The following is a 57,671-nucleotide window of genomic DNA, read 5'->3' as shown; positions in this document are numbered from 1 at the left end:
TTGAACGCCGTCAGCAGCAACTTTTAAGCCTGCTTTTCCAGCATCCCATCGCAATACGATAAATGAAAATGTCATTTGTAATGCTAGCGCGATTAAAATTGTGCGCCAATTAATAGCTTTGCGGTTGGAAGATAGTAAGAAAGCAATTGCTAATACTCCAATCACGCCGCCAATTCCCCATAAAACATTCATGCAGTGTATGCTCCTTCCTCATAGTAAAAAAGTGTATAAACCAGTTGTCTATACTTTTGCGAATATAACATCTTAAGTAACTTATCATAATGGACATCGGAGGTCAAACGTCTAACGAAAAGTTTAAATAAAAAGAAAATTCTTTGAAAAAACACATATAAAATGAATAGACACGAAATAGGTTATGTTTTTTGTGGAAATATATTCATTATGATAACGTTTTGGACAATTTTTATAGAATATAGTGTATGAAATAGGAGAATGAACGCATAATTTTTTCGTAGAGAGAATGAAAGGGGATTACTATATTGATTCCTTTAAAAAGAGCCTTCTAGTAAACTAGAAGGCTCTGAAACTATAACTTAAGGTGCTTTCGTATACCCTAAGAAATGGCTTTTCCAATAAGAGTTGTTTAATGAAACGATTGCTACACCTTTATCTCCAGATTGGATGAATGATCCGCCACCAAGGTAGATACCCATGTGAGAAGGACCTGCTTTATAAGTATTTTGGAAATAAATTAAGTCACCTGGTTGTGGACTTGAAGTTTTTGGTAAGCTGCTCCAATATCCAGCAACACTTTGGCGGCTAATGTTATGACCAAATTTCTTAAATACGTGGTAGATGTAACCACTGCAGTCAACACCATTAGCAGAAGTACCGCCCCAAACGTATGGTACGCCTTGCATAGATTTCGCGTATGCAAGCAGAGAAGAACTGTCACCGCTATTATTATTGTTGTTATTATTTTGATTGTTATTTTGATTGTCGTTAGGCTTATTATCTACTGCACCACCAACTGGTGTTTTAGATAGAAAACGTGTTCCGATGTAACCAGTTTGACCGTTGTAGTTAATTTTGCTCCATCCAGAGTTTTCAGAGATTACTTGAACCTTCTGTCCATATGGAAGTGCGCCTATGATTCTATAATTTGTACCTTCACCGCTACGTACATTTAGTGCAGAAGCATTAATGTAGTATTCGCCAATTGCACCTTGGTTAGGTTGCTCAGGTTGTTCAGGAGTAGTAGTGCCACCTTTAACGAATTTTACGAATTCGCTACTAACGTAGCCTGTTTTTCCTTGATAATTAACTTTAAACCAGCTACCTTCAGATCCAACTACGTTTAATTTCGTACCATTTAATACGCCACCAATTACGCTATGGTAAGTAGCAGGGCCCGTACGAACACGTAGTGATGTGGCGTTAACAACGTAAGTGCCACCAGTTTGAACAGTTACATTATTGTTTTGTTCTTGGTTGTTACCTTGCGTGACGTTTTCGTTAGAACCGCCTTTTGTTACGTAGTCTTTGCTTAAGTAAGCTGTTTGTCCTGCGTAATTGATTTTGAACCAATCTTGAACTTCGCCTACAACTTGTACTACTTGTCCTTTCTTAACAGAACCTATAGTTGTATGAGAAGTGCTAGGACCTGTACGAACGCGAAGGGAAGATACGTTTACTGTATAGTTTCCACTTGCTGGTTGTACAGTTGTTTGATTGTTATCGTTTGTAGAGCCCCCATTTGAAGAAGCGCCTGATACAAATTGGCCACTCACATAACCTACTTGTCCGTTATGGTTGATTTTCACCCAACCATTTTCTTGACCGATAACGTTTAAAGTTTGTCCTTCATATACACGTCCTGAAACAGAGCTAGAAGTGTTAGGAGCTGTACGTACACGTAATACATCAGCAGTAACTTTATTGTTGCCACCTGTACTTACATTGTTATTTGTTGCTCCGTTTTTTGATACAAATTGGCCACTCACATAGCCTGTTTTTCCATTATGGTTAATTTTGAACCAACCATTCTCTTCTCCAATGACGTTTAATGATTGACCATTATAAACGCGAGAGATGACGTCGTGAGAAGTACTTGATCCTGCACGAACATGTAATACGTCAGCAGTTACCTTATAAGATGAAGTGTTTGATGCGGAAGCTTGGACAGTTTGTGTAGCAGCTTTTTGTGTATTTTGTTCCGGGGCAGCTTGAACACTATCAAGTGTAGGTGCTGCTCCTCCTGCTACAGAAACTGCCGCAAGACCGGCAAGGTATTTTTTCATAATTTGTCGATTCCTTTCTGTCTGTAATGTAGTGAAGAAATATTTACCAACTGTTAAAAATTCTAAAGAGCATGTCGATTACTGTCAAGACTTATGCGGTAATCTGAATATGACAAAAAGATTACAAGAAAAAATCAAGGCATAAATTCACACCTTGATTTCCATTTAAATACATATATTTGTTGTAGAAAGAGAGGAGATTATTCGTATTTAAGAAGATGAAATGTTGGATTTTAAAAGGCTTTGAGAAAATGATTTTTGTAGTAATTTGGTGATAGGCCCAACTTGCCCGTCTTGAATCGCAGTTCCATCAAGGTGGGTCATTGGTAAAATCTCAATAGTCGTTCCTGTGAAGAAGCATTCATCTGCGTTATAAACATCGCGAATGCTGAAAACCTCTTCTTGCACAGGAATTTGAAGAGTGTTAGCTAAAGAAAGGACGTACTGACGAATAATTCCGTTTAAAATAAGATGATTAGCTGGATGCGTATATAGTGTTCCGTTTTTTATGAGAAAGAAGTTAGAGTGGCTACCCTCAGTTACAATACCATTTCGTACGAGAAGTGCTTCTTTACAACCTTTGCGTTCAGCTTTCGTATAAGCTAATACATTTGGTAATAAATTTAGCGATTTAATATCACAGCGGAGCCAGCGTGTATCAGGTTCTGATATAGCACGTACACCGTATTCAATCCATAAAGATGGTCTTTCTTTTTTTGAAATATAAGCATAGATTGTCGGAGATGTGTCATATGAGAATGCATGTGCTCGAGCTTGTACACCACGAGATACTTGTAAGTAAATTGTTCCGTCTTCGTGGAAATTATTATTTTCAATTAATTTGTAGAGTAAGATGATGAGTTCGGCTTTTGAGAAAGGAAGTGATAATTCTATTTCTTCCAGGGATCGATATAATCTTGTTAAATGTGGGTCTAATAAGTGAAAGTTTCCGTTATAAAGGCGAATAACTTCATAGACGCCATCGCCAAATTGTAAACCTCTTTCTTCAAGTTCTATGTACGCGCGATGTTTTGTTGTATCAATAACTGCATCATTCCATAGTACAAATCTTTCGTATGCCAATTTTCGTCCCATCCTTTCGTTAGTACATGAATAAAAATCACTATAGTAATTTTTATGTAAGCAATTCTCTACATATGACGTATATGTATTTGTAAATCACAGAGCAGTAGTGGTGATTTATCCCGCATTAACGGGCAGTAAAACTCCCACTGATTAAAGTTTCACTTTATAGCATTTTGTATATACAAATTCGAAAATGAGAAATAAGAATCCTGCTTTTTGAATAAAAAAAAGCAACATTCGTATGGAATGTTGCACAAGGAGGGTAGCTATCATTCATAGGGACATCGTCTTTAAAGGTTTCATTTATGTAAACAAAACACTTGGAAAGACAATTATAAGAAAGTTGAAAACAAATGATGCGCATATTTCTCTAAGGGATCTTGTTGAAGATGAGAGATAAGAAATATGTGGAACCTTGTTTACATATTTTATTATAAAGATACTTCATTAATGTAGTGTAAATATTCGGTGAAGGTTATGTAATTTTAAAGTTAATGTATAGAAGAAGTTAGAGAGAGGAATAAAAAAAAGAGGCTGAGATTACTCAGCACTCTTCTTTTCTTCTTTAATAGCTGTTTTTACTTCACCAGTTTTGATCTTATTGCTTTCAGAGAAGCGAAGTAAGTCGCCTTCAATGATTTTGTCTGACATGTTCAGTTCATTTTGTGCACGATCAATAAGTGGTTGAGCTTCTTCTTTCGGTAATTGTACAACTTCACCTGTGTTACGGTCGTAGAATGTACTGTTTGTGTACATGTACTTATCTGTAATGAAGCTACCGTCACGAAGAACAACGAATCCTTTATTGTCTGATGAGAATACGTCATGACCGAATTGAATTTGATTCGTAGAATCTACACCAAGTAGGTTTAGAATTGTTGGTTTAATGTCAATTTCACCAGTTGGTTTTGAAATTGTTTTACCTTCTTTTTGACCTGGAACGTGAATAAACATCGGTGTTTTTTGTAAGTTCATATGGTCAAATGTAGTAATTTCTTCTTTTCCTAAGAACTGTGCCATTGCACGATTATGGTTTTCAGAAATACCATAATGGTCACCGTAGAATACGATAACAGAGTTGTCATAAATACCTTCTGCTTTTAGACGCTCAATAAAGTGTTTCATTGCTTCGTCTAAGTAGCGAGCTGTTACCATGTAACGATCAAATACTCCATCACCAGAATTGTACTCGTCGATTAATTTCGTACTGTCATCATAAGTGAATGGGTAATGGTTTGTTAAAGTAAGGAAGCGAGTATAGAACGGTTGCTTCACTTGTTTTAACATATCGATAGACTGATCGAAGTATTCGATATCTTTTAGTCCCCAGTTTAGTTTTGTTTCTGGCGTAATCTTGTAGTCAAGCTCGTTGTAGTAACGATCATAACCAAGTGCCGGATACATAATATTACGGTTCCAGAATGTTGCGTTGTTTGCGTGGAATACTGATGTGTGATACCCTTGCTGACGCAAAATTTCTGGAGTTGCTGTATATTCGTTGTTACCGTGTGTGAAGAATACAGCACCACGGTCTAGTGGATATAGTGAAGTATCTACTAAGAATTCAGCATCAGATGTTTTACCTTGCCCAGTTTGATGGAAGAAGTTATCGAAGTAATAACTTTCTTTCGCAAATTGGTTTAAGAATGGTGTAACTTCTTGTCCGTTAACTTGCGCACCAATTAAGAATGTTTGTAATGATTCAAGAGAGACAACAATTACGTTTTTCCCTTTTGCAGTACCATACATATTTGGATCTGGTTTACTTTGTGTTGTTTTCACATAGTTTTCTGCTTCTTGCAATTTACTACTATCAGCAAACGCTTTTTGTGAACTTGATTTTGCTTGTAAGCCAAGATCGTATGCTTGGTGTACATATAATCCTAGGTTTTTAACAAGCATAACGCGGTCGAATGAACGTGTTAATAATTCTGGACGCTCAGCTTCTGCAAGTCCTAGGTTTACGCAGAAAATAGCAACTGTTGACACGAAGTATAGGGAACGCATCGGACGTGCTACACGTTCTGTCGGTGCAAAATCTTTCTTTTTCTTCTTCAATAGAACGAAGAATACGATAATATCCGCAAATGCAAGGATGATTTTGAAGTTAAATAATTCTTTCACACTAGAACCTAAACTTCCGAAATTAGATGTTTGTCCTAGTACTGGTAAAGTAACGAAGTCATTGTAGAATCCGTAGAACATTACGTTACCAACAAGGATGAACGTTAAGATAAAGTTAATTCCTAGTGCTATATAGTTACGTTTTTTCCCTTTTGCAAATAATGCAAGACCCACAAACAGTAATGATGCTGCTAATGGACTAATGAATAAAATGAATTCTTGCATAAAAGATTCAAGTTTTAAATCGAAGCTTGTGCGTGTAATGATGTAGGTTTTTAGCCATACGGCCAAAGCTACGAATAAAGTGAAACGCACATTTTGAAATTGTGATTTCATGGTTTCTTTCATTCATTTCCACCCTTTCTCTATCAGGCTTGTTCGATTTTGGAGCGAAAAATGTTAAAATAAAAAATACATAGTTTTCTTGGCCATAATTAGAGTTTCTATATTCACCCATATACGACTTTAACTATGCATACCCTTTTTGGTTTCTTGTGCTGCTCATAAGCATAACGTCATTTCTGTATTATACAACAAAATTCATTTCTGAGAAACACTATAACATTTTACATTTTTTGTATGTGACTTGTCACTACCAGAGAAAACTTTAACATTCGTTTATATGCTCGTCAACTAGAAAATATAATAAATATAGAAAAGAATGTTAGGTGAAATCGAAAATTTTAAGGTTGAGAAATATGAAATGCAAAGCTTAAATTGGCTTTCTAGAAAACTATTATATGAAGGGAAATATGAGAAAATAAACGAACACTTGTTCTTTTTGGGTTTGTTTGTTACAATGAAATTTATTGATAAATTTTGTGTAATTTTGATGAACTTTTACTGATAACATAAAGTAGCTTATTTCTTTTGAAAATAGGGAGGCTTTTAAATGAAACAAAAATTTTCAGTTGAGGCGTTTTGGAAGAAAATAAAACATGTTGCAAAGCAAGCTGGGCAGTCTGTAATTTATGTGAGCTTATTGTTGTTTTACGTTTTGCAAAGGCCTGATGTTCCAAAACGAGTGAAAATTATTGTAATTGGAGCACTTGCTTATTTTATTGCACCGATTGATGCAATCCCAGATTTCATTGCGGGAATTGGTTATACGGATGATTTAGGTGCGTTAACGGCCGCACTATTACAAGTATCGTTATACGTAAATGAAGATGTGAAAGATAAGGCACGAGTGAAGTTGGCAGAATGGTTTGATTCGGATATAGACACATCATTTATCGATCAGAAATTAGATCAATAGGTGAGAACTGTCATATGGTGACAGGGCGAACGTAAGCGAGGAAGTGCATTATGCCATCAGGAAGAACGCATACGAAAATAAACTTAATATCCCTTCCGGTTGTTTTGTTTATGCTCTTTTCGTATGGATTAACAAATTTTGATTTTTTATTAACTTTTGCAATTGGCTTTTTAGTAGGTACTTCATTTTTAACACCGGATTTAGATACGTACAGTAATGCGTATAATAAATGGGGATTCCTGCGCATTTTTTGGTATCCATATAGGAGCGTAATGCCCCATCGTTCCTTCTTCACACATACGATTATAATTGGTGATATTATTCGTATTGCATACATGTTAATCGTGTTTTCTCCGTTTTTATTCCTATTAAATATAATAGCATTCGACGGAAATTTAATAGAAATTGCGAAGGAACACGAGGTTGAAATTGTAACGTTTGTAATGGGGATTGTTGTGGCGAGTACGCTCCACATTATAGCGGATAAAGCGAATACACGCCGAAAGAAAATGATGAGAAAAAAGAAGAAACGCAGAAGATAAAGTGAAACTTTAATTAGTGGGCTGTTCATCCCCCGCCGATTATTAGCCCTCACGAATCGGGAAAAGGACACTTGCAATTTGCAAGTGTCCTTTTTAATCAAACGTTTGTTTAAAACTAAGCTTTCAGTACCTTAATACCTTTCACGATATTCCAAATGAAGTAGTATAAGCTAATGATTCCGCAAATACATAAGACGATAATTGCTCCAATTCCAAGTGTTACGTCTGGTTGATCAGATCCGATGCCCATAATTCCTAAAATAACTAATCCAATAAATGAAGCGATGCTTGGAATGATATGTGTCCATAGAGCACGTTTTGCATGTGGTTTCGTTTCAGAATCGCCTACAATCCACACGATAATAGGGAATAAGATAGGCGCAAATAATACACTAAAGTATGATAAAGCTGCTAATATTTTGTTTCCGTTCATATATATCACCTCATAAGTAATGTCCGTTGTTATACTTTTAGTATGCGATAAATTTGGCAATCTTCCTATCGATTAACATTACAAGAACGTGACGTTTTTGTAAGATTTTCTGTTTAAATGATAAAATTTTCAAAAAAATATTTTTAAATGGAAATTGTTGTGATAAAATTAGTGAAAACGTTTTCTTAAATGTTTTATATTTTTTTAGACTTAAAGGTATGATGACCCGATAGTCTATTGATAAGGTTATATCTATTTAAAAGGGGATTCTTTAGGGGGAGAGAACAATGAACACATGGACACAAGTTTACGATCCGTTCGGTAACATTTGGATTTCGGCAGCAGTCGCACTTATTCCAATCATCTTTTTTTTCTTAGCTTTAGCAGTTTTCCGCATGAAGGGGTATGTGGCGGGATTTATTACAGTTGTATTAACGATTTTGGTGGCGTTATTTGCGTATAAAATGCCATTCACAATGGCAATGGCAGCGACCGGATACGGTTTCTTATACGGATTATGGCCAATTGCGTGGATTATCATTATGTCAGTATTTTTATATAAAATTTCTGTGAAAACAGGTCAATTTGATGTCATTCGTGCATCTGTATTATCAATTACGAATGACCATCGTTTACTCGTTATTTTAATCGGATTTTCATTTGGAGCATTTTTGGAAGGGGCAGCAGGATTTGGTGCACCGGTAGCGATTACGGCAGCGCTTCTTGCAGGTCTTGGGCTAAATCCCTTATATGCAGCAGGTCTTTGTTTAATCGCAAATACTGCACCAGTAGCGTTTGGAGCGATGGGGATTCCGATTACAGTTGCTGGACAAGTAACAGGCATTGATCCACATAAAATTGGACAGATGGCTGGGCATCAATTACCGTTCTTATCTTTATTTGTTCCGTTCTTTATCGTATTTTTAATGGATGGTTTTAAAGGAGTAATACAAACGTGGCCTGCTTTATTTGTAGCGGGTAGTTCATTTGCAATTACACAGTTTATTACAGCGACGTTTTTAGGGCCGGAACTTCCTGATATTACGTCAGCACTTGTAAGTTTAGTAAGTTTATCGCTATTCTTAAAAGTTTGGCAGCCGAAAGAAATTTATCAGTCTAAAGAAGCGAATAGTGAAGTAGCAGCAACGACGACAACTATGCCGAAACTAACGGTAGGAAAAGTAGTAAAAGCATGGTCTCCGTTCATTATTTTAACTGTGATGGTAGTCATTTGGAGCCAAAGTTTCTTTAAAGAATTATTCGCTCCAGGTGGTGCTTTAGAAAGTCTCGTATTTAAATTTGAAGTTCCAGGCTTGCACAATTTAGTAATGAAAGCAGAGCCAATTGTAAATAAACCAACACCTTATGAAGCAATCTTGAAATTAGATATTTTATCAGCGACTGGAACAGCAATTTTAATTGCTTGTATCATTTCTATCTTTATTTTGAAAATGAGTGCAAAAGATGCAGTAGCAACATTTAAAGAAACGTTAAACGAACTAAAAATGCCAATTCTATCTATTGGATTCGTATTAGGATTTGCATTTATCGCAAACTATTCTGGTTTATCTTCTACATTAGCGTTAGCACTTGCAGGAACTGGCGGACTATTCCCGTTCTTCTCGCCATTCTTAGGCTGGATTGGGGTATTCTTAACAGGATCAGATACGTCAGCGAACGCACTGTTCTCGAATTTACAAGCAATTACAGCTCAGCAAGTCGGTGTATCTGAAGTGCTTCTCGTTGCAGCAAATACAACTGGCGGTGTAACAGGTAAAATGATTTCTCCGCAATCGATTGCGATTGCTTGTGCGGCAGTTGGACTTGCTGGGAAAGAGTCAGATTTGTTCCGCTTTACATTAAAGCATAGTTTATTCTTCGTTACTATTGTTGGGATTATGACATATGTGCAGGCTTATTATTTAACTTGGATGATTCCGTAAACAACAAAAGAAATAACCTTTGCATTTTTCAGATTAACGTGTATACTTGGAAAGTATTGAAAATTAAATCAGTGATAAACTAGGGGTGCCTAACGTATGTATGCGTAGGCTGAGAGAGAAGCGTGTGAACTTCTTAACCCTTTGGACCTGATCTGGCTCGTACCAGCGTAGGGAAGTTAACGGCTTTACATAATTATGTCTTTATGAGCCAGGTCCTTATTTTTTTTATGGACCTGGCTCTTTTTATTTTGGCATACGCTGGCCATATCTCGTCCTTGTCACGAACAGGGGGCAATAAAGGTTATGAAACAGTCTGTTTCTGCTGAGCAAATTGAATTGAAATCGAGTTTACCAGGAAGTAAGAAAGTGTATGTGGATGGGCCACGTGAAGGTATGAAAGTGCCGATGCGCGAGATTGAACAAAGCGATACGAATGGTGTTCAAAATCCGCCAATCCGTGTGTATGATACGAGTGGACCTTATACAGATCCTGAGTATAAAGTGGAGCTGGAAAAGGGGATTCCAACGCCGCGCCACTCTTGGACGTTGGGGCGTGGTGATGTAGAAGGATACGAAGGGCGCGAAGTAAAACCAGAGGATGACGGTGTGAAAGTGGCTTCGAAACATACACCTGTTTTCCCGCAAATGGATCGTAAGCCGCTTAGAGCGAAGCAAGGTGCAAATGTTTCGCAAATGCATTATGCGCGTAATGGTATTATCACGTCTGAGATGGAATATGTTGCGATTCGTGAAGGGGTAGAGCCTGAATTTGTTCGTAAGGAGATTGCAGAAGGTCGTGCGATTTTGCCGGCGAACATTAACCATCCTGAAGCGGAACCGATGATAATTGGACGTAATTTTCACGTAAAGGTAAATGCAAATATCGGAAACTCTGCTGTATCGTCTTCTATTGCAGAAGAAGTAGAGAAGATGACGTGGGCGACTCGCTGGGGTGCAGATACGATTATGGATTTATCTACAGGCAAAAATATTCATACAACACGTGAGTGGATTATTCGTAATGCTCCGGTACCAGTTGGAACTGTGCCAATTTATCAAGCGCTTGAAAAAGTAAACGGAATTGCAGAGGATTTAACGTGGGAAGTGTATCGCGATACGTTAATTGAGCAGGCGGAGCAAGGCGTTGATTATTTCACGATTCACGCTGGTGTATTACTTCGTTACATTCCAATTACTGCAAAGCGTATGACAGGTATTGTTTCGCGCGGTGGTTCGATTATGGCGCAGTGGTGTTTATTCCATCATAAAGAAAACTTCCTATATACTCACTTTGAAGAGATTTGTGAAATTATGAAGCAGTACGATGTTTCGTTCTCTCTTGGAGATGGATTACGTCCAGGTTCTATTGCAGATGCAAATGACGAAGCGCAGTTTTCTGAGCTTGAAACACTTGGTGAATTAACAAAAATCGCTTGGAAACATGATGTGCAAGTTATGATTGAAGGACCTGGGCATGTACCGATGCATTTAATTAAAGAAAATATGGAGAAAGAACTTGATATTTGTCAGGGCGCGCCGTTCTATACACTTGGGCCGTTAACGACAGATATTGCACCAGGGTATGACCACATTACATCAGCGATTGGTGCTGCGATGATCGGCTGGTTTGGAACGGCGATGCTTTGTTATGTAACACCGAAAGAACATTTAGGTTTACCAAATAAAGATGATGTTCGCGCGGGGGTTATTACGTACAAAATCGCTGCGCATGCAGCCGATCTTGCGAAAGGGCATAAAACGGCTCATCAGCGTGATGATGCACTTTCAAAAGCACGATTTGAATTCCGTTGGCGCGATCAATTTAATTTATCTTTAGATCCTGAACGTGCGATGGAGTATCATGATGAAACGTTGCCAGCAGAAGGGGCGAAAACAGCGCATTTCTGTTCAATGTGTGGGCCGAAGTTTTGTAGTATGAGAATTTCGCATGATATTCGTGAATATGCGAAAGAAAATGATTTAGAAACGACAGAAGCAATTGAAAAAGGAATGAAAGAGAAAGCGGTAGAATTCAAAGAAACTGGTAGTCACTTATATCAATAACACGTTACACCTCTTTACTTGATTGATCACACTGTACCTAACTTAAATATAGAAGAAGCCCCCTTTGCTAAGACGGTAGCAAAGGGGGCTTCTGTTGTCTATCCCGCTATTTGTGGGCAGTAAAACTCCCACCTCAAAATTCGGCTGGAGCAAAGAAGTTAGGTGGGAGCCCTGCTGCCCGTAAACGCCTGATTGGTACGGGCTAATAATCAGTAGGGGATGAACACCCCCCCCACTGATTAAAGTTTCACTTTATAAGGCGAAGAATAATTGTACCCAGTAGTATAAGAGGAATAATGTGACGACTGTTGTGAGTGGGATTACGATGAGAGATACGCTTAAATAATCTTTCCATTTCACTTTAATTTTGTTTTGTCTTAGTATATACATCCAAATGAGGGAAGCTAGCGTACCAATTGGTAATAATAGTGAACCGATGTCACTACCAATGATATTTGCGAGATAGATAGTTTTTAATGTGACTGGATCTAGTCACATTTCTGTTAATGTGATTGTACCAATCATAAGTGCAGGGTGGTTATTGAAGACGTTAGAGAGGAGGGAAACGAGTCCGCCCATTGCAAAGCTGGCATAGAGTAGATGCTGACTTACAACTGGCTCGAGCCAACTTACAAGTGCCGCTGTTAATCCTGCGTTATGAAGCCCGTAAATAATTACATACATAGAGAAAGCAAAAACTAAAATGTGCCACGGTGTCTTTTTCAAAATATCGACTGGGTTTGTTCGTAAGTAGTACCATCTCCAGATAAGAAGAACGAGTGAACCGAGTACAGCAACAATTTCGATTGGAATCGATAAGAAGGATGCAACGAATAGAAGACAGCGCATAAGGAAGACGAAGCCTAATACTTTTAACATGAATTTTGTACGTTTTTGTTTTGTATCAACAGAACTTTTTCCTTTTAACGGATGGAAGTTTTTCGTGAAGAAAATCTCTTCAATATCATATGAAGAAACAGGTAATCTTTCTGGGAGTTTTTTCTTTAAAACTGCGTACATGAGCCATGACATAAACAATAATCCTAGTGTTGCAGGTACAAACATCATAGCAGTATGCATATAAAGAGTCATATGGACGATATTTAAGGCAATTAAGTTTACAATATTACTTACACCAATTGGTGCACTAGATGCAGTGGCGATTAAAGCACCGCTTAATAAATAAGGGATTTGTTGATGAGGTTTTAATTGAAGGTTTCTCAGTAGTAAAATTAAAATCGGTGTTGTAATTAAAATACTACCGTCGTTATTGAATAAAAGAGTCATAAGAAAACAAAGTAATTGAATATACCAGTATAAACGGCGACCGGAGCCCTTTGCTAAATTTGCAAGTTTTGCTGCGGACCAGTGGAAGAAGCCGAAGCTTTCTAATATAACCGCCATAACGATGGTCGCTAATATTGTTATGGAGGCACCGCCAATTTTACTTACAATGTCCATGACGTCTGGTTTTGATACAAGTCCAGTAATGAGGATAATGCCAGCGCCAATTGCTGCCGGCCACGCCTCATTTAAACCACGAGGGCGCCAAAAGATAACAATCATCGTTAAGAAGAATACAATAATAGTAATCCATATTTCAATGCTCATATTTAACCTACCTTTCTATTTTTCCTTGAACAAATGTAGCTTGTCTCAAGTTTATATTGGTAGTATATTCAGCAGAAAATAAGAAGAACTAGACATATAATGGAGTGGAGTGAATATGTGTTTTTTGAGCTATAGGACAAGTATCAGTGGTAGTGTAATAACTATTAGGAGAGACGCCTAATAAATGAGGGGCATTCTATATACGAATGCCCCTCATTTATTATTTTTCCTTCAAAAAAGTGCGATCCTTCAAGAATAAATTCCAGAAGAAAATGAATCCTGGTAGTAAAATTGCAATCCCGATTGCGTAAAGAATAAGAAGTGCATAGAATGTTTCGACCGTCGTAAAGCTTGTAAATACAGTTACGTCCGGGTAAATGATATAAGGTAAATGGGCGACGCCGTAAGCGTAGCTTGCAAATGCATATTGAGCGACGACAGCTAAAACTGCAATGCGAGGAAAGCCTAGTGTGCCATACTTCTTATTTGTCCACCAAAGGGAGGAATATCCGATAACAAATAAAATGATAGAGACTGTAAACCATGGGAATTGCTTTATTAGTCCTTGCATAAGCCAGTGTGTTTCAGGGTCCATTACAACGAGAGCGATAATAGCAGTCACGAGCGTTGCAGGACCAAGTATGATGGCATTTCTTCTATAAATTCGGTACGTATCTTCAGAACCTTGTTCCCTAGCAAAATCAGCAAGAAAGAGAGATGATAGAAATAGTTCCGAAGTTAGTCCGAAGAGCATATAACAATAAATAACGGGACTAGAAAGGAGTTTTCCGTAAAGGAGCACTTCTTTTCCTTCAGACATCGTAATATAGGCACCTTCTGTAACGGGCAGAACGGTAATTAATAGAGCGGGGATTAAGAGCCCCGTAATACCTGAAATAATCCGAAGAAGGTGTTGGTACTTTGGCAGGGAGTAAGCAAATACCATAAATGTACTGCGAATCGCAACGAGTACTAAAATTAACATAACTGGTACAAACATAACGGTTGCCAGGGTAAAGGCTGCTTTTGGAAAGAAACCGAGAAAAGCGACAACGACAAAGACAAGAAACGTATTTGTTACTTCCCAAGTTGGTGATAAGTACCGATTAGCAAGCTTGGCAGCAAGCGTCGGGTGTTTAGCGTATACCATGCCCCAAAAACCAGCTCCAAAATCAATAGAACCTAGTATGCTATATACGAAAATAAGGGCCCATAAGATGATGATTGCAATGCTTTCCTCATGCACGAGAATCGCCTCCTTCGTGATGTAAATCATTCTTTAACGGATGTTTCTTAAAGAATGTCCGTAGTACAAAGACTGTTAAAATACCGAGTCCAATATATAAAATGATGAATAAAACAAATAAAGGACCGACGAAATCAGCGCGTGTAGAAGCATCTACTGTGCGTTGCATGCCATAAATTGTCCAGGGCTGACGACCACTACAACTAAAAATCCATCCGAATTCAATACCGAGCAACATAACCGGTCCACATGCGGCAGCTCCCCAAAGAAGCCACTTCGGTAACTCTACTCCTTTTTTTCGGTAAACAAAGTACCAATATAAGAGGGCAATAGCTGCAACTGCAAAGGTAAAGGCAGCAGTGCCGACCATTAAGTTGAACAGTGTATGTGTGTAAAATGGTGGCCATGTTTCTTGCGGGAATTCCTTTAGACCTTTTACAACGGTGCTAGGGTCTAGTCCCACTAATAAGCTAAGCATGTTCGGAATTTCAAGGGCATAGTTTAGTTCAAGTGTGTTAGGATCCACAACCCCGCCAATCGATAAAGGAGCGTGTGATGTCGTTTCAAACAAAGCTTCAGCAGATGCTAGTTTTTCAGGTGAGTGTTTATGTAGGGCAATAGCAGATTCGTGTCCTGAAAGCCACATCGTAGCACCTGTGATAAATGTAACGACAAGCCCTAACAGTAATCCTTTTTTATGGTAAGCAATTTCACGCGTACTTAAATTTTTCTTTAATAATTTAAATCCAGCGATAGAAGCGATAACAGCTGCTCCAGTTGTATAGGCTGTAATAACGACATGGAATGCACTTGTGCCAAAGCTCGGATTAAAGAAAGCTTTCCACGGATCAACGTTAAAAACTGAGCCATCTGGCCCCATTGAAAAGCCCGCAGGTGTATTCATCCATGTATTTGCTGATGTAATAAGCACGGCGGATGCAGTGGCACCAATCATAACGAAAAATAGCGAGATTAATCTCATAACTGGAGGTAGTTTATCAGCTGCATATACATAAATAGACATGAATAAAGCCTCTAAAAAGAAGGCGAAAATCTCAATTTGAAACGGAACGGAAATAACTTGACCAACAATTTTGGCGAAACCAGGCCAAAGAAGTGAAATTTGTACACCAACAATTGTTCCAGTTGGAATTGCTACACCGAGAAGGATAGCAAAAGCCTTTGTCCATCTTTTTGCCATAATGGCATAGTCGGAATCTTTCTTCCAGTGATAGAGTATTTCACTTATAAAAATCATTAAAGAAAGCCCGACTCCAAGCGTTGCAAAGATAATGTGGAATGCTAATGAAGAACCAAAAAATGCCCTTGCTAATGTTACGGTATCCATATGTATACTCCTCTTCTTTTTTGCCATTATTTTCTGATTGAATTGGAAGATTTATTCAAAAAACTGCCAAAAATATATATGCATTTAAAAAAGGGATTGTGGTAATGTTGTTTTTGAATATTTGAAAAAGAAAGAAATGTTTATTAGGTAATATTTTGTTTGTTTTTTAGGGAGGAATATTTTATAATCTTTTATGCGAACATAAGTTCTATCTCGGCGTGTTACGTTTATGAAATGAAGAAGTTTATGTGAAATGGAGAGGGTGTCTTATGTATCCTGAAGTTATTAAAAAGATGGCATTTTCAAAAGAGCATAGAGATTTATTATTAAAGTTATATAATAAAGAAATTACGCGTCGTGAATACGATCGACTTGTGGAATCGCTATATAGACCTTCTAAAGAGGTTTGCGAAGGATAAGGTGGGAGAGACAATCTAAAAGATTGTCTTTTTTATATTTGCGTATGTTCTGGTAAAATTAAGGTTAGCCTTAATAGGGAGGTGAAAAGGTTGCGCAAACGTTTATATATAGGGATTGGAGTTATTCTCTTAATCGCTTTAGGCGGAATTGTATTTTGGTCAGCTTTACAAGGAAATCGTACCGAGCATTTTATTTTACGACATATGGTGAATGAAAATGGAACACTTGCAACGTACCGTTTAGCAGATACAAAGGCGGGAACGGGTGAAGCGAAGGGCCGTGAAGCTTTATCAGAATCTGTAGGGTTATGGCTACAATATACGCTTGATAAAGATGATCAAGCTTTATTTGATGAACAAGTGAAGGTTATTCAAAATAATTTTGTACACAAGGATCGCATCGTTATATGGAAAATCTCTGAAAAGGGAGAAATGCAGTCAGCCACAAATGCACTTATAGATGATCTTCGTATTATTGAACAATTATATCGTGCTTATGAAATGTATAAGGAAGAGCGCTATAAAAACCTTGCTGATCAATTGAGCAATGCTGTACTTCGTTATAATAAAAAAGATAATTATTACGTGGATTATTATGATGCAGATGCAGGGAAACAAAATAACTTTGCAACAACATCTTACATAAATCCTCATGCATTCTCTTATATGAAAAAGTACGGGAAAATTTCTGCACAGCAGTATCAGGAAGTTGTTCAGTTTTTAGCTGATTATCCGAGAGAGGGTTGGGCATTTCCGAAAGAGTATAAAGAAGATGGTACATTTACGTACGATAAAGAAGTGAATCTTATTGATCAATCATACGTTGCTTATCATCGTAGTTTAGGCGGTCTTTCATCAGATGCTTATTTGGAATTTATAAAGAAGAAATTTAGCGAGGACGGAAAGTTATACGGTCGTTATAACTTAGAAACGGGAAAAAAAGCTGTGAACTATGAATCACCAGCATCTTACGGATTAACAATTTTGTACGTACTACAAACAGGTGATACAAAGTTTGCGAAGGAATTGTATGAGCGAATGACTACATTCCGAAATGATAATGTATTTAGTAGATATTATGGTGGATATGTAACAGGTGAAAATAATAATACGCATATATTCGATAATGTACTACCGCTTTTAGCTGAAATGGAATTAGAGAAGAGTAAAAAATAGAGTGCCACCCTAGGGGTGGCACTTTTTTCTTATTTCTTTTCCATAACTGCAAAGTAATTGTTTTCATTGTCAGCAAAGTTGAATGCTCTACCAGTAGGTAAATCTACAACTTGTCCAACTGTGACGTTTTTCTCAGAAAGCTCTTTATAAAGTTGATCTAAGTTATTAGAGAAGAACATAAGTGAAGGGGTATTTAAGTTTAATTCAGGTTGCATCTTCGCAATTAACGCCTTATCGTGAAGGACAATGCTTGTTCCAGCTTCTTTTGTTGGAGCAATTTCAATCCAGCGAAATCCTTGTCCGTTATTTTCTTCCGCAACGATTTGGAATCCTACTGTTTCTGTCCAAAATTGTACTGATTCATCTTGGTTATTTACATATAACATAATTTGTCCAACTTGATTAATCATAGGTGTCTCCTGCTTTCTTTTCTTATATGAAATACTATTATATCAAAGATATGGTTTGAATAGTTTTTCATGGTTCTTTCGGATTGAAATAATCACCCATTTCATCTTAGTTGTAGGGGAAGGCCCTGTAACCCATGTATGAAATGGTAGTATGCTGCAAATGACCATTGCTGAAATAGAGATTGTGGCCGTTAATATAAATAGTAATAGGCTATATAATATTGTGTTTTCTTGTAGTGTGAATAAGGAAAGAAATTTTGTACATAGTTGTAAGAAGAAAAAATGAGCTAAATAAGCACCGTACGTGTAGTTTCCGATAAAACGTAAAGCTTTATATAAGAAACCACGTCGCTGTACAATTGTAATAGACAACACGTATAGTATGATAATTTCGCATACGATATATAGAAACATAGATGGTTTTAAATAAGTAGAAACAGTTAAATGAATAGAGTTCACGCCGTAAAAACTAAATAACTCATAATTGATAAATAAAAATAAAATAAAGAATAAGATTGTTATAAGCGGGATATGTTTCATGACAAATATACGCCAAGTTTTTAATGCTACAGCAGCTATTCCTCCCATAACGAAATAGAATGAGTAGAAGAAGAAGGAACGATCTGTATAATGTAAAATGGTTGAACTAGTCAGTTTCTCTCCATTAAAAATGTAGTGAGAAGAGTACCACATTAAGAAGAAATATAGACAAGCGAAAATGGTCATATATTTATATATGTCTTTTTTATTTTCTGTTCGTTTTTGAAACCAATAAAATAGTGTGCATAATAACGGGAACAATAAGTGAATTTGGAACATCATAATAACGTACCAAAGATGAGGTGCAGCCGTCCCGAGTAATAAACTTTTTATTCCGCCTTGTAGTGTAATAATATCGTTTGTTGTTACTAAGTAAAGAATAGACCAGAAGAAATAAGGAATGAGTAAATGTGCGGCTTTTTCATAAATATATTCTGTATAAACGAGTTGTTTCGTATATTGACGAATTAAGTGAAATCCGACGATAAATATGAATGCAGGTGCTGAAAATTTTGCAAGATTAAATAGCATGCCCATAATGAGGGATTGCTCGAGTAAGACATTTCCTTGATTCATTGTATATAATAAGGAACTTTGCAAAACGACAGCAAGAAATGCAATGCTTTGCAAAACTTTAAATTCTGGTGCGCTTTGTGTCATTGTGTCCATCTCCTTTTCCATACATGATTATAGTACGGAGAAAGGATGAAAGGTGTGGAATATTTGTGAAGATTATAACAAATTTGTGGCGGGATGGGATTATATTAACGGTTTTGTTAATATATCTATCGTAACTTCCAATATATCGATTTACTGAAAAATAACGACAAAAAGAGGATGCTCTAAACGAACATCCTCTTTCTATATATTAAGCAAATTTATTTTTGATCCAGTTTTTACCTTCTACAAGACGAGCTGTCATTACGGCACAAGCGTTATCTCCTGTTACGTTTAACACTGTTGCAGGAGGGTCAATGATTGTACTAATTGCTGCGATAATTGGCAATGCTTCTGGTGGGAATCCATATAGAGAAACGATTAACATTTCACCAATCATACCCCCGCCCGGAATAGCACCCATTACTGTTCCTACTAATAGAGAAACAACAAGTGCAATTGCTAATGTTTTCGGTCCTTCGAATTCCATGTTGAAAATACCGAATAAGAAAGCAATTTTTAATACCCCGCCTAAAACAGATCCGTCTTTATGAAGTGTAGATCCAAGAAGGACAACTGTTTCACGAACGTCAGAAGAAATACCCATTTTCTTCGTTGCTTCTAAGTTTGCTGGAATACTTGCGGCACTACTACAAGTTGCAAGTGATGTAACTGTAGGAGAGACCATGTTCTTCCAAAATACTTGTACACCTTGTTTGCGACCTGCAAGGTACGCATAGAATGTAAAGAATACAAAGAAGTAAATAAGAGAAGCTGGATAGTATACCATTGCTGCTCGGAAGTAAGTTCCAAGAAGTTGCGGTCCGAATTCACCAACTAATGCTGCGAAGTAGGCAGCTAGTCCGATTGGAGCGTAGTACATAATGAAAGATACAACTTTCATTGAAATTTCTGCACCAGCTTGTAGGAATGTAGCGAATGGTTTCCCTTTTTCACCAACTGCTGAAGTTGCAACCCCCATTAAGATAGAGAAGAAAATAAGGGCTAACATGTTCTCACGAGATAGTAACTTTGAAAAGTCTGATACTGTTAGGATACCAACAATTTGATCAGCAACGCTAACTGCTTTTTCAGCTTTATCAGGCTGCGTTAGTTCTAATACAACACCTTGTGCTGGCGGGAATACTTTCACGATAATAATCATAAAAATAGCAGCTAAAATACTTGTAAATAAGAAAGTTCCAGCCATACTAGACATAATTTTACCGAAACGTTTTAATCCATCCATATTAGCAATAGATGACGCGATGCTAAAGAACACTAACGGTACAACAATCGTAAACATTAAGTTTAAGAAAATGTCACCAAGCGGCTTTAAAGCAACTGCATCGGCACCCATGAAATAACCAATGAAACCACCAATTAGGATAGAAGATAATAAAATAAGCGGAAAGCGATATGCCTTCATAAATATACCCTCCTATCGATTACAAAAAATCATACTGAATCATTATAGCGAGTTAGAGACTTCTTTACTAGGAAAATACCGATAGATGGAATAGCGTGAAAACCGAGAAAATTTTGTTTTTAAGCTCGGCATACAGTTAGAAATCTAGACATATATATTTGTAACCTAGTGGTGGCAAGGGCTGTACCATAACTTAGGTTTAGAAAAAGAGGGAGGGAAACAGGATGAATATTTTGCTTTGCTGTGCAGCGGGAATGTCTTCCAGTTTGATAGTTACAAAAATGGAGAAAGCGGCACAGGCAAGGGGGATAGAGGTGAAGATTTGGGCTGTATCAGGTTCAGAAGTGCGAGATCATATCGATGATGTGGATGTACTTTTACTTGGACCACAAGTACGTTATTTATTACCGAAAATGAAAGAATTATGTAAGGAGAAAGGAATACCTGTTGATGTCATTCAATCCATCCATTACGGGCTTTGTAATGGAGAAGCTATCTTACAAGCGGCTTTGTCAATGAAACCATGAGGAGAGTGGGATAGATGATAAAGTTTTTAGAGAAATATGTGATGCCAGTGGCCGGTAAGGTTGCAGAGCAGAGACATTTGCAAGCGATTCGTGATGGAATTATTTTGACGATGCCTTTCTTGATTATTGGATCTTTCTTTCTAATTATTAGTGCTTTACCCATACCAGGATATAATGATTTTATGGCAGGATTGTTTGGGGAGAGTTGGCAAAAAGCTTTGGGGTATCCAGTTAGCGCAACATTTAATATAATGTCTTTAATAGCCACTTTTGGAATCGCTTACAGACTTGGGGGATATTATAAGGTCGATGCATTAGCGGCAGGGGCGTTATCACTTGTGGCATTCTTACTTGCAACTCCGTTTCAAGTTGCATATATAATACCAAGTACGAAGGAAAGTGTACTTGTAGAAGGGGCTATACCAGCTGTATTAATGGGAAGCCAAGGGTTATTCGTTGCGATGATTATAGCACTTATATCTACTGAACTTTATAGATTTATTGTACAAAAAAAGCTGATTATAAAAATGCCAGAAACGGTACCACCAGCCGTAACACGTTCATTTGCTGCGCTTATTCCAGGATTTATTGTTGTAACTGTTATTTGGATCTTGCGCTTAATGATAGAAAATACTTCTTTCGGCAGCATCCATAATATTGTGGGGAAAATTTTACAAGAACCACTTAGTGCACTTGGGGCCAGTCTTTGGGGCGCGGTAATAGCCGTTATTATTGTCCATGTACTTTGGGCGTGTGGAATTCATGGCGCTGCAATTGTTGGTGGTGTAATGAGCCCGATTTGGTTGTCGTTAATGGACCAAAACAGAATTGCTTTTCAGGCTGGGCAAGATGTACCAAATACGGTTACTGCACAGTTCTTTGATTTATGGATTTATATGGGAGGTTCTGGTGCAACACTTGCTTTAGTTGTAGGAATGTTATTATTTGCGCGAAGTCAGCAATTGAAAAGTTTAGGAAGATTGTCGATTGCACCTGGTATTTTTAATATTAATGAAATGGTGACTTTCGGAATGCCGATTGTAATGAACCCACTTTTACTTATTCCATTTATACTGGTTCCAGTCGTGTTAACGGTTGTTTCTTATTTTGCAATGGAATGGGGATGGGTTGCACGTCCGAGCGGAGCTGCTGTACCTTGGACTACACCTATTCTTTTTAGTGGATATTTAGGATCAGGCGGGAAAATTTCAGGGGTTGTTTTGCAACTCGTTAACTTTGCGCTTGCATTCTTTATTTACTTGCCATTCTTAAAAATATGGGATAAGCAAAAAGTAGCGGAAGAAAAGGGGGAGTAAAGAACTAAAATGGATACGATAGAGACGAAAGTTTTTCATTTAATCTTGCATGGGGGAAATGCGAGAAGTTGTTCAATGGAAGCAATTGATTGCGCAAAGCGCGGGGAGTTTACAGAAGCAGAGGCTAAATTACAAGAAGCGCTAGATGAATTAAAAGAGGCGCATCGCTTACAAACGGATTTAATCCAGAAGGAAGCTGGTGGCGAAAAGACAGAAGTTACCCTTCTGATGGTGCATGCGCAAGATCATTTAATGAACGCAATTACGGTGAAGGAATTAGCGAGTGAGTTTGTAGAATTATATAAGAAGATGTCAGTAGCTGAATGAACCTTGCTTATGCAAGGTTTTTTTATGTATGTGTCCATACCATCAGTGGAGTGTTCGTTCCACTGATGGTATTTACAATCCTCCTTTTTACGAATGAATAAGAGTGATACTTAATCGATAGTAACAATTTCTCCTATACCACGAATTAATTTTTTAATATGCATCTCATTTGGTTTTAATATACTTACGATATAATCAATCGTTTTTTGCGGTTCAACGGTTGTACCGCACGTATAGCAATCAATCGCTGCAAAGTTTTTTTCTGGATAAGTGTGAATAGAAAGGTGACTTTCTGATAGTAACACTAATACTGTAACACCATGCGGATGGAATTCTTTTGTACTTACATTTAAAATATGTGCACCAGAGTAATCGGCAGCGACAACTAAATGGCGTTCTAAAAAGTGAATATCATCTAATAGGGAAAAATCCACTCCCCATAAATCTACTATTATATGCTTACCGAAAGTAGAATATTCCATAGGGTAGCACTCCTTACTATAATATCGTCAAAACTCCATTTCCTTTTTGTAACATTGATGTAGGATAAGGTTCGATTCTGAATTTAAAAGAGCTTGGTTACGTTGCTCTAGATGTTCTTCTTTAAATTGAAATAAAGGAGCAAGAAGAGAAGGCAATGTTCGAGGAGATGGCACTACATATAATTGTTCAATTTGATCGAGTACGTAGGCAGAGTTAGCGGCAATATGAAATCCCCAGTCAGTTCCGAAAGAAGGAACGATTGTATGATAACTTTTCACAGTTAATCCAGCATGTTCAATTGTGTTACCGATACTCCAATATAAAAGAGGTGCATCAGCAGGTGAATTAGATTGACAGACGAACGCACCATCTTCTGTTAAAAACGTAGCTATACGAGCAAACAGTTCGCTTGTATATAAAGTGCTTAATAGCTCTGTCGCTGGATCGGGAAAATCAATAATGAGTACATCGTATAAAGAGGAAGGAGAATTCAGAAATTCCTTTGCATCGCATACGTGTACATTCACACGTTTATCAGAAAATGCGTTTCCGTTTAAAGAAACTAATTCTGGTACGTTACGAGCCATATTAATCATTGCCTCGTCTAAATCAACAAGGTCTACATGTAGCGCTGTTTCATATTTCAAAACTTCTCGTAAGGCAAGACCATCGCCACCGCCTAATATGAGAACACGTTTTGGATCAATTACTTTCGACATAATTGGATGTACAAGTGCTTCATGATAAATTTGCTCATCAACGGAACTAAATTGTAGTTGTTTGTCCAAATATAGACGGATATCACTTACTTGTAGCAAAGTAATATTTTGATAATTGCTTTTTTCTGCGAATAAACTTGTATGTTCACCAGCTTGTATTTCTTTTAGAGAAATTTCATCCCATATATCTAAGTTGTGTGAATTTGTTTCTATTATAGGTTCTAATTGTGTTGGCTTGTCCTGTTTTTCTTGTTTATCGTGTCTATCTTGTTTGTCCTGCTTATTTTCTGTTTCCTGCTGTTCTAGTTCAAACTTGTCAGAGTCTAATTCAGAACGCTTGTCTTTTTTATAGCTTGTTATTCTATAAATCTTCATTTTGTTCTTTTTTCTATGTTTTGGCATAGGAATCCCCTTTCGAATGGTTTTATTCTATTCTATGTAATTTAATAGAGTTTGTTTGGACAATAGATAGAAGAGTGTACTCAAGAGAGAGTTGTTTTTTATCGAGACGAAATATTTTAATTTTTTTACTAGATTTTCATGCGAAAAAAAATTTTTAGTGTTTTTTTGTTTTGAATACAACTAGACAGCTAAACACTAATCTATTTTCATACAGTTATGTGTTAAAAGCGTGTTGTTTTATAACACACTGTGTGTTTTTCGGGTGACACACTGTTTGAAAGCGGTAACACACAAAGAAATTACTCGAAAAAAGGCTGATTTTAGGCGTTTTTAAAAGTTGGCACGGTAATTGCATTAATAAATAGCGTAAAGAAAAATAAAAAACATAAATTTTTTATACCACACAAGGGGGATTTATAAATGAATATTTTATTATGTTGTTCAGCAGGGATGTCTACAAGTTTACTAGTTACAAAAATGGAAGCGGCTGCAAAAGCTCGCGGTCTAGAAGGAAAGATTTGGGCTGTATCTGGGGATGCAGTAAAAAACAATATCGATCAAGCAGATGTATTATTACTAGGACCACAAGTTCGTTACATGCTTTCTTCAATGAAAACGCTTGCCGATGAGAAAAACGTTGGAGTCGATGTTATTAATCCAATGCACTACGGCATGATGAATGGAGAAGCAGTTTTAGATCACGCATTAACACTTAAAAAATAATTAGGGGGGAAGCGAAATGCAAAAATTTATTGCATTTATGGAGAAGTATTTAGTCCCAGTCGCAGGTAGAATTGGATCGCAGCGCCACTTAGTTGCAATCCGTGATGGCTTTATCGCAGTTATGCCTCTTATTTTAGTTGGATCGTTTGCGGTACTTATAAATAATTTACCAGTTGATGCATTCCAAAAACTTATGAAGGGTGCATTTGGGGATGTTTGGAAAGATGTCGGCGGTGGTATGTGGACAGGATCCTTTGCAATATTGGCTCTCATAGCCGCAGTTGGGATAAGTTATAATTTAGCAAAATCTTACGGTGTAGACGCGTTGTCAGCAGCAATTATTACATTCGGTGCATTAATTATTATATCTCCGACAACGCCAAAAGAAGGCGGTATTGATTTAGCTTGGACAGGATCACAAGGTTTATTCGTTTCCATAATTGTTGCTCTTCTTGTAACGGAGGTATTTCGATTCTTTGTTCAAAAGGATATTACAATTAAGATGCCAGATGGTGTTCCACCAGCAGTAATGAAGTCATTCGCAGCGTTAGTACCAGCATTCGTTATTTTAATCGTAACAGCAGGCATTCAATTAGCAGTGAAATTAGCAGGAACAAGTATTCATAAATTCGTATTTGAAACAATTCAAGTACCATTACAAGGTTTAGCAGGTACATTACCAAGTGCAATTATTATCGCGTTACTTATTCACGTATTATGGTTCTTTGGATTACATGGTCCTAATATTATCGGTGGTATTATCGATCCAATCTATTTACCAGCACTAGAAAAGAACATTAAATTATTTAACGATGGTATGTCTGCATATGATGTACCACACATCTTTACAAAACCATTCTTTGATGTATACGTTTATATCGGTGGGTCAGGTGCGACGTTAGCATTTTTAGTAGCAGTAATGCTTGTTGCAAAAAGCGCACAGCTTCGTGGTGTAGGCCGCGTATCTATTGGTCCTGGATTCTTTAACATTAACGAACCAGTTATTTTCGGTACGCCAATTGTATTAAATCCGGCGTTAATTATTCCATTCGTACTTACACCAGTTGTATTAGTTATTACTTCTTATACAGCAATTTCCTTAGGGTGGGTACCAAAAACAGTTGCTTTAGTTCCGTGGACAATGCCACCGATCTTTAGTGGTTATCTTGTAGCAGGCGGAAGCATCGCTGGTGCTGCATTGCAGCTAGTAAACTTTGCAATCGCGGTAGTTATTTACTATCCATTCGTATTAATGTGTGACCGTACGTACGTACAAGCGTCAAAAGATGCTGCAAAAGCAAGCGACAATTCAGTATCACTTTAAAAAGTATTGTTCTGGCGAGTTTTTATAGCTCGTCAGAACAACTAACTTTTATATCATGTTCAAAAAGATGAAATACATCTACAAGAACACCAAACTATCATTAATAAAATAATAATTTAATAGACATGTTCAAACTGAAGGGGTATTTAAATCGGTTGAACCATAATAGAGAGGGCGGTAATTATGATGACTACAGCAGAACAAATTCCATTCCAATTGATTTTAAATAGTGGCAATGCACGAAGCTTTGCAATGGAGGCACTGCAATTTGCCAAACAGGGGAAAATGGCGGAAGCAGACGAAGCGATGGTAAAGGCGAAAGAAGCGATTAATGAAGCGCATCATTTCCAAACAGAGCTCATACAATCAGAAGCAAGAGGGGAAAAAACAGAGATTAGTGTTCTTTTAATTCATGCACAAGATCATTTAATGAATTCTATTACAGTAAAAGAATTAGCAGCAGAATTTATTGACCTTTATAAAAAGCTAGAAGCGAAAGGGGAATAAAGCATGACTGGAATTAAAATTGCTACAATCGGCGGTGGATCTAGTTATACACCAGAGTTAATTGAAGGATTTATTAAACGTTATGATGAGCTTCCTGTTCGTGAAATTTGGTTAGTAGATATTGAGGCAGGAAAAGAAAAGTTAGAAATCGTTGGTAACTTAGCAAAGCGTATGGTGAAAAAATCAGGTTTACCAATTGATATTCATTTAACACTTGATCGCCGTGAGGCATTAAAGGGTGCTGACTTCGTAACAACGCAGCTTCGCGTTGGTTTATTAGAAGCTCGTGCAAAAGATGAAGCAATTCCATTAAAATATGATGTAATTGGCCAGGAAACGAATGGTCCTGGTGGTTTATTTAAAGCACTGAGAACGATTCCTGTTATTTTAGATATTTGTAAGGACATGGAGGAACTATGTCCAAATGCATGGCTTATTAACTTCGCAAACCCAGCAGGTATGGTAACAGAAGCTGTACTTCGCTACACGAACATTCAACGAGTAGTTGGTCTATGTAACGTTCCAATCGGAATTCGTATGGGTCTTGCAAGATTACTTGAAGTAGATGCAAGCCGGGTACACGTTGATTTCGCTGGTTTAAATCATATGGTATACGGATTAGATGTATACTTAGATGGAGTAAGCGTAATGGATCGAGTACTAGAACTTGTAACAGATCCAGAAAAGCAAATTACGATGGAAAACATTACTGCGCTTAACTGGGAGCCAGACTTTATTCGCGGTCTTCGTGCAATTCCGTGTCCATACCATCGTTACTACTATAAAACACGTGAAATGTTAGAAGAAGAGAAAGAAGCTTCGATTGAAAAAGGTACACGTGCAGAAGTAGTAAAACAATTAGAAGATGATTTATTCGAGTTATATAAAGACCCGAATTTAGATATTAAGCCACCACAATTAGAAAAACGCGGCGGAGCTTATTATAGTGACGCAGCATGTAGCTTAATTACGTCTATTTACAATAATAAAGGTGATATCCAGCCTGTTAATACACGAAACAACGGAACAATTGCAAGCTTGCCACATGATTCTGCTGTTGAGGTGAACTGTATTATTACGAAAGAAGGTCCAAAACCAATTGCGGTTGGAGACTTACCAGTACCGGTTCGCGGTTTAGTACAGCAAATTAAATCATTTGAGCGCACAACAATTGAAGCTGCTGTTACAGGGGATTATCATAAAGCGCTGCTTGCTATGACAATTAATCCACTTGTACCATCAGATAAAGTTGCAAAACAAATTTTAGATGAAATGTTGGAAGCGCATAAAGAACATCTTCCACAGTTCTTTAAAAAGGTAGAAAAATAAGAAGCGGCGCTATTTAGCCCGCTTTTTTTATTTCAGTAGGAGGGATAAAGGTGATTAAGTTAATTGTAAATGCAGATGATTTCGGTCTTACGGAAGGGACAAATTACGGCATTATTGATGGACATATAAATGGACTTGTAAATTCAACGACGATGATGATGAATATGCCGGGGACAGAGCATGCGGTACGTTTAGCGAAGGAGTATAAAACGTTAGGAGTAGGAGTTCATCTCGTATTAACGGCAGGAGAACCGCTCCTCAAGGACGTACCATCACTTGTAAGCAGCAATGGATCATTTCATAAACAAAGCGTCGTAAGGGAAGGAAATATAAGTCCAGAAGAGGTAGAAAGAGAATGGACGGCTCAAATTGAGAAATTTTTGTCTTACGGTTTAATACCAACTCATTTAGATAGTCATCATCACGTGCATGGGTTACCGCTTTTACACGACGTTCTTGAGAGATTAGCAATTAAATATAATGTTCCGATTCGTCGTTGTGAAGAAGAGCGAGCGGTGCGCCCATTTTCAGATGTGTTTTACAGTGATTTTTACGCTGACGGTGTGACGGAAGATTATTTTGTGAAGTTAAAGGAAAGAGTGCAGGACGAGCAAACGGTAGAAATTATGGTGCATCCAGCTTATATTGACCCAGAGCTTGTGAAACGTTCTTCTTACGTAATGGATCGCGTGAAAGAGCTGCGTATTTTAACGGAGAGTGAGCTGCCTGAGGGAATGGAGCTTGTGAAGTTTTAATAGGAAAACGACGGCTAAATGGGGCCGTCGTTTTTTGTGCTTACAAAATGGATAGAACATATCCACCGAAGGTCCCGAGTATAACGATAACCCAAGGTGGTGTTTTCCAAAAAGCGAGTAAGCAAAATAGAAGAGAAGCAAAAACGAAATCTACAGAATTCATAATTGTACTCGTCCAAATTGGATCATAAAAAGCTGCAAGTAAAATACCGACAACAGCTGCGTTTACTCCAAGTAGTGCACCTTGTATGTAAGATACTCTCCTTACACTGTCCCAAAATGGTAAAACGCCAACAACGAGCAGGAAGGCAGGAAGAAAGATAGCGATCGTTGCAACAACTGCCCCGACGGTTCCATTTAGCACTGCTCCTATATAAGAAGCGAATGTAAATAGTGGCCCTGGCACTGCTTGTGTTAATCCGTATCCAGCTAGAAATTGTTCTTTTGTCATCATCCCGTTTTGTACAAACTCACTTTCAAGAAGAGGAAGTACGACGTGCCCTCCTCCGAATACGAGAGAACCAGAGCGGTAAAAGCTATCAAATAATGCGATGAAAGGAGAGAGCGGTCGCATTATTGGTAGCAATAATAATAGTCCGAAGAATAAGATGAGACAAGAACTGGCCATCGTCTTTGAAATAGAAACTTGTATTTTATATGATTGGGCGTTCTGAGGAGCTTTATATAAAAGCCGGCCGACAAGCCCTGAAAGTATAATGAGAATGAATTGCGTCCAGCTACTTGGCCACAACAAGACAATCGCAGCAGTTACGATAGCGATTGTTGCCCGGTTTCGGTCCGGGGTTAATTTTTGAGCCATCCCCCATATTGCATGAGCAACGATTGCGACCGCTACGAGCTTCAGTCCGTGAATCCAACCAGAACTTCCAAGCTCGAATTGGTTAAGGAATGAAGCGAAGAAAACTAAAACGAGTACAGACGGTAGAGTGAATCCGATCCATGAAATAATGGCTCCTAATAATCCGCCGCGCAATAATCCAATCCCCATACCGACTTGACTGCTAGCAGGGCCAGGAAGGAATTGACATAGTGCTACTAAGTCTCCGTAACTTCGTTCATCCATCCATTTTCTTTTTTGTACGTATTCATGGTGGAAATAGCCGAGATGGGCGACAGGACCACCAAATGAAGTAAGTCCTAATTTAAATGAGACGAGAAAAATCTCTAATAATGATTGAAAAGAATAGTTTTTGTTTTTCAAAATTACCTGCTACTAAAGATATAGACAAATGTATATTTTTAGAGTATTCCTGCTTCTATGTGTCCTGTCTCGCCAATCATTCGCTACTACAGTTTGATATAACACTCCACAGGCGTAAATTCCGATGTAGCCCACCGTACATATATACAATCTATTTACGTTAGTATTGTATATTCTTTTGCTTGTAAAAGGTTGATTGATGCGTTCAAATCTCTATCCATTACATTTCCACACTCACATGTATATACTCGGTCAGATAGCTTTAAATCCGCTTTCTTTTGACCGCAACATGAACATAACTTTGACGATGGATAGAATGTATCTACTTGACGTAATTCAATTCCGTATTCCTCGCATTTAGTCAAGAGCCACGTTTTAAAAGCATAGAAACACTGCTTGGCAATGGTTTTAGATAGATGTTTATTCTTCATCATACCTTTCACATTCAAATCTTCTACTGTAATAAACGTCGGCTTGGTTTTCACCACATCATTTACAATAGACTTTACATACTCTAGTCGAATATTTGCTAATCGAGCATGTAGTTTTTGCACCCTAAGAATGTTTTTATCTATATTCGCTCTTTTGTTCGTAGCAGATGTTTCACCTCTCTTTTTTACATTTTCAAATTTACGCGATAAAGAGCGTTGCTCACGTTTTAACCGCTTTTCTATCCTTTTTACGCTTATTGTTTTGTTGATGTTTTCATGAACGATACCATCGCTACGTGTAGCGAAATCCTTCACCCCTAAATCAATACCTAAACCTGTTTCATTGAGTGTTGGCTTCGTTGCTCTTTCTTCCAATTCACAAAGCACAGATACAAAATATCTCCCTGCCCTTTTACATATCGTTCCACTTTTTACAATCCCATTTTTCGGGATATAACCATACTCCTTTAATCTCACCCAACCAATCGTTGGGACTTTTACTCTATGTCTTTCTACTGCCCAGTCCGTTTTGTTGTTTTTAGGAAAATAGCACTTCACATCTTGATTCTTCTTTTTCTTATAACGGGGAAATCCAGATAAGCCCTTAAAAAATCTTTTAAAAGCCGTATCTCCATTCATAATTTCCTGTTTTACCGCTTTACTAGATACCCCTTTAATCCATTGGTCATATTCTTTTGTATAGACATTGTTTAACCATTTAGAAAAGTCATATCCACTCAGAAACTTTCCCTCGGATTCATACAGCTCTTGATTTTTAGAGAGATACAGATTGTAAACATGCCTACACACTCCAATCGTTTGATTGATCTTGGTTATTTGTTCATTTGTCGGTTTAAGCTCTATCAAATACGCTCTTCGCATACCTCTTTATCCTCCGACATTCGTTTTTTGTATTTTCTCACTCAATATATCCTACAACTATATATATGAATGATAGATATTAAATCTTGAACAAATTCTTCTTGTGGAGATCATTTTTCATTTACCTTTTGGGTTTTGGTAAGCAGTTAAAACAACTTGGTTATCCCAACTTTGCAATGGTCTAATAGGTACGTTGAAAACTTCTGGAAATTCTTTTGGTTCATATTGTTACATAATTACGTTTTAATACATATGTCTATGATTGTTCGCTTTTTCGATTACTGTATAATTCTCCTAGAATGTTTTTCTAAGTGCATTATACAAGAGGCCATCAAGCAAAAGAAATGATTCTAATGTAAAGATTGTGTGAACCTTTTCTTCGTAATTAAAAATTGAAAAGTCATAAATGATTATGTCTAAACCATAAAGTAGTAGAAGTAGTGCTGGGAAATTTATATGAGGAGAATGCCCGTATGACAACACATTTCTTTGCTAGGTTAACAGGGAAGAGGGAAGTACCTCCTGTAAATACAGAAGCTTACGGTGTAACAGAGCTCATTTTTAGTGAAGATTTAAAGAAGTTGCAATATCGGGTCATATTAAAAAACATAAAAAAAATCACGTCATGCCAAATTCATTTAGGAAAAGCGAATCAAATTGGTCCAGTTGTTTTAAGTTTGTTTGGTCCGTTAGAGCAAGGAATTAGTGTGAATGAAGGAGTCGTTACTGGTGTGGCTAAAGTGGAGGATTTTGAAGGGCCTTTACAGGGGAGAGCATTTGACAGTTTGTTTCAAGAGATAATGCAAGCAAATGTATATGTAAATGTTAATACGAAATCTAATAAAAAGGGAGAAATAAGAGGGAGAATAAGGGAAGTAAAGAAGTAAGCGAAAAGGCTGTCCAAAAAAACATTTTGGAACAGCCTTTTCTAATTATATAGAGTGCTACTATTGCTAATTATTGTCGGTAAATCGATATATTTTAAGAATCGCTAATATAATTTCACTTACTACGTACTAGGGTACTACTCGAAAAGAGAAGCTACACTATTACCTAGTTTAACTTTTTACAGGTTGATTTTTGATGAAGAAGTCCATTACATAAAATACTTCGTCATCTGGTATTTGTATTTCAAATGTATTTTCGATAGGTTGCAATGCTTTTTTCACTTTCATATACATCCAGTACTCATCTTGTCTTCGTTTCTCTTTATCAGGATGAGGGAGGAGACTTTCGCCTTTTTGAAGACGGTCAACCATGCAGCTCATATGCAAAATCACACCCATTAAACTGTCGGGAGTTAGCTGTAAAGAAATCAATTCCTGAATTGTATTTAATGCATAACGAATCGTTTTAATAAGTAATGCCCCATCGTTACGCTGCATTTGTTGTTCAAGAATATCAGCCATTTTTGCATATGTTTCTTCATACGTAATCAATTCTTGAATTGGTTGAATAGCTGTGTAGTTCACAATGTCTTGGAAATGATATGTTAAGCAAGGTATTTGCACATCGAAATTCGTGACGATACAAATGATATTACGCTCTTTTTTTATGTTCTCGATCATTTTCGTTAAATCTTTTTCATGGACGATGCTAATCGGAATAATTTCAATTAAGTCTTTATCAAAGCGTAAATAGTTCTCTAACATTTTTTGAATTGCTAAAGCACTTCCTTCGCCAGTTAAACAAGCTGTTAAAATCACGGATTTCATTGGCGATAGTGGCTTTTTCTTTTCTTCCTGTACGTTTAAATAGAACGGCGTTAAGTTCTTCACTGTTTCGTATAGTGCATTTAATGAGTAGCCAAGCTGAGCTTTTCGAGCTGCTTCTAGTGCGTGTGGTGTACTCGTCATTGAAAGAACACGGACAGGGATTTGGAATTCAGTTTCTAATATATCACCAATATAAGCGAGAGATCCCATATCAACAAGTAAGAGAAGCCCGTTTACATTTTGAAGTGTTTTCATATACACTTTAACACGCTCTAAGAAGTCTTTTGGTGATTCATGCAAGGGCATATCGATACCAGTTACTTCATCGATACCGAGAAGTTCGTTTACAACGTTTGCCATTTCTGTTGCGATGCCATTACCGTGTGCTAATATTAATACTTTTACTTCTGTTTGTGAGGCAGGAATTGGATCAACAACGAAGAACATTGTTAAAAAGCCAGCTTCATCAATAGGCATTGTTATTTGTAATTCTTCTTCTAATAGCTGAATACATTGCATAGCTACGGAAAAAGCTTCTTTATATTTCGTACGAATTTGATTTAATTGTGGGTGGTGAATTTGTTTCCCGCCCTGTAAACGTTGTAGAGTTGTCTGTACATGTAAACTTAAAGCGAGAAACACTTTTTCATCGAAAGTTTTAGATAAATATTTTTCAGCTAGTTCCGCAATTTTTTCACATACGGAAACGATATTACGATCCACAATTTTAAAAACATTTTCATGACTTGTTTTTTTAGATATTTGGTTAAAGTATTGGACGAAAAAGCTTTGAATATCATTTTCTATTAGTAATTCTAATTCTTCCTCTTCAATGCCGCGTGCTTGAAGTTCTTCATATTTATAATCAATATAATCGTAAATAGAAGAGCGACTTCCTTCGGGTTTTATTATATGTTTACTCCAACCTTCATCACCTGTAAATACAAATGTTTCATTTGGTATTTGATATAGATGACGGCTCTTTCTTTCAATAAATAATCCCTCTTTCATATACCAAGGTAAATCTGTACTTGAAACACAGACAGAATCACGTTTTTTTGTCACGAAATCAGAATAAGCTTTCGCACAGGCAATTTGTACGTCCGTTTTCAATTGACCGATGTTATTTGGACAATTGTAAAAGACGAAAGCACGCATTGTATTTGGACTAACATGAATCTCTTTCCTTAGACGAATTGCTTCATTTGTGAAAAACAGCTGTAGTAAAGCAAACCGTTCTTTATGTGTTCGCTCACGAAGTGGTGGAAGCGTAACGGTCATCGGAATACGTCTTGTAAATGTTTTTAATAAAAATGAATTTGGTTCTTCGGTTGTTGCAGTAATAATCAACACTCGTGCCTTACGTTCATTTTCCGTTTCTCCAAGGCGGCGGTATACTCCGCGATCAATAAATGTGAAGAGCATCTCTTGTCCTTCTGGAGGAAGGCGATGTACTTCATCTAAGAAAAGGATTCCTTCATGTGCTTTTTCAATTAACCCTTTTTGATCACTGGCACCTGTGTAAGCTCCTTTTTTTATCCCAAATAACTGTCCAAGTAGTAGTTGTGGATTGTTTGCATAATCAGCACAGTTAAAGACGATAAAAGGTGCATCTTTTGGAAGTTGTTCCACTTCAATTGCGTATTCGTGCATTAAAGAAGCGAACATCGATTTTCCGACACCTGTTTCTCCAAGTAGTAAAGTATGCATACCGTTTGGAGGATAGAGAATAGAAGCTTTTGCTTTTTCAATTGCAATTTTTAGGCTTGTATTTTCAATAGCAAATGTATCTAATGAAGTGCCCTTTGTTGAATGCGTTTCCAATGAAGTGTTCGTTTCTATATAAAAACGGACAGGGCGTGTAATCGTTTTTAATAAACGATTATCTTTCACAAGCTTGTTTAAATCGCTACTAACATTTGCACGGTCTAACTGTAGAAGTGTAGCGAGTTCTGATGCTGTTACACCTTCTGTATAATTCCCTTTTTGTATTGCGTTAAAAATGAGATCTATTCGTTTCATTTCTATTCACCTCGAAACTTCATCACTATTTAGAATTTTACACAAAAACGGGAAGTGTGGGAAGAGAAAAATAAAACAGCTTTAGTACATAGGCACTAAAGCTGTTACAATCTTGTGTCTTTCCAAAAATTCACTTCGAGATGGGAAGATGGATTGTAGGGAAGTAGTTTATATCCTTGTGAGTGCAAATAATCAATTACTTTTGGGAGTATTTGCACTGTGACACTAGAATCATGCATTAAAATAACCTCTACTTGTTCATCGCTTTGATTTCGTACTCTTTCTAGTATTGCGGAAGGATTATCATAGCTTTTCCAGTCATATGTATCAATTGTCCAATCCCACATTTTATATTGGGCAGATACGAGTGCATCACGGTAATTCTTTTTTAAGTAAGGCATGCTACCGTATGGGACACGAACGAGATGTGTATTTAAATGTGTAACTTGCTGGACAATGTTTTGGGTTTGCTCCATTTCTGCAATTAAAACAGATGGATCGCCAGTATAAAGACGTTTTACATCATGTGACATACTATGGAGACCGATATAATGTCCATCTTTAATCAATCGTTCCATCGTTTTTTTATAATGTGGCACCTTTCCGCCAATAACGAAGAAAGTTGCTTTTCCGTTCTTCTCTTTTAAAATATTTAAAATTTGTGGTGTGTATTTATTTGGTCCGTCATCAAATGTTAAGTACGCAATTTTTGTTGTAGGAGAGGTAGTTTGAGTGCTTTCGTAATCTTTTACTTGAATGTCTGTAGTTGCTTTTGTATTCGATGATGCGTACATAGTAATAGTTAAAAATAAAATTATACATTGAAGTAATCGCTTGATCATAACATTCACCCTCAGTTTGACAATCAAGATGTAAAAATGAAAATTTGATACTTTTTTCGTTATACGTATATCTTTCTCCAATAGAGGCACTCTCAAACAATCTATATTTTGGAAATGAGGAATAAGGATTAAAAAATAAAAAATAGCATCCTCTTATGAAAAGAGGATGCTATTTGAATATTTCATAATAGTAAAGGCTATACTACAATTAGTCTTCGCGTTTTTTCACTTTTTTATAGAAGGAAATAATTGGTTTGTAACGTTCGTGTACAAGACCGATTACTTCAGCAATGATTTCTGTAAAGAAGATTAAAACGAAAAGAAGAATAATGGATAACCATAATGTCGCACTAGTGAAAATGATTGCATTTACACTAAAGAATATACCAAATGCGTAAATAATTAGTACCGTTTTACGATGAGAGAATCCCATTGCAAGTAAACGGTGATGTAAATGCGACTTATCTGGTGCTGAGATAGGCTTTTTATTTACGATACGGCGGATAATTGCAAACGTCGTATCAAATATAGGTACACCTAAAATAATAATTGGAACGATAAAGCTGAATAACGTTACGCTTTTGTATAATCCAAGTAACGATATAACAGAAATACAGTATCCTAAAAATAGTGCTCCTGTATCTCCCATGAAAATTTTTGCTGGATGGAAGTTGTAGAATAAAAATCCAATTGTACTTGCTAATGTAATCAGTGCTAGAGGTAATATAATAGCTGCTCCAGTACCCCATGGGCTAGTGAAGGCCATATATGCTAGCGTTGCAAGTACGATAGATGAAATCCCTGCGGATAATCCATCTAATCCATCAATTAAGTTGATGGCATTTGTAATACCGACAATCCAAAATACTGTAATTGGATAAGCAAGCCACCCGAGTTCAGTATCTCCAAGGATTGGAATATATAATACTTGCACTAATAATCCACTTTTGACAATCATGATGGCAACTAATAGTTGTCCACCGAATTTTACCCTCGCAGATAGTTCGTACATATCATCTAAAATCCCGATGATAACAATGATGATAGCACCTAAAGTTATCGATAGCATTCTTTGTTCGTATAATCCACCGACAACAAATCCTACAGCTACACCAATGAAAATTGCTAACCCGCCAAGACGAGGCATAATTTTTTGGTGTACTTTACGCGCGTTTGGCTTATCTGTTGCTCCTATTTTGAAAGCTAATTTAATAACTAAAGGAGTAACGACGAGTACAGTGATGAAAGATGCCAAAATGGCATAAATCACTTGTGAGTCCATTAATACCCCACCCTTTATAGTTTAACGTAATTTTTTCAATCGTATTTATCTAAAAATTATGATGTTTATTTACAGGCTCATAACATATGGTATCACAAAAAGATTAGAATTCAATCTTTTTTTCTTTTGGCTGTAAAGGGGAGTGAATAGAATATATGACAATTGGATATGGAATGTTGTGTCCTTTGAGAAGGTTGATCTCATATTGTGGCTTGTAATATGACATTGTACTTTCCTCTCATATAGCGATGACTTTTGTTTCAGTATTATAAGTGTTGCACGTAAAAATGAGTAAGTTCCGTGTTAAATTGTGGGAATTTACATTTTGTATATATTGCATCATTTAACTTTACAAAATCTTAAAAAATAATAAAAAAACAATTCATATAATAAAGAAGTGAAAGAGTTTTCTCATTCTTAGTGTGAGAGGGGGAAGCACAGGGGAATTCTATGTATTCGTATATTTTCTTATGTATATTCCTGTGCGAAAGGAAAATGAAAATTACGATAATAGGTACCGGATATGTTGGATTGATTACAGGAGTAGGATTGGCGAGATTGGGACATTCAGTCACATGTTTCGATATAAATAGTGAAAAAATTGAACGGATTAAACAAGGCAAGTTACCTATTTATGAATGTGGATTAAATGAATTAATAAATGAAGCATACGAAAATAATCATTTAACTTTTACAGCAAGTAAATCAACGGCATTTAATGATGTAGAGTTTATATTTATTGCAGTTGGAACGCCATCTTTATTAGATGGAACAGCAGATTTAACGTATATTCGTAGTGCTTGTGATGATATTGGAACATATGTGAATAACGATATTATTGTTGTTACGAAAAGTACGGTTCCTGTAGGGACAAATGATGTAATGAGAAAATGGATTGAGGAGAAACTACAAGGTAGACATGAATTATATATTGTATCGAATCCAGAATTTTTAAGGGAAGGTTCTGGTATTTATGATTTTTTTCAGGGTGATCGTATCGTAATTGGATCATGTAGTGAAGAAGCGGCAAGGAAAGTAGAGAATTTGTACAGTAAATTAAGCTTAAAAACGTATATTACAGATATTCGAAGTGCTGAGATGATTAAATATGCATCTAATGCTTTTTTAGCCACGAAGATTAGTTTTATTAATGAAATTTCTAATATATGTGAGCAAGTGGGTGCAGATATAGTAGATGTAGCTACAGGGATGGGGATGGATAAGAGAATTGGTGCATCTTTTTTAAATGCAGGCATCGGATATGGAGGATCTTGTTTTCCAAAAGATACGAAAGCACTTGTGCAAATTGCAGGGAATGTTTCTCATGATTTTCGCTTGTTGAAAGCAGTCATTGAAGTGAATAATAAACAACAGTTGTTGTTAGTTGAAAAAGCGAAGAAAATTATAGATATGAAGAAGAAGCGAATTGCGGTTCTTGGTGCAGCATTCAAACCGAATACTGACGATATTAGGGAAGCGCCATCTATTATTATAATAGAAGAATTAATTAATATAGGTGCGAATGTGGTTTTATATGACCCACAAGCCATTCAAAATGTAAGAGGTTTATTTGGAAATACGATACGATACGCTGAGTGTATAGATGAATCGATTAGAGAGGCGCATGCAGTTTTTATCGTAACAGAATGGGAATCAATTCGAAATTATCCGCTAGAAAAGTATGCGCAGCTTATGAGGGAACCTATTCTATTTGATGGGAGAAATTGTTATACTAATGAGGATGCCGGGAAGTATGGATTAAATTATTACTCAGTTGGGCGAAAAGACGTCTGTAATAGTAATGTTTCTCAGGCGCGTTAAAAAATGTATTTTCACATGCATATTTTTATATGCGATAATAGAAGTTTTAACTAGTGAAAGAAAAGAGGCAATGAAATGACTGAACGTTTAAAAGTAATGACAATTTTCGGGACACGACCAGAAGCAATTAAAATGGCACCTCTTGTATTAGAGTTGCAAAAACACCCAGAGAAGATTGAATCGATTGTGACTGTAACAGCACAACACCGTCAAATGTTAGATCAAGTATTAAATATCTTTGGAATTACGCCGGATTTCGATTTGAATATCATGAAAGATCGTCAAACGTTAATTGATATTACAACACGTGGTTTAGAAGGTTTAGATAAAGTAATGAAAGAAGCGAAGCCGGATATCGTACTTGTGCACGGTGATACAACGACGACATTTATTGCAAGCTTAGCTGCTTTCTATAATCAAATTCCAGTAGGACATGTTGAAGCAGGACTTCGTACATGGGATAAGTATTCTCCATATCCAGAAGAGATGAATCGCCAACTAACAGGTGTAATGGCGGATCTTCATTTCTCACCTACAACAAAATCAGCAACGAACTTACAAAAAGAAAATAAAGATGAGTCACGTATTTTCGTAACAGGAAATACAGCGATCGATGCACTGAAGACAACTGTAAAAGAAACTTATAGCCATTCGGTGTTAGAGAAACTTGGAAATGATCGTCTTGTACTTATGACAGCACACCGTCGTGAAAATTTAGGAGAACCAATGCGCAATATGTTCCGTGCAATTAAGCGTCTTGTTGATAAGCACGAAGATGTACAAGTTGTATACCCTGTTCATATGAATCCTGTTGTTCGCGAAATAGCGAATGATATTTTAGGCGAGCATAGCCGCATTCATTTAATTGAGCCGCTAGATGTAATCGATTTCCATAACGTTGCAGCTCGTTCATACTTAATGTTAACTGATTCTGGTGGTGTACAAGAGGAAGCACCATCACTAGGTGTGCCAGTTCTTGTCCTTCGTGATACGACGGAACGCCCAGAAGGTATCGAAGCAGGTACGCTGAAATTAGCAGGAACAGATGAAGAGACAATCTTTGGTCTTGCTGATGAGTTGTTATCTGATAAAGAAGCTCATGATAAGATGACGAAAGCATCTAACCCTTACGGCGATGGTCGTGCATCAGAGCGTATTGTAGAAGCGATTTTACAACACTTCAACAAGTAGAGTGAAACTTTAATAAATGGGGTTTTCATCTTCCATTTATTATTAGCCCACAACAATTGCGGGAAATAAAAAGAGCCAAATCGTATACGATTTGGCTCTTTTTTTATTCATGATTCCTCATAATCCACTCTGCATGAGCATTTGTAGAAGGGGGAGGAGGAGGTGGTGTTTTGTTCTCACTCGGTTCCTTCTTTGCTTTTGCGCTGGAGTTAGAATTTGAATCGGAATTTGTATTCTCACTTTTTGTAGTTTCTGTTGAGACTCTTGCTTTTTCTCCTATTTCCTTTTCAATTTCGTTACGTACAGTCTCTACACTGATTGGATCTGGAAGGAAGTAATAAATACCGCCAATTTTTCTGTCTTCTCCTTCAATTTTTAACGTTTGTATTGTAGAAGGATCGAATCCAGAGATTTTATTGTAAAGAGCAAGTCCGTCTGAAATAGGAATATCGGTTTTTATATATTTCCCAACTACCGCTGTTAAATCTTTAATTTTAAATACGGTTGAAGCAGAATTTAACTTTTGGGCAACAGCCGCCAGTACTTGCCTTTGTCTCGCAGCTCGACCATAGTCCCCGTTAGGATCTTGCTTTCGCATGCGGACGTAAGCGAGTGCTTCTTCGCCATTTAAGTCTTGTTTACCTTGTTTAAATGGAATTAATTTGTAATAATCTATATCGGAGCGCTCCTCGAAATCAAAAGGAACATCAACTGTAATACCTCCAACAGCATCAACGATACCTTTAAAGCCTTGGAAATCAATTTTAATATAATGATCAACAGGAACTTTTAAAAACCCTTCGACAGTGTCAATTGTCATCCTTTCTCCACCGTAAGCATGAGCAGCGTTAATTTTGTCTTCTTTATTTTTGCCAACAATCTTAACACGAGAATCGCGTGGGATACTCATAAGTGAAATCTTTTTTGAGTTTGGATTAACTGTTGCGAACATAAGTGAATCTGTTCGACCGTTTTGACCATCTGTTGCGTAATCTTCAATACCCATAATTAGTATTGTGAAAGGTTTTTTTGTGATTTCCACATCTTCTGCTCGTAATTTAGATTTTTCACGGTTAAATCCACTGTACATCCCCATGAGAGAAGTGTAGGAATTTAACATATAAAGTCCTACGCTACCAAATAAAAATGCGAAAATAAGAAAGAAGAAAAACTTTCTTCTACGTTTCTTTTTTATTCTGCTATTTTGGAGATGATAATAACGTTCTTCCATATATAATCTCCTTATTCATTTGTAGGGAATTAATTCACTACATTAATCTTTAAAGGCGATAAGTTAGCTATTCTTAGATAACGTCTTGTTCTAAGTACAACATATCTCCTTCTTTAATTGTACATTTCCCGTTTGTTAATTCAATCATCCAAGTTGTGAATGGTTGTTTTTTGTCCTCTTCTACATACGTATCAAATGTGACATTTTCTAGGTAATGTATATCTTTAATGGCATATTCTGAATTGCGTAATTCATTTTCAACTTTGCCAAGCGAAGTGTAATCAATTTCTGTTTGCATAACGCGCATTAGTTTTCGTTCAACAACGCCTACATGGTTAAGACCTTCACTTGTACATTTTCCATATGCACGAATTAATCCGCCAGCACCAAGTTTAATGCCGCCAAAATAGCGCGTAACGACAACGACAGTATCTTTTAGACCGCGTTTTTTTAATACCTCTAACATAGGTACACCAGCTGTGCCGCTCGGTTCACCGTCATCGTTCGCTTTTTGAATTTGATCTTGTTCACCGATTAAATATGCGGAACAATTATGTGTTGCATTCCAATGCTGTTTTTTTATTTTTTGTATAAATGTTTGAGCTTCATCTTCCGTTGTGGCGCGACTCACATAGCAAATGAATCTTGATTTTTGAATGACAATTTCGTGCTCACCGTAGCCTTTAATTGTTAAATATTGTAATGACAATGGTATACGCCCCTATCTTTCAAAATGACTAGTACTTTACATTTTAAAAGCGAGCGTTTTTATATTCAAACATTTTTTACAAATATGTTGAAATTTTTGGTGAGTATTTTATCTTTTTGTTGTAATTTGTCGAGCGGGTGATTGTAGTCTCTAACCGGCATTTTTATGTATGGATGCACCTTTTCTAGTTTTCGTGTAAAATTAGGGGATAAAAATTTTTTATAAGGCAGGTACGAAAATGAAAACAGCTATTGTTACCGATAGTACAGCATATATACCGAAGCATATTCGTGACGAACTCAATATATATATGATACCATTAAACGTTGTGTTTGGAACGGAATCTTATCAAGAAGAGGCTGAAGTTTCAGCAAATGATTTTTATATAAAAGTGCGTGAACAAGAAGAACTTCCGAAAACTTCGCAACCAGCAATTGGAAAGTTTTTAGAGTTATATGAAGAGTTATCTAAAGAATATGATGCAGTTATTAGCATTCACCTTTCCAGTGGAATTAGTGGTACATACCAAACAGCAACGACAGCTGGACAGATGGTAGATGGTATTGATGTATATACGTACGACTCTGAAATTAGTTGTGAAGTACAAGGATTTTACGTGCGTGAAGGGGCGAAATTAGTAAGTGAAGGGAAAGCCCCAGAAGCGATTATCGCTCGCTTTGATGAAATGAAGCAAACGATGGATGCTTATTTTGTAGTGGATGATTTACATCATTTACAACGTGGTGGAAGATTAAATAGCGCACAAGCTTTCATCGGTAGTTTGTTACAAGTAAAACCAGTATTATACTTTAGAGATAAAGTAATTATTCCATTCGAAAAAATTCGTACGCGTAAAAAAGCGTTAAAGCGTATCGTTGAAATCTTTGATGAGCAGGCAAATAAAGGTGTGCCTATGGAAGCTGTTATTATTCATGCGAATCGTGAAGAGGAAGCTAATGAATGGAAACAAGAATTAGAAGAGATATACCCTCATGTTACAATTCGCACGAGTTATTTCGGGGCTGTAATTGGGACGCATTTAGGTGAAGGTGCGCTTGGTTTAGGTTGGTATACGAAGTGATAAAGATATAAAAGCTCTCTTACTTGAAGAGGGTTTTTTTACGGATATTTTACAGGAATTTGACAAGTTAATATTTGAAAATGGTAAAATGTACGTAAAATTAAACAATGAGGAAAGTTTTATTACTTACTTTTTACAAGAAACTATCTTATAATAGAATAGAGGTGAAACATATGGAGCATAATTCTTGTTTATGTCCAAAGTTTGAGTCAGCTTTTACAATGCTTAGTAAGAAATGGACTGGCTTAATTATTAAATCTTTGCTCGAAGAGCCGAAACGCTTTAGAGAAATCGCAGATATTATACCAAATATGAGCGATCGCATGTTGTCAGAACGTTTAAAGGAATTAGAAGGCGAAGGCATTGTAATTCGTAGTGTTTACCCAGAAGTACCAGTTAGAATCGAGTACGGTTTAACTGATAAAGGGAAAGCGTTGGAAAGTGTTATGGATGAGGTCCAAAATTGGGCTGAGAAATGGATGAAGTAACGTTTCTATCTCATTCATATTGGAGTATTTTCAAAACGTAAGGGAATCCCTTACGTTTTTTTCAATTCTATAAAAAACGACGTAAGGCTCTTGAAATTCTACATATATATACAAATTTAGATATACTTTGCTATAGAGATAAATGTAATATTACATTTATTTTACAAAACCGTAACATTAGCAAAAAAACTCCCGAATTATGGTATAAATTTTAATAGGTTATATACGGAAAACGAAAAAAGAAAAAAGAAAGCGGTGTAAAAAATAAAATGAAAAAGCTAAAAATGGCATCTTGCGCACTAGTTGCAGGGTTAATGTTTTCAGGGCTAACACCAAATGTATTTGCAGAAGATAAAATTTCTGACGTAAAATCACAAATTAACACACAAAATGATACTTTACATAAACAACAACAAGAACGTGATGAATTACAAAAACAAATGAATGACTTAAACAAAACAATCCAAGGTTTGGATAAGTCTGTGCAAGAGAACGCTTCAAAACTTGATGAAACAACAAAAAAAGTTTCTGATACTGAGCAATTAATCGAAAATAAAAATAAAGATATTGCAGAACTACAAACAAAGATTGCAAAACGTGAAGAGTTATTAAGAAAACGTTTAGTAGCACTTCAAGAACAGCCAAATACGAACATTGTGACAGAAGTTCTTGTAAACTCTAAAAACGTTGCAGATTTAGTTGATCGTTTAAATTCTGTTTCTAAAATTATGGAATCTGACGAAGATATCATGAAAACTCAACAAGAAGATCAAGTGAACGTGAAAAAAGATGTTGAAACAGTAAAAGAAAAACAAAAAGAATTAAAAGAAGCACAATCTCAAATTGAAACTGCTAAGAAAGAACTTGACGCTGAAAAAGAGAAAAAAGCAACAGCGGTAAACGATTTAAGCGGTAAAATGGATACAGTTGTAACTACAATGACAAGTACGGAAGGTCAATTGAAAGAGCTTGAACAACAGGCATTAAAATTACAACAAATCGCTGAAAAAGAAGCGCAAGAAAAAGCTGCACAAGAAGCTGATGCTCAAAAACAAGCAGAACAAGCTGCTAAAGAAGCACAAGTTCAACAAGCACAAGCACCTGCAGAACAAGCTGCACCGGCAAACAATGGTGGACAAGCTCAAAAAGAAGAACCTAAAAAAGAAGAGCCTAAAAAAGAGACACCTAAACAAGAAAACAAAAAACCAGAGCCAGCACCAGGTCCAACTCCGGCTCCTGGCGTAATTGGTAAAGCACAAAGCTACTTAGGTTTACCATATGTTTGGGGAAGTGCATCTCCATCAAACGGTGGTTTTGACTGTAGTGGATTCATTTCTTACGTATTTGGTGTAGGTCGTCAAGACGTTGCAGGTTACTGGAACTCAGTTTCGAAAGTAAGTAGCCCACAACCTGGAGATCTAGTATTCTTCCAAGGTACTTATAAAGCAGGTCCATCTCACATCGGTATTTACGTTGGTAACGATCAAATGATTCATGCTGGTGATAAAGGGATTGCATACGCAAGCCTAAGTAGTAGCTACAACCAGAAACATTTCTTAGGATACGGTAGATTCTAGGATTTATAATTGAATAAAAAACGTGTATAAAGTCGATAGCTTACTATTTTATAAGTAGGTTATCGGCTTTTTTGAGTTTTTACGAGATAAAGAGAAGGATTTATAGTAGTGCTGGAGGTGGCTATTGATGATGTTAGCTGGTAGACAGTTACTGTTAGAAGAACTTTCTTCAGATTTGCAGGATAAATTGGATCATTTGAAAAGGAATCGAGAAGTCGTTTGTGTACAAGGGGTAATTAAGAAATCTTCAAAATATATGTGCCAGCGCTGTGGAAATATAGAGCAGCGGCTATTTGCATCATTTCTATGTAAAAGGTGCAATAAAGTATGTACGTATTGCCGGAAGTGCATAACGATGGGTAGGGTAAGTGAATGTGCTGTACTTGTTCGCGGGATTGCTGAAATAAGCGGAGAAAATTACTTGAATCCGTTACAGTGGGAAGGCGTTTTGTCTGCTGGTCAGGAGTTAGCTGCGCAAAGTGTCGTTGACGCTGTTAAGCAGAAAGAATCATTTTTTATTTGGGCGGTGTGCGGGGCTGGAAAAACAGAAATGTTGTTTCGCGGAATTGCAGAGGCACTACAAAAGGGAGAGAGAGTTTGTATTGCAACGCCGAGAACGGACGTTGTACTTGAATTAGCACCAAGATTACAAGAAGTGTTTCCAAATATAAATGTAGCTGCTTTATACGGAGGGAGTTTAGACCGAGAAAAAGATGCGGCGTTAATCGTTGCAACTACACATCAATTGTTACGTTATTATAGGGCATTCCATGTCATGATTGTAGATGAGATAGATGCTTTTCCATATCATGCGGATAAGATGTTGCATTATGCAGTAAATGAAGCGATGAAAGAGGAGGCAGCACGTATTTATTTAACAGCAACTCCAGATGAAAAATGGAAGCGTAAATTGCGGAATGGTAAGCAAAAAGGGGTTATTATTTCAGGACGTTATCATCGTCATCCGTTGCCAGTTCCAGCATTTCGGTGGTGCGGAAATTGGAAAAGGGGTCTTATGCGTAAAAAAATTCCTCGTGCTTTATTACAATGGTTAAATATGTACTTATCTAAACGATATCCCATTTTTCTATTTGTTCCTCATGTGCGATATGTAGAAGAAATTAGCCAGTTATTAAAATCATTAAACAATCAAATTGACGGTGTGCATGCAGAAGATCCGAAGAGAAAAGAAAAGGTAGCGGCTTTTCGAAAGGGAGAAATCCCATTATTAGTTACAACGACGATTTTGGAACGAGGAGTAACTGTGAAAAATTTACAAGTGGCAGTTTTAGGAGCTGAGGAAGAAATATTTTCAGAAAGTGCTCTCGTTCAAATTGCAGGGCGTGCTGGTAGAAGCTCTGATGAACCGCATGGAGATGTCATCTATTTTCATTATGGAAAGACAGAGGCGATGGTGCGTGCGAAAAAACATATTCAAAGTATGAATAAGAATGCCAAAGAACAAGGATTGATAGATTGATGCATTGTCTACTTTGTGATGAGTATATTTCATATGCGATTAGTTGGTACACTTTTTTTGTTAAGCTTCATAAAAAGTATATATGTGATGGATGTGAACAACAACTTTCCTATATTATAGGAAATATTTGCAAGGAGTGTGGTCGGCCTTTAGAACTTGTACCAGCTGAATATAAAAACGGGGATATTTGCATGGACTGCATAAGGTGGACGAACGAGCAGAGGTTTCCGCCTCTCATAAATCGTTCGTTGCATGTGTATGATGAAGGGATGAAAGAAATATTAGCACAGTTTAAATTTCGAGGAGATGCTGAATTAGTGCATATTTTTCATCAGCCTTTTCGAAGTCTTTTTCAAAAATATTTTGCGAATGTTTCAGCTGTCATTCCGGTCCCTCTTAGTGAAGAGCGAGAATATGAGCGTGGTTTTAATCAAGCTGAGTTACTAGCTTCTTGTTTGCCTATCAAAATGTTTTGTACATCATTAAGAAGAATAGAAACAGAAAAACAAAGTAAGAAGAAGCGTAAAGAAAGGATATCGGGAGTTAATCCTTTTTATTTTCAGGGAGAAGAGCTGTTTCATGAGCAACATGTTTTAATTGTGGATGATGTGTATACGACAGGAATTACTGTTAGGCAAGTTGGAAGCCTTTTGTATGATCGAGGAGCGAGAGAGGTTTCTTGTTTGACGCTTTGTAGAGGTTAATATGTGAATGTCGAAAGGAATAATAAAAAGACGACAGATCTTGTTTGACTAACACTCTTGTCATTCGTTATAGTCAGAATATGGGGCGAATGCCCTGATTTTAAGAGTGAAGGGAATGGAATGAACATGCAAGGACGAGTGAAATGGTTCAATGCAGAAAAGGGATTTGGGTTTATTGAGCGTGAAGATGGTGACGATGTGTTTGTTCATTTTTCTGCTATTCAACAAGATGGGTATAAGTCGTTAGAAGAAGGTCAACAAGTGGAGTTTGATATTGTTGATGGAGCACGTGGACCACAAGCAGCTAATGTTGTGAAACTGTAAAAATTAAGTTTTTGGAAAAGATAGAGCTGTATTTTTAGCAGCATTATATAGATGGCGAAAGCTCTTGCTCGTAACAAGGGCTTTTTTGTTTTGGAGAAGTTGTCAAAAAGTTGTTTCTTTTCTGTAACGAATTGTCCACAGTTACATTCGTTATTCACGATGGTAATAGGATAAAATAAAGATAGAAACGATGCATCTTTTCATTTCAACAAAAAACGATAAAAAAATCGCAATTCCACTAATTTTTTTAAAAAAATTAGAAGGAGTTTTTAAGCCAATGTCGAAATTATAGTACATAGGCTTGAAAGGAGGAATTCATCTATGAAATTCAACATTCGTGGTGAAAATATTGAAGTAACTCCAGCATTAAAGGAATATGTAGAGAAAAAACTAAGTAAATTAGAGCGTTATTTTGATACATTCCCAGAGATTAAGGTTAATTTAAAAGTATACTCTGACAAGCAACGTATCGAGGTAACAATTCCATTTACAGATTTATTACTTCGTGCAGAAGAAACAAATAGCGATATGTACGCTGCGATTGATTTAGTAGTTGATAAAATTGAGCGACAAATTCGTAAACATAAAACAAAAGTAAACCGTAAATTACGTGAAAAGGGTTCTATTAAAACTAACTTTATCCTTCCAGAAGCAGTAGCTGTTCTGGATGAGGTAGAAGAGGATGAATTAGAACTTGTACGTACAAAACGATTCGATTTAAAACCGATGGACGTTGAAGAAGCGATCTTACAAATGGATATGCTAGGACATAATTTCTTCGTCTTCACAAATGCGGATACAAATGAAACTAATGTTGTATATGGCCGTAAAGACGGGAAATATGGTTTAATCGAAACAAAATAATCATTCAAAAGCGTAGCCGAAATGGCTGCGCTTTTTTGTATATTCTTGCTTTCGTATTTCCTAATATTGATGGGAATTTAAAGGTCCTATTCACAATGAAACTGAAATTTAGAAATTATGTCTTGTTACGGTCAATTGTATTACCATTCCAAAAGGATCTCGAACAATGGCATAACCAGGGCTGAATGAGTTTTTTTCGAACGGTGTTAAAATATAAACTTCATCATGTTTAATTAGATTGTGATAGAGTGCTTCAATGGTTTGGAAATCTTTAGATTGAATACATAAAGATGAGCTATTACTTAATTGCCAAGGGCGTGTGGAATCCACTGCTTGTTCTGCAATCATGATTTTATTAGTACCAATTTGTAAAACGGAATGGGTAATATAATGTTCTTGGCTTTCTTCATATGTGAAATTTGAGTCTATTTCTTTCATCTCTTTATAATTCTTTTTAAATAAAACTTTTGCACCTAAATATTGTTCGTAAAATGTAATTGCTTTAGCGCCTTGCCCGTTTAATGATAGAAAAGGGATTACTTCAAAGTTCATTGTATTGCCTCCTTCATATATGTTTACACTTATTACTATACAAATATAAGGTGCCAACATATGGCACCTATAGGGAGAGTTTATGAAAAGAGTTGAACGTTTAAATCAGATGCTACGTTTTATCAATCAAAAACAAATATTCACATTAAAAGATTTAATGGATGAATTTCAAATTTCAAAAAGGACAGCGTTACGTGATATTGCATCATTAGAGGAAATGGGTGCACCTCTCTTTGCAGAGTATGGTCGGTATGGAGGGTATCGTTTAATAAAATCGATGACATTACCACCGATTTCATTTACAAACCATGAAGTTTTTGCACTTTATTTTGCAATGCAAGCGCTAAGAAGCTTTGTAAGTAGTCCCTTTCAAATATCGTTTCAGTCCATTAATAAGAAATTTTTAGATAGTGTTTCGTCAAAACAGCGTGAGCAAATTGAAAACTTGCAAAAGAGAGTTACCTTTTACCACTTGGAACAAGCACATGAATGTGATTATCTAGAGGAACTTTTGCTAGCTGCTGTTCAAAATAAGGCCTTAAATATAAACTATGTAACGCCGAAGCAATCGACAATGCGCCGTATTCAGCCAATTTCGATTTATGCAATGAAAGGTTATTGGTATTGCCAGGCTTACGATTTAGATAAATCGGCTTACCGAGTGTTTCGCTGTGATCGTATTAGGTCGTTAGAAATAGTAGATGCTCAGGATAGTCTGGATTTGGAAAACATAAATATACATAACGCACATAGTCTTTGGAATGCAACTGAACAAGCTATTCAATTTAAATGCTCAATTACTGCGAGGGGGATAGAGATATTCAAGCAACAACAATATCCTTCGATTAAATTATGGGAAGAACACGAAGATACATATTTAATAGGAACTTATGAGCCTGCTGAAATCAACTTTATCATCTCGTATCTAGCTAGTTTTGGTAAAACTATAAAAATAATTGAGCCATCTTCTTTAAAAGAGAACTTGAAAGAATACTACTTAGATTTAATACAAAATTTGTAACGTAAATTTGAAGCGAAGAGATATTAGTTTGTTGGAACAAATAAAATAAAATAAAAACTTTTTCTGAATCTACGGCTCGACATTTGGACGATTGTTGTCATAGTTATAAGACAAGTGTTACAATTATCATTAGGTTTATACATTTTAGTTTTTTTAATTAGGAGAAAAATTGGCATAACATAAATTTGATTTTTATAACGACTGATTGTAAAGAGAAAAAGAAAGCAATCGGAAGTTTTATTTTAATAAAAGAGGAGCGTATTTCCTATGATCGGTATTTTAAAAAAGGTATTTGATGTCAACCAACGCCAAATTAAACGTATGCAGAAGACAGTGGAGCAAATTGATGCATTAGAACCATCTATTAAGCCGCTAACTGATGAACAATTAAAAGGAAAGACGATTGAATTTAAAGAACGTCTAACAAAAGGTGAGACAGTAGACGATCTACTTCCTGAAGCTTTTGCGGTTGTTCGTGAAGCAGCAACTCGTGTTCTTGGAATGCGTCCATATGGCGTACAGCTAATGGGTGGTATCGCCTTACATGAAGGAAATATCTCTGAGATGAAAACAGGTGAAGGTAAAACGTTAACATCTACTTTACCTGTATATTTAAACGCATTAACAGGAAAAGGTGTTCACGTTGTTACAGTCAATGAATACTTAGCACAACGTGATGCAAGTGAAATGGGAGAACTTCATGAGTTCCTTGGCTTAACTGTAGGGATTAACTTAAATAGTATGTCACGTGAAGAGAAACAAGCTGCTTATGCTGCTGATATTACGTATAGCACAAATAACGAGCTTGGATTCGATTACTTACGTGACAACATGGTGTTATATAGAGAGCAGTGCGTTCAGCGTCCACTTAATTTTGCTATCATCGATGAAGTCGATTCTATTTTAGTCGATGAAGCACGTACGCCGCTTATTATTTCTGGACAAGCTCAAAAATCAACAGAGCTATACATGTTTGCAAATGCATTCGTTCGTACATTAGAAAATGAAAAAGAGTATTCATTTGATGTGAAAACGAAAAATGTAATGTTAACTGAAGATGGTATTACGAAAGCAGAGAAAGCTTTCCATATTGAAAACTTATTTGATTTAAAACATGTAGCACTTCTTCACCATATTAATCAGGGGCTTCGTGCACACGTTGTTATGCACCGTGATACAGATTATGTTGTACAAGAAGGCGAAATCGTAATCGTAGACCAATTCACTGGTCGTCTTATGAAAGGTCGTCGTTATAGCGAAGGTTTACACCAAGCTATTGAAGCAAAAGAAGGCGTAGAAATTCAAAATGAAAGTATGACGCTTGCAACAATTACGTTCCAGAACTACTTCCGTATGTACGAAAAATTATCTGGTATGACTGGTACAGCGAAAACGGAAGAAGAAGAATTCCGTAGTATTTACAATATGAATGTTATCGTAATTCCAACGAATAAAGATATTATTCGTGATGACCGTGCTGATTTAATCTTCAAATCAATGGAAGGTAAATTCAATGCAGTTGTTGAGGATATTGTAAATCGTCATAAGCAAGGGCAACCTATTCTTGTTGGTACAGTTGCAATTGAAACGTCAGAGCTTATTTCAAAAATGTTAACACGTAAAGGTGTACGTCATAATATCTTAAACGCAAAAAACCATGCGCGTGAAGCAGATATCATTGCAGAAGCTGGTATGAAAGGCGCTGTAACAATTGCGACGAATATGGCTGGTCGTGGTACGGATATTAAGTTAGGCGAGGATATTAAAAACGTTGGCCTAGCAGTTATCGGTACAGAGCGTCACGAAAGCCGTCGTATTGATAATCAGTTACGTGGTCGTTCTGGTCGTCAAGGGGACCCTGGTGTAACACAGTTCTACTTATCAATGGAAGATGAACTAATGCGCCGCTTCGGTTCTGACAATATGAAAGCGATGATGGATCGTCTTGGCATGGATGATTCACAGCCAATCGAAAGTAAAATGGTTTCTCGTGCGGTAGAATCTGCACAAAAACGTGTAGAAGGAAATAACTATGATGCACGTAAACAGCTATTGCAATACGACGATGTACTTCGTCAACAACGTGAAGTAATTTATAAACAGCGTCAAGAAGTAATGGATTCAGAGAACTTACGCAGCATTATTGAAGGTATGATGAAATCTACGATAGAACGTGCTGTTGCACTTCATACGCAAGAAGAAATCGAAGAAGATTGGAACATTAAAGGTCTTGTCGATTACTTAAATACAAACCTTCTTGAAGAAGGAGATGTAAAAGAAGAAGAGTTACGTCGCCTTGCTCCAGAAGAAATGAGCGAATCAATCATCGAGAAATTATTAGAGCGTTATAATGAAAGAGAAAAACTTCTACCTGAAGAGCAGACGCGTGAATTCGAAAAGGTTGTTGTATTCCGTGTTGTAGATACGAAATGGACAGATCATATCGATGCAATGGATCATCTTCGTGAAGGTATTCATTTACGTGCTTACGGACAAATCGATCCACTTCGTGAATACCAAATGGAAGGATTCGCAATGTTCGAGTCGATGATCGCTTCTATTGAAGAGGAAATCTCTCGTTACATTATGAAAGCTGAAATTGAGCAAAACTTAGAGCGTCAAGAAGTTGTTCAAGGTGAAGCTGTTCATCCATCAAGCGATGGCGAAGACGCGAAGAAAAAACCGGTTGTAAAAGGTGACCAAATGGGACGCAACGATTTATGTAAATGCGGTAGTGGCAAGAAATATAAAAACTGTTGTGGCATTGGGCAGTAATAGGAAACTGTAGTTTAGACTGCTTTGCAAATTTTTACATCAAAAATGTATGATAAAAAGGATTAAACTCTCTCCGTAATAAGCGGAGAGAGTTTCCCTTGTTTTCATATGAAAGTAACAGCAATTACATAGAGGTGAAGGAAATGGAATTAGTAGAAATTAGGCAAGAATTAGAAAAAATGGCTAAGAGATTAGCGGCTTTTAGGGGGTCTCTTTGACCTTCCTACTAAGGAAAAACAAATTGCAGAATTAGAAGAAACGATGATGGGCGCAGGATTTTGGGATGATCAACAAGGCGCACAAGCTGTAATTAATGAAGCGAATGCGCTGAAAGATATGGTTGGAAGGTTCCGTCAGTTAGATGAGACGTTCGAAAACTTAGAAATGACGCATGACCTACTTAAAGAAGAGTATGATGAAGATTTACATGAGGAATTAGAATCTGAAGTGAAAACTTTAATTCAAGAAATGAATGAGTACGAGCTGCAGTTACTATTAAGTGATCCTTATGATAAAAATAACGCTATTTTAGAATTACACCCAGGTGCAGGTGGAACAGAGTCACAAGACTGGGGTTCTATGTTATTACGTATGTACACACGCTGGGCTGAGAAACGTGGGTTTAAAGTAGAAACGGTTGACTACTTACCGGGCGATGAAGCTGGTATTAAGAGTGTTACATTATTAATTAAAGGTCATAACGCTTACGGTTACTTGAAAGCGGAGAAAGGTGTACATCGTCTTGTACGTATTTCACCGTTCGATTCTTCAGGTCGTCGTCATACATCGTTCGTATCTTGTGAAGTTGTACCTGAATTCAATGATGAAGTTGAAATTGAAGTGCGTACAGAAGATTTGAAAATAGATACGTATCGCGCAAGTGGTGCAGGTGGACAGCACGTTAATACGACAGATTCAGCAGTTCGTATAACGCATCTACCAACAAACACGGTTGTAACATGTCAGTCAGAGCGTTCTCAAATTAAAAACCGTGAGCATGCGATGAAAATGCTGAAAGCGAAATTATATCAAAAGAAACTAGAAGAACAACAAGCGCAATTAGATGAGATTCGCGGAGAGCAAAAAGAAATTGGATGGGGCAGCCAAATCCGTTCTTACGTATTCCACCCGTATTCTCTTGTGAAAGACCATCGTACAAATACAGAAGTTGGTAACGTACAAGCAGTTATGGATGGGGAAATTAATCCGTTTATTGATGCGTATTTACGTTCTCGTATTTAATAAGAGAAAAAGCCAACAGAATTGTTGGCACATGCTGAGGTCCAAGAGGATATAAAGAGGCTTATCTTATTTATATTGATGAAATAAAGAGGAAGAGAAGTTGGAGGCGACAACTTCTCTTTTTGATGAGATTATATGTAGCATATAATGCCGTATATTGTTTTGTAAAAAGTAGAAAATAGTAAAACAGAGCGGTAATGGAGCAGAACTTTATATGGGATTTTTCTGATTTTGTTTGGAAAAAGAGGTTCTTTATAGAACTTTCTAAGGTGTTCACAGAATTGAAACAATTTGTGAAAGCTTTATTTCATTAGGCTTTTCACTATATTTGTGAAAGATATGAAATATACCTTGGTTTTTCTATATAAAGATAATGCTTATAATGAATATTGAATGTGTTATGAAGATTATTGTCTAGTTATGAATGAAAAGAATATCAACAATGGGGAGCGATAGAAGTGAAAAAGAAATTGTTGGCTATTGCGTTAGGGACATCAGTCGTTTTTGCTTTAGGAGCATGTGGAAATAAAGAAGAGAGTAAGTCTTCGAATCAGTCTGCAAGTACAGATAGTGCAGAACAAATTTTCCAAAGAAGTTGTGCTGGTTGTCATGCGAAAGATTTAGCAGGAGCAACTGGACCTGATTTAAGAAAAGTAGGCGGTAAGTATGACGCTGCAGATATCGAAGAAGTTATTAAAAAAGGTCGCGGCTCAATGTCACCTGGACTTATTCAAGGTGAGGACGCAAAAAAAGTAGCTGAATGGTTAGCGGAGCATAAATAAGAAACGTAATTAATAAACGAGCTGATTGTATAACTTGACCGAAAAGTGCTTCGGGTTAAGTAATTACATGAGCTCGTTTACCTTTTCTTGGGATGTAACATAACTGTAACAAAATTGTATCCGAATTGGAAACCGATTGATGTTACAATGGGGTTTGTAGAATTTTGATGAAATATATTACATAGAGTAGCTTTGCTAATAAAAAGCATGTATGGAAGCTACCTTCAACAAGAATGGTCGAGCGAAAATAAAGGTTTTTCTTTTATTTTCAAATGTACAGAAAAGTATTTCGAAAAAAATCATTAAGTATTGGGTGATAAATAATGATAAAAATGACGAATGTTTATAAGGAGTACCCAAATGGTATGAAAGCCATTGCTGGTCTCACAGTTAACATTAAACAAGGTGAATTCGTATACGTAGTTGGACCGAGTGGAGCCGGAAAATCTACATTTATTAAAATGATGTATCGTGAAGAGAAGCCATCTACAGGATCAATTAATGTAAATGGACTTGTAATTGAAACATTAGCAGAAAGAGATGTTCCATATTTCCGTCGTCAATTAGGCGTAATTTTCCAAGATTTTAAATTGCTACCTAAATTAACGATATATGAGAATGTTGCGTTTGCTTTAGAAGTAATTGAAGAAGAACCAGATGCAATTCGTGAACGTGTTACAGAAGTGTTAGGTCTTGTAGGTCTAGATGATCGTGCAGATGCACTTCCAAGCGAACTTTCAGGCGGAGAGCAACAACGTGTGGCGATTGCAAGAGCGATTGTAAATAGACCAAAGGTTGTAATTGCAGATGAGCCAACAGGTAACTTAGATATTGAAACAGCGCTTGATATTATGAATATTTTTAAACGTATTAATGAGCGTGGTACAACGATTGTTATGGCGACACATAACGCAGATATCGTAAATACAATTCGTCATCGTGTAATTGCAATTGAAGGCGGAAGAATTGTTCGAGACGAGATTGAGGGAGGATACGGATATGAAGGCTAAAACCCTTAGTCGACATTTGCGAGAAGGTGTGAAAAATCTATCCCGTAACGGATGGATGACATTTGCTTCTGTAAGTGCAGTAACAGTTACATTATTACTTGTAGGTGTCTTTTTGGCAGCGATTATGAATATGAACCATTTCGCGACGAAAGTAGAGCAAGATGTAGAAATTCGTGTGCATATTGATCCAGCAGCAAAAGAAGCTGATCAAAAGAAATTAGAAGAAGATATGAGTAAAATTGCGAAAGTAGATTCTATTAAATATTCTTCTAAAGAAGAAGAGTTGAAACGTTTAATTAAAAGCTTAGGCGATAGTGGAAAAACGTTCGAGTTATTTGAGCAAGATAACCCACTGAAAGATGTATTTATTGTAAAGGCGAAAGAACCAACAGATACGGCAACAATTGCAAAAAAGATTGAGAAAATGCAGTTTGTAAGTAATGTTCAATACGGTAAAGGTCAAGTTGAAAAATTATTTGATACTGTAAAAACTGGTCGTAACATCGGGATTGCGTTAATTGCTGGTCTTCTATTCACAGCGATGTTCTTAATCTCTAACACAATTAAAATTACAATTTATGCTCGTAGTACTGAGATTGAAATTATGAAACTTGTTGGTGCAACAAACTGGTTTATTCGTTGGCCGTTCTTGTTAGAGGGATTATTCCTAGGAGTATTAGGATCAATTATTCCAATTGGCCTAATTTTAGTTATATATAATTCATTGCAAGGTGTGTTTAATGAAAAACTTGGCGGAACAATTTTCGAGCTTCTACCATACAACCCATTCGTATTCCAATTAGCTGGTTTATTAGTGTTAATCGGTGCATTAATCGGTATGTGGGGAAGTGTAATGTCAATTCGTCGCTTCTTAAAAGTATAAAAAGTTGCAAACATAATTCGTACAAGCTTATCATATAGTAGAAATAGGTAAAGGCATCACACATCGTGTGATGCCTTTTGCTACACCACCTGTGTGTTCTGGAAAGGGGAATTCCGCATTGAAACGTAGAGTTGCAATTATTGGAATGGTTGTTGCATTTTTAATTGGTGCTGGCGGGATGTTTGGTGGTATGTACTGGTTTGGGATAAACCCAGCGTATGTAACGCAAACAGTATCGAATGGTAATGCTGGCACAGCGCAAGGGAATTTGGCAAAGATTAATGAGGCGTATGCACTAATCGATTCACGTTATGTGGAAGACGTGAAAGACGACAAATTAGTCGAAGGTGCGATACAGGGAATGTTGTCTACGCTGAAGGACCCTTATTCCACGTATATGGATAAAGAAACGGCAAAACAGTTTAGTCAGTCACTGGATCCTGAACTTGAAGGGATTGGAGCTGAAGTGAACAAGACGGACGGTAAGCTTATTATCGTATCGCCAATTAAAGGCTCACCAGCAGAAAAGATAGGAATTAAACCGAATGACCAAATTTTATCTGTAGATGGAAATAGTGTGA

General features: G+C 36.7%; 51 protein-coding genes, 2 pseudogenes and 1 riboswitch (2 of these 54 cut by a window edge). Of the genes and pseudogenes, 31 read left to right on the top strand and 22 right to left on the bottom strand.

What is annotated here, in order from left to right; genetic code table 11:
* The 4 genes from CQZ94_RS12690 to CQZ94_RS12675 form a co-directional block, all read right to left on the bottom strand.
* Positions 1–192: the 5' end (the start) of a NupC/NupG family nucleoside CNT transporter gene (locus tag CQZ94_RS12690; RefSeq protein WP_105585661.1), read on the bottom strand. Its footprint begins 1,020 nt before the window's first position; only the first 192 of its 1,212 coding nucleotides appear in the window; it begins with the start codon at positions 190–192; the stop codon falls past the left edge of the window.
* Between the two features lie 362 nt (positions 193–554).
* Positions 555–2,261 (bottom strand): C40 family peptidase, encoded by a 1,707-nt coding sequence (locus CQZ94_RS12685; protein WP_105585660.1) that lies wholly within the window; start codon positions 2,259–2,261, stop codon positions 555–557.
* A 210-nt stretch (positions 2,262–2,471) separates the two neighbouring features.
* Positions 2,472–3,356: a D-amino-acid transaminase gene (locus CQZ94_RS12680; protein ID WP_105585659.1), complete on the bottom strand. Its 885-nt coding sequence runs from the start codon at positions 3,354–3,356 to the stop codon at positions 2,472–2,474.
* A gap of 531 nt (positions 3,357–3,887) precedes the next feature.
* A complete protein-coding gene (locus CQZ94_RS12675; protein ID WP_105585658.1) occupies positions 3,888–5,819 on the bottom strand; it encodes an LTA synthase family protein in 1,932 nt (643 codons plus the stop codon).
* Between the two features lie 544 nt (positions 5,820–6,363).
* Between CQZ94_RS12675 and CQZ94_RS12665 the strand changes: the two genes are divergently transcribed.
* Complete coding sequence (locus CQZ94_RS12665) at positions 6,364–6,729, top strand: YkvA family protein (protein ID WP_105585656.1); 366 nt, start codon at positions 6,364–6,366, stop codon at positions 6,727–6,729.
* A 50-nt stretch (positions 6,730–6,779) separates the two neighbouring features.
* Positions 6,780–7,271, top strand: coding sequence for a metal-binding protein (locus tag CQZ94_RS12660; RefSeq protein WP_070145518.1), 492 nt, complete (start codon positions 6,780–6,782; stop codon positions 7,269–7,271).
* A 115-nt stretch (positions 7,272–7,386) separates the two neighbouring features.
* On the opposite strand, the gene CQZ94_RS12655 is transcribed toward CQZ94_RS12660, so the two are convergent.
* On the bottom strand, positions 7,387–7,704 hold the full coding sequence (locus CQZ94_RS12655) for a magnetosome magnetite crystal formation protein family (protein ID WP_002159844.1): 318 nt from the start codon (positions 7,702–7,704) through the stop codon (positions 7,387–7,389).
* 287 nt (positions 7,705–7,991) lie between these two features.
* Here CQZ94_RS12655 and lldP point away from each other — a divergent pair, with 287 nt between their 5' ends.
* A complete protein-coding gene (gene lldP, locus CQZ94_RS12650) occupies positions 7,992–9,647 on the top strand; it encodes an L-lactate permease (protein ID WP_105585655.1) in 1,656 nt (551 codons plus the stop codon).
* Positions 9,648–9,718: 71 nt separating this feature from the next.
* Positions 9,719–9,838: riboswitch (TPP riboswitch) on the top strand.
* 112 nt (positions 9,839–9,950) lie between these two features.
* Complete coding sequence (gene thiC, locus CQZ94_RS12645) at positions 9,951–11,711, top strand: phosphomethylpyrimidine synthase ThiC (protein WP_105585654.1); 1,761 nt, start codon at positions 9,951–9,953, stop codon at positions 11,709–11,711.
* Between the two features lie 252 nt (positions 11,712–11,963).
* On the opposite strand, the pseudogene CQZ94_RS12640 reads toward thiC, so the two are convergent.
* The 3 genes and pseudogenes from CQZ94_RS12640 to cydA all read right to left on the bottom strand — a co-directional run bounded on the left by CQZ94_RS12640 (position 11,964) and on the right by cydA (position 15,916).
* Positions 11,964–13,322 (bottom strand): annotated as a pseudogene (locus tag CQZ94_RS12640) (arsenic transporter).
* A gap of 220 nt (positions 13,323–13,542) precedes the next feature.
* The gene (locus CQZ94_RS12635) at positions 13,543–14,568 is read right to left on the bottom strand and encodes a cytochrome d ubiquinol oxidase subunit II (protein WP_002089640.1); all 1,026 of its coding nucleotides are present in this window, start codon (positions 14,566–14,568) and stop codon (positions 13,543–13,545) included.
* Positions 14,561–15,916, bottom strand: coding sequence for a cytochrome ubiquinol oxidase subunit I (gene cydA, locus CQZ94_RS12630; RefSeq protein ID WP_105585653.1), 1,356 nt, complete (start codon positions 15,914–15,916; stop codon positions 14,561–14,563). Before cydA ends, CQZ94_RS12635 begins: the two co-directional genes overlap by 8 nt.
* A 269-nt stretch (positions 15,917–16,185) precedes the next feature.
* Here cydA and CQZ94_RS31200 point away from each other — a divergent pair, with 269 nt between their 5' ends.
* On the top strand, positions 16,186–16,335 hold the full coding sequence (locus tag CQZ94_RS31200) for a hypothetical protein (protein WP_000283176.1): 150 nt from the start codon (positions 16,186–16,188) through the stop codon (positions 16,333–16,335).
* A 90-nt stretch (positions 16,336–16,425) separates the two neighbouring features.
* Entirely contained in the window at positions 16,426–17,511 is a 1,086-nt protein-coding gene (locus CQZ94_RS12625) for a transcriptional regulator (RefSeq protein ID WP_105585652.1), read from the top strand.
* 29 nt (positions 17,512–17,540) lie between these two features.
* Here the strand turns inward: CQZ94_RS12625 and CQZ94_RS12620 are convergent, their stop codons facing one another.
* From CQZ94_RS12620 to CQZ94_RS12610, 3 genes are all read right to left on the bottom strand, one after another.
* Entirely contained in the window at positions 17,541–17,921 is a 381-nt protein-coding gene (locus CQZ94_RS12620; RefSeq protein ID WP_105585651.1) for a VOC family protein, read from the bottom strand.
* Positions 17,922–17,963: 42 nt separating this feature from the next.
* Positions 17,964–19,121: an acyltransferase gene (locus CQZ94_RS12615; RefSeq protein WP_105585650.1), complete on the bottom strand. Its 1,158-nt coding sequence runs from the start codon at positions 19,119–19,121 to the stop codon at positions 17,964–17,966.
* 208 nt (positions 19,122–19,329) lie between these two features.
* Positions 19,330–20,547, bottom strand: coding sequence for a dicarboxylate/amino acid:cation symporter (locus CQZ94_RS12610; protein ID WP_105585649.1), 1,218 nt, complete (start codon positions 20,545–20,547; stop codon positions 19,330–19,332).
* 224 nt (positions 20,548–20,771) lie between these two features.
* Here CQZ94_RS12610 and CQZ94_RS12605 point away from each other — a divergent pair, with 224 nt between their 5' ends.
* From CQZ94_RS12605 to CQZ94_RS12595, 3 genes are read left to right on the top strand one after another with little or no spacing between them, the layout of a single operon-like run.
* Positions 20,772–21,074, top strand: coding sequence for a PTS sugar transporter subunit IIB (locus CQZ94_RS12605; protein WP_105585648.1), 303 nt, complete (start codon positions 20,772–20,774; stop codon positions 21,072–21,074).
* A gap of 14 nt (positions 21,075–21,088) precedes the next feature.
* The gene (celB, locus tag CQZ94_RS12600; RefSeq protein ID WP_105585647.1) at positions 21,089–22,390 is read left to right on the top strand and encodes a PTS cellobiose transporter subunit IIC; all 1,302 of its coding nucleotides are present in this window, start codon (positions 21,089–21,091) and stop codon (positions 22,388–22,390) included.
* A gap of 9 nt (positions 22,391–22,399) precedes the next feature.
* Positions 22,400–22,717: a PTS sugar transporter subunit IIA gene (locus tag CQZ94_RS12595; RefSeq protein ID WP_105585646.1), complete on the top strand. Its 318-nt coding sequence runs from the start codon at positions 22,400–22,402 to the stop codon at positions 22,715–22,717.
* 110 nt (positions 22,718–22,827) lie between these two features.
* Here CQZ94_RS12595 and speD read toward each other — a convergent pair whose 3' ends face one another.
* Together speD and CQZ94_RS12585 are read right to left on the bottom strand one after the other, a co-directional pair.
* Positions 22,828–23,199, bottom strand: a complete 372-nt coding sequence (gene speD / locus CQZ94_RS12590; RefSeq protein WP_105585645.1) for an adenosylmethionine decarboxylase — start codon at positions 23,197–23,199, stop codon at positions 22,828–22,830.
* Between the two features lie 27 nt (positions 23,200–23,226).
* Positions 23,227–24,321 carry a polyamine aminopropyltransferase gene (locus CQZ94_RS12585; RefSeq protein WP_105585644.1) on the bottom strand — a complete coding sequence of 365 codons (1,095 nt, stop codon included), beginning with the start codon at positions 24,319–24,321 and terminating at the stop codon, positions 23,227–23,229.
* A 420-nt stretch (positions 24,322–24,741) separates the two neighbouring features.
* Here CQZ94_RS12585 and CQZ94_RS12580 point away from each other — a divergent pair, with 420 nt between their 5' ends.
* The 5 genes from CQZ94_RS12580 to chbG all read left to right on the top strand — a co-directional run bounded on the left by CQZ94_RS12580 (position 24,742) and on the right by chbG (position 28,959).
* Positions 24,742–25,044, top strand: a complete 303-nt coding sequence (locus CQZ94_RS12580) for a PTS sugar transporter subunit IIB (protein ID WP_001023564.1) — start codon at positions 24,742–24,744, stop codon at positions 25,042–25,044.
* A 16-nt stretch (positions 25,045–25,060) separates the two neighbouring features.
* On the top strand, positions 25,061–26,368 hold the full coding sequence (celB, locus tag CQZ94_RS12575; RefSeq protein ID WP_070145495.1) for a PTS cellobiose transporter subunit IIC: 1,308 nt from the start codon (positions 25,061–25,063) through the stop codon (positions 26,366–26,368).
* A gap of 183 nt (positions 26,369–26,551) precedes the next feature.
* A complete protein-coding gene (locus CQZ94_RS12570; protein WP_000989054.1) occupies positions 26,552–26,875 on the top strand; it encodes a PTS lactose/cellobiose transporter subunit IIA in 324 nt (107 codons plus the stop codon).
* Between the two features lie 3 nt (positions 26,876–26,878).
* Positions 26,879–28,204, top strand: coding sequence for a 6-phospho-beta-glucosidase (gene celF / locus CQZ94_RS12565; RefSeq protein WP_105585643.1), 1,326 nt, complete (start codon positions 26,879–26,881; stop codon positions 28,202–28,204).
* Positions 28,205–28,254: 50 nt separating this feature from the next.
* On the top strand, positions 28,255–28,959 hold the full coding sequence (gene chbG / locus CQZ94_RS12560; RefSeq protein ID WP_105585642.1) for a chitin disaccharide deacetylase: 705 nt from the start codon (positions 28,255–28,257) through the stop codon (positions 28,957–28,959).
* 40 nt (positions 28,960–28,999) lie between these two features.
* Here chbG and CQZ94_RS12555 read toward each other — a convergent pair whose 3' ends face one another.
* The 3 genes and pseudogenes from CQZ94_RS12555 to CQZ94_RS12540 all read right to left on the bottom strand — a co-directional run.
* Positions 29,000–30,181 carry a chromate transporter gene (locus tag CQZ94_RS12555; protein WP_105585641.1) on the bottom strand — a complete coding sequence of 394 codons (1,182 nt, stop codon included), beginning with the start codon at positions 30,179–30,181 and terminating at the stop codon, positions 29,000–29,002.
* Between the two features lie 155 nt (positions 30,182–30,336).
* Positions 30,337–31,494, bottom strand: a complete 1,158-nt coding sequence (locus tag CQZ94_RS12545; protein WP_105585640.1) for an RNA-guided endonuclease InsQ/TnpB family protein — start codon at positions 31,492–31,494, stop codon at positions 30,337–30,339.
* 41 nt (positions 31,495–31,535) lie between these two features.
* Positions 31,536–31,604: pseudogene (locus CQZ94_RS12540) on the bottom strand (IS607 family transposase); the annotation flags it as partial.
* Between the two features lie 363 nt (positions 31,605–31,967).
* Here CQZ94_RS12540 and exsM point away from each other — a divergent pair.
* A complete protein-coding gene (gene exsM, locus CQZ94_RS12535; RefSeq protein ID WP_002016152.1) occupies positions 31,968–32,381 on the top strand; it encodes an exosporium regulatory protein ExsM in 414 nt (137 codons plus the stop codon).
* 171 nt (positions 32,382–32,552) lie between these two features.
* Here the strand turns inward: exsM and CQZ94_RS12530 are convergent, their stop codons facing one another.
* From CQZ94_RS12530 to CQZ94_RS12520, 3 genes are all read right to left on the bottom strand, one after another.
* Complete coding sequence (locus CQZ94_RS12530; RefSeq protein WP_105585639.1) at positions 32,553–35,231, bottom strand: sigma-54-dependent transcriptional regulator; 2,679 nt, start codon at positions 35,229–35,231, stop codon at positions 32,553–32,555.
* Positions 35,232–35,335: 104 nt separating this feature from the next.
* Positions 35,336–36,073: a polysaccharide deacetylase family protein gene (locus tag CQZ94_RS12525; protein WP_105585638.1), complete on the bottom strand. Its 738-nt coding sequence runs from the start codon at positions 36,071–36,073 to the stop codon at positions 35,336–35,338.
* 208 nt (positions 36,074–36,281) lie between these two features.
* Complete coding sequence (locus CQZ94_RS12520) at positions 36,282–37,355, bottom strand: glycosyltransferase family 4 protein (RefSeq protein WP_105585637.1); 1,074 nt, start codon at positions 37,353–37,355, stop codon at positions 36,282–36,284.
* Positions 37,356–37,805: 450 nt separating this feature from the next.
* On the opposite strand from CQZ94_RS12520, the gene CQZ94_RS12515 reads away from it, so the two are divergent.
* Both CQZ94_RS12515 and wecB read left to right on the top strand, forming a co-directional pair.
* Positions 37,806–39,176 (top strand): UDP-glucose dehydrogenase family protein, encoded by a 1,371-nt coding sequence (locus tag CQZ94_RS12515; protein WP_105585636.1) that lies wholly within the window; start codon positions 37,806–37,808, stop codon positions 39,174–39,176.
* Positions 39,177–39,251: 75 nt separating this feature from the next.
* Positions 39,252–40,367, top strand: a complete 1,116-nt coding sequence (wecB, locus tag CQZ94_RS12510; protein ID WP_002112886.1) for a non-hydrolyzing UDP-N-acetylglucosamine 2-epimerase — start codon at positions 39,252–39,254, stop codon at positions 40,365–40,367.
* Positions 40,368–40,470: 103 nt separating this feature from the next.
* On the opposite strand, the gene CQZ94_RS12505 is transcribed toward wecB, so the two are convergent.
* The gene (locus CQZ94_RS12505; RefSeq protein ID WP_105585635.1) at positions 40,471–41,598 is read right to left on the bottom strand and encodes an LCP family protein; all 1,128 of its coding nucleotides are present in this window, start codon (positions 41,596–41,598) and stop codon (positions 40,471–40,473) included.
* Between the two features lie 73 nt (positions 41,599–41,671).
* Entirely contained in the window at positions 41,672–42,307 is a 636-nt protein-coding gene (locus tag CQZ94_RS12500; RefSeq protein WP_105585634.1) for a YigZ family protein, read from the bottom strand.
* Between the two features lie 238 nt (positions 42,308–42,545).
* Here CQZ94_RS12500 and CQZ94_RS12495 point away from each other — a divergent pair, with 238 nt between their 5' ends.
* The 7 genes from CQZ94_RS12495 to hpf all read left to right on the top strand — a co-directional run bounded on the left by CQZ94_RS12495 (position 42,546) and on the right by hpf (position 48,825).
* Positions 42,546–43,388, top strand: a complete 843-nt coding sequence (locus tag CQZ94_RS12495; RefSeq protein WP_105585633.1) for a DegV family protein — start codon at positions 42,546–42,548, stop codon at positions 43,386–43,388.
* Positions 43,389–43,561: 173 nt separating this feature from the next.
* Positions 43,562–43,876: a winged helix-turn-helix transcriptional regulator gene (locus CQZ94_RS12490; protein ID WP_070145482.1), complete on the top strand. Its 315-nt coding sequence runs from the start codon at positions 43,562–43,564 to the stop codon at positions 43,874–43,876.
* Between the two features lie 269 nt (positions 43,877–44,145).
* Positions 44,146–45,453: a C40 family peptidase gene (locus CQZ94_RS12485; protein ID WP_105585632.1), complete on the top strand. Its 1,308-nt coding sequence runs from the start codon at positions 44,146–44,148 to the stop codon at positions 45,451–45,453.
* A gap of 130 nt (positions 45,454–45,583) precedes the next feature.
* Positions 45,584–46,933, top strand: a complete 1,350-nt coding sequence (gene comFA / locus CQZ94_RS12480) for an ATP-dependent helicase ComFA (protein ID WP_105585687.1) — start codon at positions 45,584–45,586, stop codon at positions 46,931–46,933.
* Complete coding sequence (locus tag CQZ94_RS12475) at positions 46,933–47,637, top strand: ComFC family protein (RefSeq protein WP_105585631.1); 705 nt, start codon at positions 46,933–46,935, stop codon at positions 47,635–47,637. The genes comFA and CQZ94_RS12475 overlap by 1 nt, the downstream gene beginning before the upstream one ends.
* Positions 47,638–47,763: 126 nt before the next feature.
* Complete coding sequence (gene cspC / locus CQZ94_RS12470) at positions 47,764–47,961, top strand: cold shock protein CspC (RefSeq protein WP_001990088.1); 198 nt, start codon at positions 47,764–47,766, stop codon at positions 47,959–47,961.
* A gap of 321 nt (positions 47,962–48,282) precedes the next feature.
* Positions 48,283–48,825 carry a ribosome hibernation-promoting factor, HPF/YfiA family gene (hpf, locus tag CQZ94_RS12465; protein WP_105585630.1) on the top strand — a complete coding sequence of 181 codons (543 nt, stop codon included), beginning with the start codon at positions 48,283–48,285 and terminating at the stop codon, positions 48,823–48,825.
* A 108-nt stretch (positions 48,826–48,933) separates the two neighbouring features.
* On the opposite strand, the gene CQZ94_RS12460 is transcribed toward hpf, so the two are convergent.
* Positions 48,934–49,377, bottom strand: coding sequence for a VOC family protein (locus tag CQZ94_RS12460; protein ID WP_105585629.1), 444 nt, complete (start codon positions 49,375–49,377; stop codon positions 48,934–48,936).
* Positions 49,378–49,459: 82 nt separating this feature from the next.
* Here CQZ94_RS12460 and CQZ94_RS12455 point away from each other — a divergent pair, with 82 nt between their 5' ends.
* From CQZ94_RS12455 to CQZ94_RS12420, 7 genes are all read left to right on the top strand, one after another.
* On the top strand, positions 49,460–50,398 hold the full coding sequence (locus CQZ94_RS12455) for a helix-turn-helix transcriptional regulator (RefSeq protein ID WP_105585628.1): 939 nt from the start codon (positions 49,460–49,462) through the stop codon (positions 50,396–50,398).
* Positions 50,399–50,665: 267 nt separating this feature from the next.
* Positions 50,666–53,173: a preprotein translocase subunit SecA gene (gene secA / locus CQZ94_RS12450; protein WP_105585627.1), complete on the top strand. Its 2,508-nt coding sequence runs from the start codon at positions 50,666–50,668 to the stop codon at positions 53,171–53,173.
* Positions 53,174–53,316: 143 nt separating this feature from the next.
* Positions 53,317–54,415 (top strand): peptide chain release factor 2 gene (gene prfB / locus CQZ94_RS12445; protein WP_098988193.1). Its coding sequence is split into 2 segments (ribosomal slippage): positions 53,317–53,388 and positions 53,390–54,415, totalling 1,098 coding nucleotides; the frame shifts between segments, so codons are not numbered across the junction.
* A 458-nt stretch (positions 54,416–54,873) separates the two neighbouring features.
* Positions 54,874–55,197 carry a cytochrome c551 gene (gene cccB / locus CQZ94_RS12435; protein ID WP_105585625.1) on the top strand — a complete coding sequence of 108 codons (324 nt, stop codon included), beginning with the start codon at positions 54,874–54,876 and terminating at the stop codon, positions 55,195–55,197.
* A gap of 323 nt (positions 55,198–55,520) precedes the next feature.
* Positions 55,521–56,207 carry a cell division ATP-binding protein FtsE gene (ftsE, locus tag CQZ94_RS12430; protein ID WP_105585624.1) on the top strand — a complete coding sequence of 229 codons (687 nt, stop codon included), beginning with the start codon at positions 55,521–55,523 and terminating at the stop codon, positions 56,205–56,207.
* Entirely contained in the window at positions 56,197–57,090 is an 894-nt protein-coding gene (ftsX, locus tag CQZ94_RS12425) for a permease-like cell division protein FtsX (RefSeq protein ID WP_105585623.1), read from the top strand. Before ftsE ends, ftsX begins: the two co-directional genes overlap by 11 nt.
* A 118-nt stretch (positions 57,091–57,208) precedes the next feature.
* A protein-coding gene (locus CQZ94_RS12420; RefSeq protein WP_105585622.1) for a S41 family peptidase crosses the window boundary here: on the top strand, positions 57,209–57,671 show its 5' end (the start). 974 nt of this gene lie beyond the right edge of the window; 463 of the gene's 1,437 nt are visible here — the first part of the coding sequence; its start codon is at positions 57,209–57,211; the stop codon falls past the right edge of the window.

The sequence above is a fragment of the Bacillus sp. MYb209 genome (genome assembly GCF_002975175.1).
Lineage (GTDB): Bacteria > Bacillota > Bacilli > Bacillales > Bacillaceae_G > Bacillus_A.
The sequence above is the reverse complement of the archived record's forward strand: the minus strand, read 5'-3'. Positions and strand labels throughout refer to the sequence as shown.

Bases quoted from the DNA above. Each gene is read 5' to 3' on its own strand.
- CQZ94_RS12485 (WP_105585632.1), top strand. From the start codon at position 44,146: ATGAAAAAGCTAAAAATGGCATCTTGCGCACTAGTTGCAGGGTTAATG.
- CQZ94_RS12585 (WP_105585644.1), bottom strand. From the start codon at position 24,321: ATGCCAAAACATAGAAAAAAGAACAAAATGAAGATTTATAGAATAACA.
- CQZ94_RS12660 (WP_070145518.1), top strand. From the start codon at position 6,780: ATGCCATCAGGAAGAACGCATACGAAAATAAACTTAATATCCCTTCCG.
- speD (WP_105585645.1), bottom strand. From the start codon at position 23,199: ATGGAATATTCTACTTTCGGTAAGCATATAATAGTAGATTTATGGGGA.
- celB (WP_070145495.1), top strand. From the start codon at position 25,061: ATGCAAAAATTTATTGCATTTATGGAGAAGTATTTAGTCCCAGTCGCA.
- CQZ94_RS12680 (WP_105585659.1), bottom strand. From the start codon at position 3,356: ATGGGACGAAAATTGGCATACGAAAGATTTGTACTATGGAATGATGCA.
- CQZ94_RS12610 (WP_105585649.1), bottom strand. From the start codon at position 20,547: ATGAAGGCATATCGCTTTCCGCTTATTTTATTATCTTCTATCCTAATT.
- ftsX (WP_105585623.1), top strand. From the start codon at position 56,197: ATGAAGGCTAAAACCCTTAGTCGACATTTGCGAGAAGGTGTGAAAAAT.
- CQZ94_RS12685 (WP_105585660.1), bottom strand. From the start codon at position 2,261: ATGAAAAAATACCTTGCCGGTCTTGCGGCAGTTTCTGTAGCAGGAGGA.
- celF (WP_105585643.1), top strand. From the start codon at position 26,879: ATGACTGGAATTAAAATTGCTACAATCGGCGGTGGATCTAGTTATACA.
- CQZ94_RS12495 (WP_105585633.1), top strand. From the start codon at position 42,546: ATGAAAACAGCTATTGTTACCGATAGTACAGCATATATACCGAAGCAT.
- hpf (WP_105585630.1), top strand. From the start codon at position 48,283: ATGAAATTCAACATTCGTGGTGAAAATATTGAAGTAACTCCAGCATTA.
- CQZ94_RS12580 (WP_001023564.1), top strand. From the start codon at position 24,742: ATGAATATTTTATTATGTTGTTCAGCAGGGATGTCTACAAGTTTACTA.
- CQZ94_RS12615 (WP_105585650.1), bottom strand. From the start codon at position 19,121: ATGACACAAAGCGCACCAGAATTTAAAGTTTTGCAAAGCATTGCATTT.
- CQZ94_RS12605 (WP_105585648.1), top strand. From the start codon at position 20,772: ATGAATATTTTGCTTTGCTGTGCAGCGGGAATGTCTTCCAGTTTGATA.
- CQZ94_RS12520 (WP_105585637.1), bottom strand. From the start codon at position 37,355: ATGGACTCACAAGTGATTTATGCCATTTTGGCATCTTTCATCACTGTA.
- CQZ94_RS12455 (WP_105585628.1), top strand. From the start codon at position 49,460: ATGAAAAGAGTTGAACGTTTAAATCAGATGCTACGTTTTATCAATCAA.
- CQZ94_RS12595 (WP_105585646.1), top strand. From the start codon at position 22,400: ATGGATACGATAGAGACGAAAGTTTTTCATTTAATCTTGCATGGGGGA.
- CQZ94_RS12515 (WP_105585636.1), top strand. From the start codon at position 37,806: ATGTATTCGTATATTTTCTTATGTATATTCCTGTGCGAAAGGAAAATG.
- wecB (WP_002112886.1), top strand. From the start codon at position 39,252: ATGACTGAACGTTTAAAAGTAATGACAATTTTCGGGACACGACCAGAA.
- CQZ94_RS12475 (WP_105585631.1), top strand. From the start codon at position 46,933: ATGCATTGTCTACTTTGTGATGAGTATATTTCATATGCGATTAGTTGG.
- thiC (WP_105585654.1), top strand. From the start codon at position 9,951: ATGAAACAGTCTGTTTCTGCTGAGCAAATTGAATTGAAATCGAGTTTA.
- CQZ94_RS12460 (WP_105585629.1), bottom strand. From the start codon at position 49,377: ATGAACTTTGAAGTAATCCCTTTTCTATCATTAAACGGGCAAGGCGCT.
- cspC (WP_001990088.1), top strand. From the start codon at position 47,764: ATGCAAGGACGAGTGAAATGGTTCAATGCAGAAAAGGGATTTGGGTTT.
- CQZ94_RS31200 (WP_000283176.1), top strand. From the start codon at position 16,186: ATGTATCCTGAAGTTATTAAAAAGATGGCATTTTCAAAAGAGCATAGA.
- CQZ94_RS12675 (WP_105585658.1), bottom strand. From the start codon at position 5,819: ATGAAAGAAACCATGAAATCACAATTTCAAAATGTGCGTTTCACTTTA.
- CQZ94_RS12570 (WP_000989054.1), top strand. From the start codon at position 26,552: ATGATGACTACAGCAGAACAAATTCCATTCCAATTGATTTTAAATAGT.
- secA (WP_105585627.1), top strand. From the start codon at position 50,666: ATGATCGGTATTTTAAAAAAGGTATTTGATGTCAACCAACGCCAAATT.
- CQZ94_RS12545 (WP_105585640.1), bottom strand. From the start codon at position 31,494: ATGCGAAGAGCGTATTTGATAGAGCTTAAACCGACAAATGAACAAATA.
- CQZ94_RS12530 (WP_105585639.1), bottom strand. From the start codon at position 35,231: ATGAAACGAATAGATCTCATTTTTAACGCAATACAAAAAGGGAATTAT.
- celB (WP_105585647.1), top strand. From the start codon at position 21,089: ATGATAAAGTTTTTAGAGAAATATGTGATGCCAGTGGCCGGTAAGGTT.
- cydA (WP_105585653.1), bottom strand. From the start codon at position 15,916: ATGGATACCGTAACATTAGCAAGGGCATTTTTTGGTTCTTCATTAGCA.
- exsM (WP_002016152.1), top strand. From the start codon at position 31,968: ATGACAACACATTTCTTTGCTAGGTTAACAGGGAAGAGGGAAGTACCT.
- CQZ94_RS12505 (WP_105585635.1), bottom strand. From the start codon at position 41,598: ATGGAAGAACGTTATTATCATCTCCAAAATAGCAGAATAAAAAAGAAA.
- CQZ94_RS12665 (WP_105585656.1), top strand. From the start codon at position 6,364: ATGAAACAAAAATTTTCAGTTGAGGCGTTTTGGAAGAAAATAAAACAT.
- lldP (WP_105585655.1), top strand. From the start codon at position 7,992: ATGAACACATGGACACAAGTTTACGATCCGTTCGGTAACATTTGGATT.
- CQZ94_RS12655 (WP_002159844.1), bottom strand. From the start codon at position 7,704: ATGAACGGAAACAAAATATTAGCAGCTTTATCATACTTTAGTGTATTA.
- comFA (WP_105585687.1), top strand. From the start codon at position 45,584: ATGTTAGCTGGTAGACAGTTACTGTTAGAAGAACTTTCTTCAGATTTG.
- CQZ94_RS12525 (WP_105585638.1), bottom strand. From the start codon at position 36,073: ATGATCAAGCGATTACTTCAATGTATAATTTTATTTTTAACTATTACT.
- CQZ94_RS12620 (WP_105585651.1), bottom strand. From the start codon at position 17,921: ATGATTAATCAAGTTGGACAAATTATGTTATATGTAAATAACCAAGAT.
- ftsE (WP_105585624.1), top strand. From the start codon at position 55,521: ATGATAAAAATGACGAATGTTTATAAGGAGTACCCAAATGGTATGAAA.
- CQZ94_RS12490 (WP_070145482.1), top strand. From the start codon at position 43,562: ATGGAGCATAATTCTTGTTTATGTCCAAAGTTTGAGTCAGCTTTTACA.